Annotated in this window: 36 protein-coding genes and 4 pseudogenes; 26 read left to right on the top strand and 14 right to left on the bottom strand. The window is 60.7% G+C overall.

All coding sequences use genetic code 11. The features are described 5' to 3' along the window. Nucleotides 1-420 (bottom strand): hypothetical protein (locus tag QZ571_RS12750; protein ID WP_295535390.1); only part of this gene is annotated, 420 nt, incomplete at its 3' end. Between QZ571_RS12750 and QZ571_RS12745 the strand changes: the two are divergent. Beyond that, a pseudogene (locus tag QZ571_RS12745) lies at nucleotides 370-1221 on the top strand (IS3 family transposase); the annotation flags it as partial. The gene QZ571_RS12750 and the pseudogene QZ571_RS12745 sit on opposite strands and share 51 nt — an antisense overlap. Before the next feature lie 56 nt (nucleotides 1222-1277). Here QZ571_RS12745 and QZ571_RS12740 read toward each other — a convergent pair. Together QZ571_RS12740 and QZ571_RS12735 are read right to left on the bottom strand one after the other, a co-directional pair. Next, complete coding sequence (locus tag QZ571_RS12740) at nucleotides 1278-2012, bottom strand: HAMP domain-containing sensor histidine kinase (RefSeq protein WP_295535385.1); 735 nt, start codon at nucleotides 2010-2012, stop codon at nucleotides 1278-1280. Nucleotides 2013-2088: 76 nt separating this feature from the next. Next, on the bottom strand, nucleotides 2089-3564 hold the full coding sequence (locus tag QZ571_RS12735) for an extracellular solute-binding protein (protein WP_295535381.1): 1476 nt from the start codon (nucleotides 3562-3564) through the stop codon (nucleotides 2089-2091). A 122-nt stretch (nucleotides 3565-3686) separates the two neighbouring features. On the opposite strand from QZ571_RS12735, the gene QZ571_RS12730 reads away from it, so the two are divergent. Together QZ571_RS12730 and QZ571_RS12725 are read left to right on the top strand one after the other, a co-directional pair. Beyond that, on the top strand, nucleotides 3687-5639 hold the full coding sequence (locus QZ571_RS12730) for an ATP-binding protein (protein ID WP_295535379.1): 1953 nt from the start codon (nucleotides 3687-3689) through the stop codon (nucleotides 5637-5639). Nucleotides 5640-5663: 24 nt separating this feature from the next. Further along, a complete protein-coding gene (locus tag QZ571_RS12725; RefSeq protein ID WP_295535376.1) occupies nucleotides 5664-6125 on the top strand; it encodes a response regulator in 462 nt (153 codons plus the stop codon). Nucleotides 6126-6225: 100 nt separating this feature from the next. Here QZ571_RS12725 and QZ571_RS12720 read toward each other — a convergent pair. Together QZ571_RS12720 and QZ571_RS12715 are read right to left on the bottom strand one after the other, a co-directional pair. Continuing rightward, nucleotides 6226-6640 (bottom strand): annotated as a pseudogene (locus QZ571_RS12720) (integrase core domain-containing protein); the annotation flags it as partial. Nucleotides 6641-6803: 163 nt separating this feature from the next. Next, nucleotides 6804-7051 (bottom strand): annotated as a pseudogene (locus QZ571_RS12715) (IS3 family transposase); the annotation flags it as partial. Between the two features lie 237 nt (nucleotides 7052-7288). Between QZ571_RS12715 and QZ571_RS12710 the strand changes: the two are divergent. Next, nucleotides 7289-8071, top strand: a complete 783-nt coding sequence (locus QZ571_RS12710) for a response regulator (RefSeq protein WP_295535388.1) — start codon at nucleotides 7289-7291, stop codon at nucleotides 8069-8071. A 521-nt stretch (nucleotides 8072-8592) separates the two neighbouring features. On the opposite strand, the gene QZ571_RS12705 is transcribed toward QZ571_RS12710, so the two are convergent. Next, nucleotides 8593-8847 (bottom strand): hypothetical protein, encoded by a 255-nt coding sequence (locus QZ571_RS12705; RefSeq protein WP_295535374.1) that lies wholly within the window; start codon nucleotides 8845-8847, stop codon nucleotides 8593-8595. Between the two features lie 405 nt (nucleotides 8848-9252). On the opposite strand from QZ571_RS12705, the gene QZ571_RS12700 reads away from it, so the two are divergent. The 11 genes from QZ571_RS12700 to QZ571_RS12650 all read left to right on the top strand — a co-directional run bounded on the left by QZ571_RS12700 (nucleotide 9253) and on the right by QZ571_RS12650 (nucleotide 18614). Further along, nucleotides 9253-9942: a MotA/TolQ/ExbB proton channel family protein gene (locus QZ571_RS12700; RefSeq protein WP_295535371.1), complete on the top strand. Its 690-nt coding sequence runs from the start codon at nucleotides 9253-9255 to the stop codon at nucleotides 9940-9942. Beyond that, the gene (locus tag QZ571_RS12695) at nucleotides 9942-10322 is read left to right on the top strand and encodes a biopolymer transporter ExbD (RefSeq protein WP_295535368.1); all 381 of its coding nucleotides are present in this window, start codon (nucleotides 9942-9944) and stop codon (nucleotides 10320-10322) included. Before QZ571_RS12700 ends, QZ571_RS12695 begins: the two co-directional genes overlap by 1 nt. Next, nucleotides 10322-10732 carry a biopolymer transporter ExbD gene (locus tag QZ571_RS12690; RefSeq protein WP_295535365.1) on the top strand — a complete coding sequence of 137 codons (411 nt, stop codon included), beginning with the start codon at nucleotides 10322-10324 and terminating at the stop codon, nucleotides 10730-10732. The genes QZ571_RS12695 and QZ571_RS12690 overlap by 1 nt, the downstream gene beginning before the upstream one ends. Then, complete coding sequence (locus tag QZ571_RS12685; RefSeq protein WP_295535364.1) at nucleotides 10729-11544, top strand: energy transducer TonB; 816 nt, start codon at nucleotides 10729-10731, stop codon at nucleotides 11542-11544. Before QZ571_RS12690 ends, QZ571_RS12685 begins: the two co-directional genes overlap by 4 nt. A gap of 67 nt (nucleotides 11545-11611) precedes the next feature. Beyond that, entirely contained in the window at nucleotides 11612-12796 is a 1185-nt protein-coding gene (locus QZ571_RS12680; RefSeq protein ID WP_295535363.1) for a M20 aminoacylase family protein, read from the top strand. 50 nt (nucleotides 12797-12846) lie between these two features. Then, nucleotides 12847-13854, top strand: a complete 1008-nt coding sequence (moaA, locus tag QZ571_RS12675) for a GTP 3',8-cyclase MoaA (protein ID WP_295535361.1) — start codon at nucleotides 12847-12849, stop codon at nucleotides 13852-13854. After that, nucleotides 13851-14282 carry a hypothetical protein gene (locus tag QZ571_RS12670; protein ID WP_295535359.1) on the top strand — a complete coding sequence of 144 codons (432 nt, stop codon included), beginning with the start codon at nucleotides 13851-13853 and terminating at the stop codon, nucleotides 14280-14282. The genes moaA and QZ571_RS12670 overlap by 4 nt, the downstream gene beginning before the upstream one ends. 63 nt (nucleotides 14283-14345) lie before the next feature. Then, nucleotides 14346-14804 carry a D-galactarate dehydratase gene (locus tag QZ571_RS12665; protein ID WP_295535356.1) on the top strand — a complete coding sequence of 153 codons (459 nt, stop codon included), beginning with the start codon at nucleotides 14346-14348 and terminating at the stop codon, nucleotides 14802-14804. A gap of 18 nt (nucleotides 14805-14822) precedes the next feature. Further along, nucleotides 14823-15263 carry an isoprenylcysteine carboxylmethyltransferase family protein gene (locus tag QZ571_RS12660; protein WP_295535353.1) on the top strand — a complete coding sequence of 147 codons (441 nt, stop codon included), beginning with the start codon at nucleotides 14823-14825 and terminating at the stop codon, nucleotides 15261-15263. A 287-nt stretch (nucleotides 15264-15550) separates the two neighbouring features. Next, nucleotides 15551-17125, top strand: a complete 1575-nt coding sequence (locus tag QZ571_RS12655) for a Re/Si-specific NAD(P)(+) transhydrogenase subunit alpha (protein WP_295535350.1) — start codon at nucleotides 15551-15553, stop codon at nucleotides 17123-17125. Nucleotides 17126-17138: 13 nt separating this feature from the next. Then, nucleotides 17139-18614 (top strand): NAD(P)(+) transhydrogenase (Re/Si-specific) subunit beta, encoded by a 1476-nt coding sequence (locus QZ571_RS12650; protein WP_295535347.1) that lies wholly within the window; start codon nucleotides 17139-17141, stop codon nucleotides 18612-18614. A 180-nt stretch (nucleotides 18615-18794) separates the two neighbouring features. Here QZ571_RS12650 and QZ571_RS12645 read toward each other — a convergent pair whose 3' ends face one another. Together QZ571_RS12645 and QZ571_RS12640 are read right to left on the bottom strand one after the other, a co-directional pair. After that, a complete protein-coding gene (locus tag QZ571_RS12645) occupies nucleotides 18795-20885 on the bottom strand; it encodes an ATP-binding cassette domain-containing protein (protein ID WP_295535344.1) in 2091 nt (696 codons plus the stop codon). A 6-nt stretch (nucleotides 20886-20891) separates the two neighbouring features. Then, nucleotides 20892-22076 (bottom strand): substrate-binding domain-containing protein, encoded by a 1185-nt coding sequence (locus QZ571_RS12640; RefSeq protein WP_295535341.1) that lies wholly within the window; start codon nucleotides 22074-22076, stop codon nucleotides 20892-20894. 329 nt (nucleotides 22077-22405) lie between these two features. Here QZ571_RS12640 and gatB point away from each other — a divergent pair, with 329 nt between their 5' ends. Together gatB and QZ571_RS12630 are read left to right on the top strand one after the other, a co-directional pair. Continuing rightward, nucleotides 22406-23923, top strand: a complete 1518-nt coding sequence (gene gatB / locus QZ571_RS12635) for an Asp-tRNA(Asn)/Glu-tRNA(Gln) amidotransferase subunit GatB (RefSeq protein ID WP_295535338.1) — start codon at nucleotides 22406-22408, stop codon at nucleotides 23921-23923. A gap of 109 nt (nucleotides 23924-24032) precedes the next feature. Further along, nucleotides 24033-25004 carry a DUF808 domain-containing protein gene (locus QZ571_RS12630; RefSeq protein WP_295535335.1) on the top strand — a complete coding sequence of 324 codons (972 nt, stop codon included), beginning with the start codon at nucleotides 24033-24035 and terminating at the stop codon, nucleotides 25002-25004. A 110-nt stretch (nucleotides 25005-25114) separates the two neighbouring features. On the opposite strand, the gene QZ571_RS12625 is transcribed toward QZ571_RS12630, so the two are convergent. From QZ571_RS12625 to QZ571_RS12605, 5 genes are all read right to left on the bottom strand, one after another. Continuing rightward, entirely contained in the window at nucleotides 25115-26326 is a 1212-nt protein-coding gene (locus QZ571_RS12625; protein ID WP_295535332.1) for a M23 family metallopeptidase, read from the bottom strand. Nucleotides 26327-26389: 63 nt separating this feature from the next. Then, nucleotides 26390-27046, bottom strand: a complete 657-nt coding sequence (locus tag QZ571_RS12620; protein ID WP_295535330.1) for a protein-L-isoaspartate(D-aspartate) O-methyltransferase — start codon at nucleotides 27044-27046, stop codon at nucleotides 26390-26392. After that, nucleotides 27043-27828: a 5'/3'-nucleotidase SurE gene (gene surE / locus QZ571_RS12615; protein ID WP_295535327.1), complete on the bottom strand. Its 786-nt coding sequence runs from the start codon at nucleotides 27826-27828 to the stop codon at nucleotides 27043-27045. Before surE ends, QZ571_RS12620 begins: the two co-directional genes overlap by 4 nt. A gap of 65 nt (nucleotides 27829-27893) precedes the next feature. Beyond that, nucleotides 27894-28556 carry an SDR family NAD(P)-dependent oxidoreductase gene (locus QZ571_RS12610; protein ID WP_295535324.1) on the bottom strand — a complete coding sequence of 221 codons (663 nt, stop codon included), beginning with the start codon at nucleotides 28554-28556 and terminating at the stop codon, nucleotides 27894-27896. A 255-nt stretch (nucleotides 28557-28811) separates the two neighbouring features. Beyond that, entirely contained in the window at nucleotides 28812-32243 is a 3432-nt protein-coding gene (locus QZ571_RS12605) for a pyruvate carboxylase (RefSeq protein ID WP_295535320.1), read from the bottom strand. A gap of 162 nt (nucleotides 32244-32405) precedes the next feature. Between QZ571_RS12605 and QZ571_RS12600 the strand changes: the two genes are divergently transcribed. After that, the gene (locus tag QZ571_RS12600) at nucleotides 32406-33854 is read left to right on the top strand and encodes a TrkH family potassium uptake protein (RefSeq protein WP_295535317.1); all 1449 of its coding nucleotides are present in this window, start codon (nucleotides 32406-32408) and stop codon (nucleotides 33852-33854) included. Nucleotide 33855: 1 nt separating this feature from the next. Here QZ571_RS12600 and QZ571_RS12595 read toward each other — a convergent pair whose 3' ends face one another. Next, nucleotides 33856-35646: a trypsin-like peptidase domain-containing protein gene (locus tag QZ571_RS12595; RefSeq protein WP_295535315.1), complete on the bottom strand. Its 1791-nt coding sequence runs from the start codon at nucleotides 35644-35646 to the stop codon at nucleotides 33856-33858. A 186-nt stretch (nucleotides 35647-35832) separates the two neighbouring features. Here QZ571_RS12595 and QZ571_RS12590 point away from each other — a divergent pair, with 186 nt between their 5' ends. The 8 genes and pseudogenes from QZ571_RS12590 to QZ571_RS12555 form a co-directional block, all read left to right on the top strand. Next, nucleotides 35833-36795 carry a glycine--tRNA ligase subunit alpha gene (locus QZ571_RS12590; RefSeq protein WP_295535311.1) on the top strand — a complete coding sequence of 321 codons (963 nt, stop codon included), beginning with the start codon at nucleotides 35833-35835 and terminating at the stop codon, nucleotides 36793-36795. Then, complete coding sequence (locus QZ571_RS12585; protein WP_295535310.1) at nucleotides 36792-37265, top strand: DUF6446 family protein; 474 nt, start codon at nucleotides 36792-36794, stop codon at nucleotides 37263-37265. Before QZ571_RS12590 ends, QZ571_RS12585 begins: the two co-directional genes overlap by 4 nt. A gap of 1 nt (nucleotide 37266) precedes the next feature. Next, complete coding sequence (glyS, locus tag QZ571_RS12580; protein WP_295535307.1) at nucleotides 37267-39489, top strand: glycine--tRNA ligase subunit beta; 2223 nt, start codon at nucleotides 37267-37269, stop codon at nucleotides 39487-39489. Nucleotides 39490-39654: 165 nt separating this feature from the next. Further along, complete coding sequence (locus QZ571_RS12575) at nucleotides 39655-42198, top strand: putative PEP-binding protein (RefSeq protein WP_295535304.1); 2544 nt, start codon at nucleotides 39655-39657, stop codon at nucleotides 42196-42198. 251 nt (nucleotides 42199-42449) lie between these two features. Further along, the gene (locus QZ571_RS12570; protein ID WP_295535300.1) at nucleotides 42450-43139 is read left to right on the top strand and encodes a cell wall hydrolase; all 690 of its coding nucleotides are present in this window, start codon (nucleotides 42450-42452) and stop codon (nucleotides 43137-43139) included. Nucleotides 43140-43233: 94 nt separating this feature from the next. After that, on the top strand, nucleotides 43234-44154 hold the full coding sequence (locus QZ571_RS12565; protein WP_295535297.1) for a dihydroneopterin aldolase: 921 nt from the start codon (nucleotides 43234-43236) through the stop codon (nucleotides 44152-44154). A gap of 39 nt (nucleotides 44155-44193) precedes the next feature. After that, nucleotides 44194-45225, top strand: a complete 1032-nt coding sequence (gene folP, locus QZ571_RS12560; RefSeq protein WP_295535294.1) for a dihydropteroate synthase — start codon at nucleotides 44194-44196, stop codon at nucleotides 45223-45225. Beyond that, nucleotides 45222-46103: pseudogene (locus QZ571_RS12555) on the top strand (phosphoglucosamine mutase); the annotation flags it as partial. The gene folP and the pseudogene QZ571_RS12555, both read left to right, overlap by 4 nt. Between the last annotated feature and the right edge of the window lie 98 nt (nucleotides 46104-46201).

Genomic DNA, 46201 nt, shown 5'->3' with positions numbered 1-46201 from the left:
GGTGGAGAGGGACAGGGGGGCGGCGACACGAGGGGCGCGGAAGCGGAGGGCGCGTAAAGCGGGGGGAGACGGGGCGGGGAGGGCGGCGTTGGTGTCGGCCAGGGGGTAGCGCGCCGAGATGGACTGCGTGAGATCGAGTCGTCCGGTGACGATCAACCTGAAGAGGTCCACGATGTCGGCGCGGTCCATGCGTTCACCGTCGACCTGGGCGTGCAGGACGCGTGAGATCAAGTCCTCGCCCGGTCGTTCGGCGCGCTCGGCGATGATCGGGGCGAGGTAGTCCTGGAACTCGAGGTGCGCCTGCCGACCGAGCCGGCGCAGTTCGGCGTCGGTCCAGAACCCGGCCATCATCGCGTTGTACCACCCGAGGAACATCGGCAGGTCGCTGGGCGGGCGATGGGCCGATGCTTGGGCATCCAACCGGGCGGCTTCTACGCTTGGCTGAAGACCCCGCTGAGCAAGCGGGCCCAAGAGGATCTGCGGCAGACCAGGATGCTGAAGGAGGCGTGGGTCGAGAGCGGCAAGGTCTATGGTCACCGCAAGCTGCACGACGACCTGATCGAACAGGGCGAAAGCATCTGCGTGAACCGTGTTGCCCGTCTGACGAAGCGGGCTGGGATCAAGGCTCAGATCGGCTACAAGCGCCGCCCCGGTGGGTATGGCGGCAGGCCGTCGGTCGTCGTCGATAACACTCTCGACCGGCAGTTCGACGTGGGGGCACCGGACAAGGTCTGGGTCACCGACATCACCTACATCCGCACGCAGGAGGGCTTTGCCTACCTGGCGGTCGTCATCGATCTCTTCTCACGCCGCGTGGTTGGTTGGTCGATGCAGAGCCGGCAGACTACGGACGTTGTGTTGCAGGCTCTGCACATGGCCGTCTGGCGCCGCAAGCCGAAGGCAAAGGTTCTGATCCATTCGAACCAGGGCAGCCAATTCACCAGCATGGACTGGGCCGCGTTCCTGCGAGGCCACAATCTGGAGCATTCGATGAGCCGTCGCGGAAACTGTCACGACAATGCGGTTGCCGAGAGCTTCTTCAACCTTCTCAAGCGCGAAAGGATCAGGCGCCGGACCTACAAAACCCGCGAACGGGCCCGGCAGGACGTGTTCGATTACATCGAGATGTTCTACAACCCGAAGCGCAAGCATGCGAGAAACGGGATGCTGTCGCCCGTCGAGTTCGAACGGCAGCGGAAACTGAGACCCGAAGGCGTCTAGAAAACGCGGGGCTATTCAGGTTGCATGCAGGGCGCATGCTAACAAGCCGCATTCGTTCAAATCTTAAAACACATTTCCAAACAGGTATGGCGGTCACCGTCGGTCATTGCCCAGCCTAAGTGCCCCCCATAAAATTCAACAATTTTGCGAACGATCGCTAGGCCCATTCCACTGCCTTCAACTTCATCGCGCGAATTAAGGGTTGTCATGACGTCAAAGACCCTAGATCGATGTTGTTCGGGAATACCCGGCCCATCATCATGTACAGAAATTATGCATTCGTCGCCACTTTGCCGGGACGAGATATGTATGGCGCCATCGTCTCGATCGTGATGCTTGATCGCGTTGGAAACGAGCGCTGAAAGCAAGGTCAAAATATCCCGATCACCCATATGAATGGATTTGCATTTGAGATTGCTGGTGATTTGAAAACCTTTCGGTATAGATAGTTGTGCGCATACATGTTGAATTGCATCCACCAAGCTGACGGATTGCACTGTTTGCTTGCATCCAACTCGGGAATAAGTCAGCAAATCTAAAAGCATCTGATCCAATCGACGCGTGTGGATTTCCATGAGGTCGAAATTTTCCGCGACGGAACCATCGATCGGGTAACCTTCTGCGATTAAATCTTCCTTAATCCACTGAGGCAACTCAAACAATGCCCTTACAGAATTGCGAACATCATGGCTAAGCAATTGGACGAATTCTTCGAAGTCCTTCGAATCACGAGTAGGGCTCGTGGCCCTCAATTCGGATTCAGGCATACGTCCGTTATTTTGAATGCTCATCTGTTTACTCCGCGTTGGGAAGTTGTATTTTCATGAATTGAATGTCAAATGTCCGATTAATGGGTTCCCATCTCAGTTACATAATGTCCCTCAACTCATCCCTGATTTGTTTTGGGTATTTGGCGCGCAACTGCGCCCATCGTGTTTTTTGCGCAGGACGTCCCGAGCCATTTGTAATCAACTGCCATCGTTGGGCAACACGCTCAAGAGCCGTTCTCGGAGTAACTTCCCGCGCCAAAGCACGTGTTAACCATTCGCTCAACACGCGAAAATACTCGCCCTGATTTTCTAGGTAGAGATCGGGAATGGCCGATTCCAGACTGGCGCGCTGCACTGTCAGAAATTCGGGTGAGTAAGCAGATTTTATCCCTTCATCCTCATAGTGCTCAGGGCGGAAGGGATCAAAAAAACCATCGCTCTGCCGGACGGCCAGCGTCGACATTTGAGGCGTGGATGCAAACAGAGCGAATAAATAGGCAATTTCAGGCAGGTCGCTATTGCTGGACACAACATAATTCCAGCCCCAATTGAAATATGGTGTAATCAACAGTTTTTCGTTGACGATCCCCCCCGGTGTTGGGCCAAAAACCATGTTGCCGCGCATGTTTGAACTCTCGCCGTTTAGATATTTTTGAGACCCGCCCCACCCGATGTTGCAGAACACATCGCCACGGCTGTAGCGCTCCCAGTTTCCAAATAACCCTAGTTGAGACGTTTCTGGATGCAGGTAGTCCGTCGCTCGTATCATCTCTTCCAAAGCTTCTACACCAGCGTCGGATGCGATTTGTGGCTGCATCTCAAAAGAGAATGGCCAGATGCCTTTTGCATGAAACCTGACCCACCATTCCCATGCAAGGTAACTCGGTGTTCTGAACAACAGCCCGCCCCATTGCCCTTCATCTGGTCGATTGAAGAAGGCCATTTGTTGATCAAGTTCACGCCATGTTTCAGGTTTTGACAAGACCTGCCCGAAGGCGTCTTCATAACGCGCCCGTTCGTCTGGATTCTCTAGCATACCTTTGTGATAAAACATGGTATAAGCATCGCCGTCCGTTTGAAATCCGTAGATTTCATTATCGAAACTGTCGCCGACGCCAAACAGGATGTCCTCACGAAAACCTTGAGGCTCATAGCGCTTTGCAAACTCAGTGATAGGTATAATTGCACCGGATGCGACCAGGTCAGGCACGCCAAATGTCGCGGGTAGGGCAACGTCGTAATTCTTAGAATTGCTGAGGGCATCAAGGGACAGTTCTGTATTGATCTCATCAACGGGTGTTTCAAATGAGAGAACTTCGATTCCGGTCATCGATTGGAAAACAGATATGATGGGGTTCACATTTCCACCCGATCCGTTTGGTAATAGTAACCGTAGCTTCAGTTGCCGCCCACCTGCCAGCTCACGCACACGTTGCGCCACGACTTCATGTAGCGACCGATCTGATGCGGCCGCACCAGACGATGGGCAGAAGGAATAGGCCGCTGATGCAGCCATGCCCAAGATCGCGTTGCGGCGGGTGAAGTTACCGCCTTCTGTTTGCCCTTTGGTCATTTTTAATGCTGTTCCTGAGTTTCATGTGTGAGCCAGAGGATTGCGCAACATCTTTAATTGTTCATTAATTTGTCATCGCTAAGTTTGCCGAACAATCCACCCAGATGTACGCAGGGGCTTAGATGTCAGGGCAGAAATCTTTCCAAATTGCGCCCGGCATCGTCCTTCGGCTTCGCATCGTATTCCTAATGATTTCCATTGTTCTGTTTGGGGCATTGGGTGTTGGCTTTTTCCAGGTTCAGTCGCTGAATCGGTCTGTAGATCTACTGACCCTTTCTTCAATCCCGGTTTTTGTCAGGGCAGAGGAAACCGAACGAAGCCTGAAGAATTTGTTGCTCCTTTTACAAAAGATTGAAAGCGCCGATCAGCTTTCTGAGCTCAATCCTTTGAGTGAAAGGCTGACGGTGAGACTGTCGATCTTGCATGCAAACACTCAAGAGTTTTCCGACGGCGGCCCTTCGGAAGATGTTGTAGAAAAACTAACAGAGGCTCTTAACAAGATTTATCTTGGGTCAGCTGAAATTCTGGAGACAAAAACTTCTATAATACTGCATGAAGAACTACTAAAACAAAGAATTGAAAAGCTGGCAGTACTTCGCAAAACTATGCGGACGCTTCTGGAAGACTTGTCCTATGAGACAGCTTCTGCAACGAATCGCAATTATCAGGTAGATCAGCCTGACGGTGTGGTTGGCCCCAATATGAATGAACAGAACTTCAATCAAGAGCTGGTATTGGCTTATGCAATAGCGGCAATAACCTTGAAATTTGAATCGATTATAGATGCTGCCTTGGGGTTGTCTAACATCTCGGATGCAGGTGAGCTTGAAAGGGCTGAGCACACACTTCGCTTTAAAATGAGAGGAATTGTTGTCCTTATCGGACAACTACAGGAGAGCGCGACTAGGACAGGCATGGCCGGTGAAGTCGTGAAAATGCGTGACCATCTTTTTGGTGATACTGGTGTTGTCAAAGAAGTCGAAGAGCTGCTGGCGCGCCGCGCCGCTCTCGATGTTCAAAAAGTTGAGCAATTCGTTCCAGCTGAGACTATTTCAGTCTTGTCGAATCAACTAACTGCAGTTGCGCAAGGCCAAATCGATGCGGCCAGGCAAAACCTTACAGCGGTGACTGAAAGAATGATCGTCATTCTCGCTATCGCAAGTTTCGTTTCTTTTTTCGCAATCGGTTGGGCATTGGTTTTTATTGTGGAAAGACAAATCAACAAACGGATGGCAAGCCTGACCAAATCGGTCCTTGCGATTGCTGCAGGCGAGACCACGTATGATGTTGACGTAACCGGTCCGGATGAGCTGGGATATATTGCAAGCGCGCTTGAGGTGTTCAAGATGAACGCACAGGAGTTGCAGCGTTCCAACACAGAACTGGAAAAATTCGCTTATGTTGCGGCACATGACCTACGTTCTCCGTTACGGGCAATTCAAGATTTGGCCGATTGGACCTTAGAGGACAGCGATAATGTATTCTCATCTGAAGGTCGCGAAAACATGGCGTTGCTGCAGCGGCGTATCGGGCGGTTGAACCAGTTGCTATCTGATCTTTTGGCCTATTCCCGTGTTGGAAAAGAGGCCGATGATCTGACCGAGCTTTCGATCAAAGGTATCCTCAAGGAAACTGCTGAATTGCTCGATCCAGATGATCGTTTCCATATCAGATTTTCGGGGTCGTGCGACTCTGTCGTGACATATGCAACACCGCTACGTCAGATACTACTCAATCTGGTCAGCAATGGTATTAAACATCATGATCAGCCAGTGGGTTCCATCAAGGTGGATACACATATTAGGTCAGGTCGAATAGTCTGTTCTGTTCAGGATGACGGGCCAGGAATTTCGCCGAAATACCACGACAAGATATTTGGTCTTTTTCAAACCCTTCGCTCACGCGATGAGGTTGAAGGAAGCGGGCTTGGCCTCGCTATCATTCGCAAATTGCTAGAACACTACAGTGGGTCAATCTCGATTCAATCTGATCCTGAGCGTGGACGAGGTACCATATTTACATTCGATTTTCCGGAAAAATCTGAGGATGTAAATTCAATCAACCAGGCCGCGTAGGCCAATTTGATAAGGGCACTAAAAATGGTAGCAACACAACAAGAAAAATCCTTTGATGTTCAGACGGCCCCGGTCAAATTCCTGATCGTCGATGATGATGTGGTCAGTGTGATGGCTGTGAAGCGCGCGTTAAAGAAACTTAAAATCATCAATCCAGTGACAATAGCCAGAGATGGCCAACATGCGCTGAACATCTTGCGCGGCGATTGTGGCGAAGATTCTCTTTTGTCTCCCTATCTTGTGACGCTGGACCTCAATATGCCACGCATGAACGGCTTTGAGTTTCTGGAAGAAGTACGCAAAGATCCAAAGTTGCACCCTGCCGTAATATTTGTGCTGTCCACCTCCGATGCACCAACGGATGTCGCTGCAGCCTACGAAAGCAATATTGCGGGATACATCGTGAAAGACGATCTCGGCGACAGCTTTGTGAAAGCGCTCGAGATGATTGACGCCTATACCAAAGTTGTCGAAATGCCGCGCTAGGACATGACATTTTTACATTTTTAGGATCGCCTCTCACAAATGGATGCTGACAGCACTGTTGGCGTGCTCCCATTAACTCTTAAGTGGTCCAAGTTAATTGTTAGTGCATGGTTAGCCTTTGATCTATCGGGACGAAACTTTCTGATGCGGCCAGTCGGTATCGGAGGGCGCTGTGCGGCCTGACCGTATTGTAGGGGGGGGCGCCATCGTTCGATCAGGATCTGTGCCGCGCGCGGCGTCGAGCTGACCTCACCGGTCAGCAACGCGTCCCGGAACCGAGCATTGAAGCTCTCGCAGGAGCCGTTTTCCCAAGGTGACCCTGATGCGATGAAGGCTGTTTTGGAGCCCGCCGCTCCGATCCAGGTGCGCACCTTCTTGGCGATGAACTCCGCGCCATTGTTTGATCTTGTGACCTCAGGCGGGCCGCGTGAGGCATGAACAGATCGGCTCAAGGCGTCGAACACGTTGACGGAATTTAGCTTGCGTTTGAGACGGATGACCAGCGCCTCCTTGGTGAACGCGTCACTCGACCATTGCCCGGCAGGCGATTTGCATCGCAAATCTGCCGAGTGAGGCGCTTGTGATTAACATGCCAGCCGCTGGTGTTCAGCATCCCGGTAATCATGTGGGTATCCCCTCACGGCGACGCAAGTATCGCTTGGCGGACAGTGCATAGCACCCGAACTCTCGCGTCAGCTCGATGATCTCCTCGGTCAACCGTTCTTCGTCTGGCAGGTCATAGCGAACCTTTCGCTGCGTGGAGGGGGCCTGCCGCACGTGATCAATACACCTACGGCGGCGGGCAGGGCTCAGAAGTTTCCTCGGGCGGCCTCGGTCAGTCCCCTCTTGTCCAGCGTCAGATCTGATACCGCACGTCTGAGCCGGGTAGTCTCGGTCTCCAGCTCCTTCAGCCGCTTCAACTGATCCCGGCTTCTGCCCCCCTTCGCCATTGTCACTCAGGCCAATGTCGTGACATGGCTCAGTCCTTGCGCCATCGGTAGTAGTCTGCTGCGTCCTTATATCGAGTTCAGGCAGTTCGGGACGTCACATATTTGTAAGGGATGTCGCTTCAATTAGAGCGATCCCCGGTGTTTTTTATACTTTTTTCATGAAATTACCCTTTAATACCTTAGAGATATTAGTGGAGTGTATCCTTGACCAGTATGCAAAAAATCCAATTCAAGGTTCAGAAAAACACAATCAAAATACCAGATTTTGCGAGAATTCTGATCGTCGACGACCAAAGGTTCGATCGGGCCCGGCTGCGGCGCATGTGCGAGGGACTCGAATTCGAGGTGGATATCTACGAAGCGGATTCGCTTGAATCACTGGGCACCGCACTAGAACTCAATACGTTTGACTTGATTTTTCTGGACTATCACCTTCCGGAAGGCAGCGGATTGCTCGCCATTGACGCCATCGAGCTTGATCCGCGCAACCGCCACGCTGCCACAATCATGGTAACTGGCGACGGTAAGTCCGAAGTCGCAATCGAGGCGATGAAAAACGGGTGCAGTGACTTTCTGGTCAAGGACGATTTGTCTAACGAAACCCTGCGAAGAGCCACGATCAACGCCCTGCAAAAGGCAAGTCTTACCCGTTCTGTCGAAAGCCACGAGGTTGTGCGTCACAGGGTCGAAGCTGTCCTTGATAAGTTCACCAAGGAATGTGCTGTTGAAATGAAGCCCTTGATCACAAAAATGATGCGTCACGTTCGTGACCTTAACTCAGCAAGGGCGGACGAAAGCAAGTATAATGCTGCGATCAAACAAATCTCAAATTCCTGCGAGCGGTTGTTCGATTTCATGAGCGATTTGGAAGATCATGAACGCAAGGCTTTTGCGTTGGGTGAGGCGGGTGAAATTCTTTCGCAACAGGGGAAGGTGGAGGAATCTCAAGAGCCTGCTATCAAGAAAAGCAAGCTATTCGGGCGGCATCCCGCCTGAAAACCGGCCGCCCAACAAGACCCGTTCTACAGGTCGTATCTGTAGCGTATTGCCGATTTGTACAGCAGAGCCGTGTGCATGATCTGTCCCCCGCGGGTCCTAAGTTTGTCGCGAGATTCCGCGAGTTTGTGCCCTGCCTACGAATTTTGGATCATCGGACGCTGGAGTTTTCAGGGGGGCGGGCAGGCAGAGCAGTCATCAAGCCCCACGCGCATTGCACAGTCTCACCAGTCGCAAGGGGCGGTCCTTGGTACGCTTCGCAGATGAGGCGAATTTGGCGGCGCTTGGAGGAGACGTTTAGACCGAGGCGAAGGTTGGTGAGATCAACAGGCAGCGCTCCAACCAAGCGTATTCCCCAAGGAGCATTGGCGTGCCACGCGTCGATGACAGGCGTTTTCCGAGGGGCGTTATCGTTATCCATCGCAATAGGTTGCACTGGTGTGATATGCGCGCCACTGGCCAAATTAATTGGGGGCGCCCGCATGCTGCAGACGCCCCATGTCTATTCACGGCAGAGGAGATCAGCCGTCATGTCTGGGCGGGGCGATATTGTCGGGTGCCTGAAAGACGGTCACTGGCACAATATCAGTCGGCTCCAGGTGCGCGCGCTGCAATTCCTTGTTGGAATAAACCGTGCTCGCTTCGACTTTGGCAGTGTCCGTGGCGGTGACGCCGTTCGGGAAAGAGGCGTGACGTTCGTGCGTCTGATTGCTCGCAGCGGAAGCGGAGCCTGCGAGGAGCGCAAGAACGGCGGATGTAGCGATGATATGTTTCATGATAGTCTCACTCTGTAATCTAGGGTCGAGGGTCTTTCCCTCTCGCAACCCCATATGGCGTGTTATTTTGCAGAGTAAACGGAACTTTTGCTTCTATTGTGTGCATTTGCGCACCATTTGAGTGTCAGACATCAGGGGTTGAAAACGGCCCCCACCTCCCTAAGCGCCCGCGCAGCGCAGCTCTGTGGCGCAGCAAAGAAGCGCCATGCAGTCCTTGGGGTAAATGCGAAGGCGCGTAGGGGGTGGCGGCCCCATGTCTTCCCCCATTTCTATGCGGAAACCGGACGTTTCCAACGGCTGACGCGCCTGCGCAGAGTTGAAAGGCGTGCCAGACTGTGCGACAGCAAAACGGACGCGGCGCGTTGGATTTGGCGCGCGACACGCTTCGCAACCAAGGGAGACGCAATGGCCGACATCAGCCAGATACCGGGCCGTTTGATTGACGCGCTCAGCCTTGGCGGGCCTGCGATGTGGGCGATTGCGGCGCTGTCGGTGTTGTCGCTGGCGCTGATCTTATGGAAAATCTGGGATTTATCGATGGCGGGCGCGTGGTCGGGTGGCGCGCATACCCATGCCGCGATTGCGGCTTGGGAGGCGGGTGATATCGCGCGCGCCGAGGCGGCTTTGGCGGGGCGGCGGTCTTTACGCGCGCAATTGGCGCGCCGAGCGATGGCGGCGCTGCAAGACCCAAGCCTTGATCGCGCCAGTGCCGAGGCCGAAACCGCCCGCGCGGCACGGGCGTTGCTGATCCGGGCGCGCTCGGGGTTGCGGGGGTTGGAACTGGCGGTGGTGATTGGCCCGCTTTTGGGTCTGCTGGGCACGGTTGCCGGAATGATCGCAGCCTTTCGCGCCTTGCAAGAGGCCGGGGTTCAGGCCGATCCTGCAACCCTTGCGGGCGGCATCTGGGAGGCGCTTTTGACGACGGCGGCGGGTATGGGCGTCGCGATCCCGGCGCAGATCGCGCTGTCGGGATTTGACGCGGTGGTGGACCGGCTGCGCCATGATCTTGAAGACAGCGCGACGCGGATTTTCCTACGCGCACCGCGCGACGTTGCCCCCGCTGCCAAGGCGCCGGGTCGCGCCGCTGCCGAGTGATGTTTGCCTTCGATACCCCCCGTCCGCGCAGGCGCGCAGCCCTGACGCCGATGATCGACGTGGTGTTTTTGCTGTTGGTGTTTTTCATGCTGGCCTCGCGCTTTGGCGTTGAGCGCACGCTGGATCTCTCGATTGGCGGGGGGGCGTCTGCGCACTGGTCTGGCCCGCCGCGACTGGTAGATGTGGGGGCAGATGGCGCGCTGAGCCTCAACGGCGTCGCGATTGCGCCCGATGATCTGGCGGTGCGCTTGAATGCGCTGATGGCCAAGCCCACCGATCCGGTGGTGATCCGGCCCAAGGGCGGAAATTTACAAGATGTGATCGCCGTGATGGAGCAGTTGCGCGGGGCAGGGATCGCGCAGCTCGTGCTGGTGCGCTGATGCGGATCGCGCCGCCCCCCCGCCGTGCGCTAAGCGAGCCGCTTCTACCGATGATCAATGTCGTGTTTCTGCTGCTGGTGTTCTTTTTGCTGGCCGCTACGCTGGCGCGCCCCGCGCCTTTCGCTGTGACCCCGCCCGAGGCGCACAGCAACACCGCGCCCGACTCCGGCGCGTTGATGCTGTATCTTGATGCGCAAGGCGAGGCTGGTTTTGGCACGGCGCGCGGCGCGGGCGCATTGGTGGCATTGGGCCAAGCGGCGCAAGACGCGCGCGCGCAATGCGGGGACTGCGCCGATACCTTGCAATTGCGCGCCGATGCGGAGGTGCCCGGCGCGGCGCTGGCCGACCTTCTGCCGCAGCTGTCCGCGCTTGGCTTTCGCGATCTCGCGCTGGTGGTGCGCGCGAAATGAGCGCGCGGGTCTGGGCCTTTGGGGGCGCGCTGGGCGGGGCTGTGGCGCTGCATCTGACGGTGTTTGCGATCTGGCAGCCCCCCGTTGCAGGCGGGGCGCAATCGGCGGGCGCGCAAGGTGCGGATCTGGTGGCGATCACGCCAGCCTCGGCGGCGATGGCCGCAGTTGTGGCCGACTGGGAGCGCCCGCCGCAGGCTGCAGCGGCCCCCAAGCCGCTTGCGCCGCAAACGGATGAGGCGACGCCCTCAGCCCCTGCACCAAACGATCCGCCTCTCGCCAATGCCGCGCCAACTGCGCCCGCACCCCCGCAACTGCGTGAGACCCCGCCGCCGCCGCAAACGGTGCCGCCCCCGCCCGAGATGCCGCGCCCGGTCGCCAAGCCCAAACCCCAACCGAAACCGGCCGCTAAAACCGCATCGAAAGCCTCGCGCGCCTCACAGGCTGCGCCCGAACAGCAGGCTAAGGGTGCAGGCGGGGGCGTGGCGGCGGGTCAGCAGGGCAAAGCCCGCGCGGCGACGCTGTCTCCGGGCCAGACCCGCGCCGCAATGGCCAGCTGGGGAGCACAGATCCGCGCCCAGATCGAGCGCGCCAAGACTCCACCCGCAGGGGCCGGCGCGGGGCGGGTGATCGTGATTTTGCGCGTCGCGCGCACGGGACAATTGCTGTCGGTCTCGCTGGCGCAAAGTTCGGGCAACGGGGCGCTGGATCGCGCCGCTGTGCAGGCGGTGCGCCGGGCCGGGCGGTTCGCGCCAGCGCCCAAAGGGCTGGAGGCGCAAAGCTATGCGTTCGACCTGCCGATGGCGTTTCGCTAGCGCTTGCACGCGCATCGCGCGCAGGCCAAGGTGGGCGCGAATTGTCCTAATCGCAAAGCTGTATCCCATGCCGATCAAGAACCGTTTCGCCGAATTGCTGCCCGAGATCATCGGCTGGCGACGCGATTTTCACCGCCATCCTGAGCTGGGCTATGATCTGCCGCGCACCTCGGCGCGCGTCGCGCAATTGTTGCGTGCGTTTGGCTGTGACGAGGTGGTCGAGGGGATCGGGCGTTCTGGCGTGGTTGGCGTGATCGAAGGGCAAGAGGTTGCGACCAAAGGGGCGAAGGGCCCGCGCGTGATCGGTCTGCGCGCGGATATGGATGCGCTGCCGATTGTGGAACAAACCGGGCTGGAGCACGCCTCGCAGAGCAAGGGCAAGATGCATGCTTGCGGCCATGACGGGCACACTTCGATGCTGCTGGGCGCTGCGAAATATCTGTGCGAGACGCGGGCCTTCGCAGGCCGCGCCGTGGTGATTTTCCAACCCGCCGAAGAGGGGGGGGCAGGCGCGCGCGCGATGATCGAAGATGGCTTGATGGAGCGGTTCGCCATCGACGAGGTGTATGGGCTGCACAATATGCCGGGCATGGAGGCGGGCCATCTGGGGGTGCGCCCCGGCGCGATGATGGCTTCGGCGGACTTCTTTACAATCCGGGTGATCGGCAAGGGCGGTCATGCGGCCAAGCCGCAAGAGGTCACCGATCCGGTGGTGATCTCGGCGCAGTTGATCCTGGCGCTGCAATCCATCGCCAGCCGCGAGGTCGACCCGTTCGATCCCGTGGTGGTCTCGGTCACCACGCTCAATTCGCAAAGCGAAGCGGATAACGTGATCGGCAATGAGGTCATGTTGGGAGGCACGGTGCGCGCGATGTCGGCAGAGACCCGCGATCTGGCCGAGCGGCGCTTAGGTGAGATCAGCCATGGCGTCGCGACGACCTATGGCGGGCAGGCGCAGGTCGAGTATCTGCGCGGCTATCCGGTCACGGTGAACGATGTGGAGTGCGCCGAACATGCCGCGCGCGTGGCCGAGCGGGTCAACGGCGCGGTGGATCGCGATGTTGCCCCGATGATGGGGGCCGAGGATTTCTCTTATATGCTTGAGGCGCGCCCCGGAGCCTATCTTTTTCTTGGCAATGGCGACAGCGCGCCGCTGCATCACGCGCAATACGAGTTCCACGACGAGGCGATCCCTTATGGCGCAAGCTGGCTGGTGGGGATGGTCGAGGATCGCCTGGCTGCGCCATCTTGAACCATACGCGCCCCCTTGCCGCGCGTCGCCCCGAGGCATAGTTTCACCCCATGGATCACGCGCCCCTCATCGACCCGTTCGCCCGCCCGATTTCCTATCTTCGGGTCTCGGTCACCGACCGCTGCGACTTTCGTTGCACCTATTGCATGGCTGAACACATGCAATTCCTGCCCAAGAAAGAGCTGCTGACGCTGGAGGAACTGGACCGGCTGTGCTCGACTTTCGTCGGGCTCGGCGTAAAGAAGCTGCGCATCACCGGCGGTGAACCTTTGGTGCGCCGCGATATCATGACGTTCTTCCGCACCATCTCGCGCCATCTCGACAGCGGGGCGCTGGATGAGTTGACGCTGACCACCAACGGCTCGCAATTGGCGAAATTCGCGCCCGATCTTGCCGCGTTGGGAATCAAACGGATCAATGTGTCGCTGGATACGCTGGATTCGGACAAATTCGCCGCCATCACCCGTTGGGGGCGGCTTGATCAGGTCAAGGCGGGGCTGGAGGCGGCCAAGCGTGCCGGGCTGCGCGTCAAGATCAACACCGTCGCGCTCAAGGGTTTCAACGAAGATGAGCTGTTTGACCTTGTTGATTGGTGCGCCGCTGAGGGGTTCGATCTGACCTTCATCGAGGTGATGCCGATGGGCGAGATGGGCGAAGAGATGCGCCTTGATCAATATTGGCCGCTGTCTGATTTGCGCGCCCGACTGGGGGAACGCTTTACGCTGGAAGAGCTGAGCGAAAGCACCGGCGGCCCGGCGCGCTATGTGCGACTTGCACAAACTCAACAAAAAATCGGCTTCATCACGCCTCTGACGCATAATTTCTGTGAAAATTGCAACCGTGTGCGCGTGACGTGCACGGGCGAGCTGTTCATGTGTCTGGGCCAAGAAGATAACGCTGATCTGCGCGCCCCGCTGCGTGCAAGCACTGAGGATGACGCGCTGGTTGCGGCCATTCGCGCCGCGATTTCGCGCAAGCCAAAGGGCCATGATTTCGACTATTCCCGCCAAACCGTCGCGGGCCAGATGACTCGGCATATGAGCCATACCGGCGGATGAACGCGCGGTGCTCTCGGGCATTGCGCGCGGCTTTGACGGGGGTCGCGGGCGCGCTGATCGTGGCGCTTTCAATCTGGGGTCAGAGCGTATTTGTGCCAAGCGCTGCGCTGGCCGCCTATGCCCCTGCGCCATTCCCTGTTTTGCTGGATTGCTTGCGTTTCTGCGCAATGCTGATTTTGCCTTTGGCGGTTTTGGCCGCGCTTTCAGGGCCTTGGCCGTTCAAGCTGTTGGCATATCTAATGTTAGCGCTGGGTTGGTATTGGGCTGGAGACCGGGTGGGCGCAACATTTCCTGCGCCGGGCGGTGGCGGCTGGCTGCCCGGCGAGGCATTCACCGCGCTGATCTATGAGCCTATAATCACTCCGGTTCTGGTGCTGCTTGGCATCGTTGTGTTTCGCCAAATCCTGCGCGGGTTGAACCGGGGTTAAAGTGCCATTTGCGCGCGCGCCGCGATGCGTTAGGATTTGTTCTGGATTTGAGGAGTTTTTCGGATGCGTGGTTTGTTAAGTATGGGATTGGTTTTGGCAGTGGCAGGCTGCGCGCAGCTTGGGATCGGGCCCAAAACGGACGCCCCAGCCTCGATGCCCGCGCCTGGCCGGATCGCGCCGGCCCCCAAACCCACGGCGAATAGCGCTGCAGCGTTTGACACCACAACGGCGGCGCAACGCGCCGAAGCGGCGCAAAAACCCGCCACCGGTGAGGCGAAACTAGGCGTCACAATTGCCAGTCTTGGCGATCCGACCGATCCGGGGTTCTGGATGCGCACGGGATTGGTGAGCGTTGAGAGCAAGGGGCGTATCGAAAACCCGAAAACCGGGAAATCGGCCAAGGTGACGCTGATCCCCACGGGTAAACCGGCGGGGGCGGGTTCGGAGGTGTCGCTGCCTGCGCTGCGCCTGCTTGAGGTGCCGCTGACCGAGCTGCCTGAACTCACTGTTTATCGCCTGTAACGGCGCGAAAGGATCAAGTTGCTGCGCGAGATCGACATCCCGCCGCTATGGCTGGCGCTATTTGCCGCGATGGCGTGGAGCATCGGGCAGGCTGTGCCGATTGATTTTACGCTGGATCGCCTGATTGGCGGGGCGCTGATTGGCATGGGACTGGTGCTGATGGCGGTCGCGGCGGGGCAGATGGTGCTGCATCACACTACGTTCATTCCGCGCCGTGACCCCAGCGATCTGGTTACCTCGGGCGTCTTCGCCCTGACGCGCAACCCGATTTATCTGGGCGATGCGCTGGTGCTGACGGGGCTGTGCCTGTGGTGGAATGCGGCCCTCGCGCTGCCCTTGGTGCCCGCCTTCATGTGGCTGATAACAGTGCGCTTTATCATCGGCGAAGAGGACCGGATCGGCGCGCGTTTCGGTGCGACATATGCCGATTATCGCGCGCAGGTCCGCCGCTGGCTTTGATCGCTGCCTGCGCCCAATTGCTGCATCTACAAAAAATCTCCGCGCGTTTCCGGGTGGATAGCGTTGCGCAGGCCACGCTAAAATTTTGATTTTATAGCGGAAATTCGAATTGAGAACGGTGTGCGATTGTATACATTTATGTCGTCGGGCCCCTGTTTTGCAATAAGAACATTTTAAAGGCAGTCGGCGCTTGTGAAACATTATTGCGCAGTGTTATTCAGGGCTTCGCCAGATTACAGGCCCGCGCCAAGCCTTTGCCGTGGGTCGCTATCCAAGGGGGAGTTACATTGAAAGTCGGAGCTCCAAAGGAGATTTTCGAAGGTGAAGCCCGCGTCGCGATGACGCCGGACTCTGCGCTGCAACTGCAAAAGTTGGGTCATGACTGCTTCATCGAAACCGGTGCAGGCGTAAAAGCCGGCTTTACCGATGCCGCCTATGAGGCTGCCAATGTCACCGTCATCAAGACGGCGACGGCGCTGTTCAAAGAGGTGGATTTCGTCGTCAAGGTCCGCCCACCCACCGACGCCGAGGTCAAACGCCTCAAGCCCGGTCAGACGCTGATCTCGTTCTTCTACCCGGCGCAGAATGAAAAGCTGCTCAAGGCGGCGGAAAAGACCGGCGCGAATGTGATCGCGATGGATATGGTGCCTCGTATCTCGCGTGCGCAGAAAATGGATGCGCTGTCCTCAATGGCCAATATCGCGGGCTACCGCGCGGTGATGGAGGCGGGCAATAACTTTGGTCGCTTCTTTACCGGACAGGTGACGGCGGCGGGCAAGGTGCCTCCGGCCAAGGTGTTGGTGGTCGGCGCAGGCGTGGCGGGTCTTGCTGCGATCGGCGCTTCGACCTCGCTTGGCGCCATGACATTCGCGTTCGATGTGCGTCCCGAAGTGGCCGAGCAGATCGAATCGATGGGCGCAGAATTCGTATATCTCGATTTTGAGGAAGCCGCGCAGGATGGGGCCGCGACAGGCGGTTACGCCGCGCCCTCGAGCCCGGAATTCCGCGAAGCCCAGCTTAAGAAGTTCCGCGAACTTGCGCCCGATATCGACATCGTCATTACCACCGCGCTGATCCCGGGCCGCGATGCCCCGGTGCTGTGGACCAAGGATATGGTCGAGGCGATGAAGCCCGGCTCGGTGATCGTTGACCTTGCGGCCGAACGTGGCGGCAACTGTGAATTGACCAAGCCGGACGAGAAAATCGTGACCGACAATGACGTGACCATTGTGGGCTACACCGATTTCCCGAGCCGGATGGCGTCGCAAAGCTCGTCGCTTTATGCCACCAACATCCGCCATATGATGACCGATCTGACGCCGAAAAAAGACGGCGTGATCGTGCATAACATGGAAGATGACGTGATCCGTGGCGCAACGGTCGCCTATCAGGGCGAGATCACCTTCCCACCGCCACCGCCGAAAATTCAGGCGATTGCGGCCAAGAAGCCGGCCGAAAAGCCCAAAGAGCTGACGCCCGAAGAACGCCGCGCCGCCGAGGTGGCCGCGTTCAAGGCGCAGACCAAGAACCAGGTGACCTTGCTTGTCGTGGGCGCGGTGCTTCTGCTTGCCGTGGGGCTGATCGCGCCGGCCAGCTTCATGCAACACTTCATCGTCTTCGTGCTGAGCTGTTTCATCGGCTTCCAGGTGATCTGGAACGTCGCGCACAGCTTGCACACGCCGCTGATGGCTGTGACCAACGCGATTTCCTCGATCATCATCTTGGGCGCGCTGTTGCAGATCGGATCGGGAAGCTGGCTGGTGATCGTGCTTGCCGCGCTGTCGGTCTTTATGGCCGGGATCAACATTTTCGGTGGCTTCATGGTCACGCGGCGCATGCTTGCCATGTTCCAGAAATCGTAAGGGGGCCGAGACAATGGAAACCGGATTCTCGACCGCTGCCTATGTCGTTTCGGCAGTTCTCTTCATTCTCTCGCTGGGCGGGCTTTCGGGCCAAGAAAGCGCCAAACGCGCCGTCTGGTATGGCATCACCGGCATGGCGCTGGCGGTTGTCGCGACGCTGATCGGGCCGGGCTCTGGCCTGTGGTTGATCTCGGTCGTCATGATCGCGGCGGGTGGCATCATCGGCTGGTTCGTGGCCAACCGCGTGCAAATGACCGAAATGCCGCAACTGGTGGCCGCGATGCACTCGCTCGTCGGTCTGGCGGCGGTGTTCGTGGGCTATAACGCCTATCTCGAAATGGCCAATGTGATGGCGCTCAAGGCCTCGCTGTCGGGCACGCTGAACGAGGCGGGCATCGCGGCGGCGCTACACGAACGCGGTTTGCGCGGCTTTGCGGCCCTGCTGGCGCATAAAGCGCCGGTCGAGCTGTCGATCCTGCGCGTCGAGCTGTTCCTTGGCGTGTTCATCGGTGCGGTCACCTTTACCGGGTCGGTCGTGGCGTTCGGCAAGCTGGCGGGCAAGCTTAGCTCCAAGGCCGAGAAGCTGCCGGGCGGGCATATGCTCAATGCCGGGGCTGCGATTGGCTCGGTGCTGTTGCTGATTGCCTTCCTGAACGGGGCAGGGGTCTGGGCGCTGTTGCTGATGACGCTGCTGGCCTTCTTCATCGGCTATCACCTGATCATGGGCATCGGCGGCGCGGATATGCCGGTGGTCGTCTCAATGCTCAACAGCTACTCGGGCTGGGCGGCGGCGGCGATTGGTTTCAGCCTTGGCAATGATCTGCTGATCGTGACCGGTGCGCTGGTTGGCTCGTCTGGTGCAATCCTGAGCTACATCATGTGTAAGGCGATGAACCGGTCCTTCGTGTCGGTCATTTTGGGCGGGTTTGGTAACACCACCGGCCCCGCGATGGCGGTCGAGGGCGAGCAGATCGCGATTGACGCCGATGGCGTTGCCGCAGCTCTGAACGAGGCCGATAGCGTGGTCATCGTGCCCGGTTACGGCATGGCGGTGGCGCAGGCCCAGCAGGCGGTGAGCGAGCTGACCCGCAAGCTGCGCGCCCAAGGCAAGACCGTGCGTTTCGCCATTCACCCGGTTGCCGGGCGTCTGCCGGGGCATATGAACGTGCTCTTGGCCGAGGCGAAAGTGCCTTACGATATCGTGCTGGAGATGGACGAGATCAATGATGACTTCCCGGAAACGGATGTGGTGATCGTCATCGGCTCGAATGACATCGTGAACCCGGCCGCCCAAGAAGATCCGAACTCGCCCATCGCGGGGATGCCGGTTCTTGAAGTGTGGAAGGCGAAACAGGTCTTTGTGTCTAAACGCGGTCAGGGCACCGGCTATTCCGGCATCGAGAACCCGCTGTTCTACAAAGAAAACACGCGGATGTTCTATGGTGATGCCAAGGCGTCGGTGAACACGCTGCTGCCGATGATCGACTGATCGCGGCGCAGATGGATTGGATGGGGCGGCCTTCGGGTCGCCCTTTTTCATGGGGCGTGAGACCCTTCAAGGGGAGGTATCGTCCGTGCTGGTCGCACGCGCCAAAGGTCACAGCCCGCATCGCAACGAAAAAAGGCCCCGCACTCGGCGGGGCCTTTCCAATATTTTGCGCAGGGCGCCTTAGCGTGTGGTCTCGCCGCGTCTGCGCACCACCACATCGACCGTGATCGAAGCCAGCAGCACCAGCGCGGTTGCCATCAGCTGCACCGCAGCGGGCAGCCCCAGCAGCGCCATGCCATTGACGATGGCCGCAATCACGACCCCGCCCAGCACCGCATGCAGCGGATGGCCGCGCCCGCCAAACAGCGACGTGCCCCCGATCACCGCCGTGGCCACGACATACAGCACGATCGTGCCGCCATCGAAGCTGGTCGAGATCGAGCGCAGCCGCGAGGCGTAGATGATGCCTCCCATGCCCGCCGTGGTGGCTGCCAGCGTAAAGGCTGCCGTGCGGATCAGACCCAGCTTGATGCCCGCACGCCGGGCGGCCTCGGCATTGCCACCTATGGCCAGAACGTAGCGCCCGAATTTCAGCTTGCCGAGCAGGAAGGACCACACGATCAGCACACCAAACACAATCGGGATCACCCAAGGCATCCCCGACAGCGGAAAGCGCGCAATCCCGCGGTTCATGTTCGAGATCGTGACCAGCACAACCCCGGCCACAACCGCCAGCGCGATTTTGAGCAGCGTCAACCCCAGTGGCGGAGCAACCAGACCGCTGGCGCGGCGCTTGGCGTCCTTGCGATAGGTGAGGGCTGCAAAAACCGCCACGGCCACCCCGGTAAACACCCAGCCCATCAGCGGGCTCAGCGTACCATTGGCAAAGTTGTTGATCGTATCTGAGGCAATTGGCACCGTGCCGCCCGCGCCCAGCAGTTGGATCATCAGCCCGTTAAAGCCCAGCAAACCCGCCAGCGTCACCACGAAAGAGGGCAGGCGCAGCTTGGTGATCAGCAGGCCCTGGAAAATCCCCAACACCGCCGCGACACCCAGTGCCACGATCACCGCCGCCCACCACGGCCAGCCCATGCCCGGCGCGACCAGCAGCGTCGCCACCGTCGCCCCGATACCTGCGACAAAGCCCAGCGACAGGTCGATCTCGCCCAGAAGCAGCACGAAAACCTGTCCCATCCCGATCATCATAAAGACCGAGCCCTGAACAAGCAGGTTCACAAGGTTGCCCGAGGACAGGAATTTATCGTTCTGGAACTGGAAGATCGCCGAGATCAGCACGAAGCCCAGCACAACCGGCAAGACCCCGCTTTCGCCTGCCTTCACCCGTGACCAGACCCGCGCCATGTAGCTGGCAAAGCTTTCGGCCTCGCCGGTGCTGACCACGGCGGCAGGGCCGCTATCGCCAGACACCGCGCGCGCTTCGGCCACGTCCTTGGCGTTTTCTGCCGCAATCGAGGGCGCCGCGCGCCCCTTGCCGGGCTCGACCACATGGTCCGATTTGCCCGTTGTCATCAACTCGACCACACGCTGGGTGTCGTAATTGTCCATCGGCCCCTGACTGACCATCTCGCCCAGCCGCAGGATCGCGATATTGTCAGCCACCGCGAACACATCGTTGAGGTTGTGCGAGATCATCACCACCGCCAGCCCCTGATCGGCCAGACGGCGCACCAGTTGCAGGACCTGTCCGGTCTGGGCCACACCCAGCGCGGCGGTGGGCTCGTCCAGGATCACCAGTTTCGAGTTCCACATCACCGCCTTGGCGACCGCAATCGACTGGCGCTGCCCGCCTGAAAGCGAGGCCACCGGCTGGCGGATCGAGCGCAATGTCGTCACCCGCAGCCCGGCCAGCGTCTCGGCGGCGGCGCGTTCCATCGCGTCCTCGTCCAGCATCCCGTTGGTCAGGATTTCACGGCCCAGAAACATGTTTTGGACCACATCGAGATTGTCGCATAGCGCAAGGTCTTGATAGACCACCTCAATGCCCAACTCGGCACTGTCGCGCGGATTGCGCACCCGCACGACATTTCCATCCCATTCGATCGTTCCGCCATCGGCCTCATGAATGCCGGCGATCGTTTTGGTCAGCACGGATTTGCCCGCGCCATTGTCACCCACCAGCGCCGTCACCTGACCCGGGCGCACGTCAAAATCGACGCCGCTCAGGGCCTGCACCGCGCCGAAACGCTTTTCCAGGCCCCGGATGCGCAGAATCGCATCCTGGGGCCCGGTCCCATTACCCATCTCGTTCATTGGCTATCAGTTCCCGATACCAGCGGCTTTGCACGCAGCGGTCGCATCGCCGGTGCAGAGCTTGGCCACATCCACGAACTTGTCCTTCACGACAGTGTTGGCGATGGTCTTCGCGGTGACCCAGATCGGCACCATCAGGATCGAGGGCACGTCTTTTTTCTGCGCGCTGTCCATCGTTTTGCCGTTGATCAGGCCTGCGGGCGGGGTTTCGCCTGCGCGCACATAAAGCGCGAGTGCGGCGGCGGCTTGGGCCTCAAGATAGATCGGTTTGTAAACGGTGCCGCACTGATAGCCGGTGAGGATGTTTTGCAGCCCCGTCAGCGTCGCGTCCTGACCCGTGGTCGGGAAGGTTTTTGGCGGAACCTTCAGCGTCTTGAGATACGAGATCACAGCGTTGGCGTTGTCGTCATTGGGCGTCACGACCGCGTTGATATTCTCATGCGCGGTGAACTGCTGCTCAAAGGTGGTGCGTGCAACCGAGGGGTCCCAGCTACCGGCAGGCTCGCCCGCGTTCTTATAGGTGCCCGCGTCGAATTTCGGTTTGAGAACGTCCAGATAGCCTTGCTTGAACAGCGTGGCATTGTTGTCATCAGGAGACCCCGCCATGACAAGGATATCGGGGTTCTTGACCTGCCAATCGCTCAGGCATTGTTCCATGCCCTGACCGATCAGCTTGCCCACCGAGACGTTGTCAAAGCTGATATAATAATCGCGCGATCCGCCCACCGTCAGGCGGTCATAGTCGATCACGGCCACGCCGTGTTCCTTGGCGTATTGCTCAACCGCAGCGCCGCCGCCCGACGAGATCGGGTCCAGCAGCAAAACCGTCGCGCCTTGGCTGATATCGGTCTGCGCCTGCGTCAGCTGATCTGCCTCTGAGCCCTGCGCGTTCGAGACGATCAGGTCACTGCTTGAAAGGCCCGCCATATCGAAAGCTTTCTTCAGATAGGGCTCGTCAAACGAGGTGTAGCGCGCCGAGCTGGCTGTATCGGGCAGCAAGACGCCGATCTTGCCCTTACCCTTGGCGGTGACGTCCTTGAGCTTGGCCATCGCCGCGAAATCGGCGCCGAAATCGGATGCGCTCACGCCTTGAGCCTGCGCGGCCATTCCACATAGGCCAAGCGCGATCGCGCTGGTTCCTGCAAGCCGGATCATTGCCGAAACCGGCGAAAGATGGGTGCGTTTGGTCATAAGAATCCTCCAGAAGCCGGGTCATTTCCTCCTCTGCCCAACCCCGCTTCGGATCAGGTTTTGTTCTGCGCAACGCAGCAGGGTGCGTGGCCCGGCGGGGCACACCCTGTTAGCGATATCATGGTGCAAATCCCGCGCGCGCAAAGGGCGCGGCCACTCGCGAAGGGTCAAGAGTCTGTGTTGCTGCGCTGCAGCATCAGGGGCCCGTATGCGCATTGGTATCGGGCCCGCAGATCGCGCGCTTGGCGCGCCCGGATGTGGCCGCCCTCTTGCCCCCGCGCCGCCCCTGTCCTAGAAGGCGCGAGACGCCTTTCAGACAGGATGCGGACATGCTCGACCATCTCGAATTTACCTCGCCCCAACCCAAGGTCATTGCCGGGGCCCAATCGGATTGGGAATTGGTGATCGGGCTTGAGGTTCACGCGCAGGTCGCCTCGAATGCGAAACTGTTCTCGGGTGCCTCGACCACCTTCGGGGCCGAGCCCAATTCCAACGTCGCTTTCGTGGATGCCGCGATGCCCGGCATGTTGCCCGTGATCAACGAATTCTGCGTGGCGCAAGCTGTGCGCACCGGGCTGGGCCTCAAGGCCGAGATCAACCTGACTTCGGCCTTTGATCGCAAGAACTATTTCTACCCCGATCTGCCGCAAGGCTATCAGATCAGCCAGCTCTACCATCCCATCGTGAGCGAGGGCGAAATCATCGTCGATATGGGACCGGGCGTTGCGCGCAAGGTTCGTGTGGAGCGTATCCACCTTGAACAGGATGCGGGCAAATCGATCCACGACATGGATCCGAACATGTCCTTCGTCGATCTCAACCGCACCGGTGTGGCGCTGATGGAAATCGTCAGCCGCCCCGACATCCGTGGCCCCGAAGAGGCCGCCGCCTATGTCGCCAAGCTGCGCCAGATCCTGCGTTACTTAGGCACCTGCGATGGCAACATGCAAAACGGCAACCTGCGCGCCGATGTGAACGTGTCGATCTGCAAACCCGGCGCTTATGAGAAGTATCAGGAAACGCAGGATTTCAGCCATCTCGGCACGCGTTGCGAGATCAAGAACATGAACTCGATGCGCTTTATCCAAGCTGCGATCGAATACGAGGCGCGTCGCCAGATCGCCATCGTCGAAGACGGCGGCACGGTCGTGCAGGAAACCCGCCTCTATGACCCCGACAAGGGCGAAACGCGCTCGATGCGCTCCAAGGAAGAGGCGCATGATTATCGCTACTTCCCGTGCCCTGATCTGCTGCCACTGGAAATCGAACAGGCTTGGGTCGATGATATCGCCGCCTCGATGCCCGAACTGCCCGACGGCAAAAAAGCCCGCTTCGTCAAGGATTTCGCGCTGTCGGAATATGACGCCTCGGTGCTGACGGCAGACGTTGAGAACGCCAACTATTTCGAGGCCGTGGTCGCGCAAGCAGGCGATGGCAAGCTGGCGGCCAACTGGGTCATCAATGAACTGTTCGGCCGTCTGAAAAAGGACGACGCTGAGATCACCGCCAGCCCGGTTTCGCCCGCGCAACTGGGCGCGATTATCAAGCTGATCAAATCCGACAAGATTTCGGGCAAGATCGCCAAAGAGCTGTTCGAGATCGTCTATACCGAAGGCGGCGATCCCGAGAAGATCGTCGAAGAACGCGGCATGATTCAGGTCACCGATACCGGGGCCATCGAGGCGGCGGTCGATGCCGTAATCGCCGCCAACCCCGATCAGGTCGAAAAGGCCCGCGCCAACCCGAAACTCGCGGGCTGGTTTGTGGGGCAGGTGATCAAAGCCTCGGGCGGCAAAGCTAATCCCAAAGCGGTCAACGAGATCGTGGCAGGCAAGCTAGGCCTGTAAGCGCCCTCGCAGGGTGGGCATCAGGGCGCCTTCGGGCGCCCTTTTCGTTTGCCACCTTTGGCACCTCACCCTAGGTTGGCCTACGGGTGAGACGAGTAGGATAATACGTATGAGTGGTTTGCTGGCGCTGTTGGACGATGTGGCGGGGATTGCCAAGATTGCGGCGACCTCGATTGACGATGCGGCGGGCCAAGCGGTGCAGGCGGGGGGCAAGGCGGCAGGGGCGCTGATCGACGACTCCGCCGTCACCCCAAAATATGTCCATGGTTTTGCCCCTGCGCGCGAACTGCCCATCGTGGGAAAAATCGCGCTCGGCTCGATCAAGAACAAACTGGTGTTCCTGTTGCCCGCGGCGCTGCTGCTGTCCTCCTTCGCACCATGGCTGATCACACCGCTCTTGATGCTGGGCGGGTCTTACCTGTGCTTTGAGGGCGCCGAGAAGGTCTATCACATCTTCAAACCGCATGTGCCCGACGCCGAGGGCCATATAGCGGCGCAAACTGCCGATCACTTGGAAGAAGCCCGCGTCAAAGCCGCCGTGAAAACCGATTTCATCCTGTCCGCCGAGATCATGACAATCGGTCTGGCCGCGTTGCCGCCCGCGCAAAATATCTGGATGGAGGCGCTGGCGCTTGCGATCATCGGCATTGGTGTGACTGTTGTGGTCTATGGCAGCGTCGCGCTGATCGTGAAGGCTGACGATGCGGGGCTGTGGCTGTGCAAAAACGGCAAGCTCGCGCCCACCCGCGCGCTGGGTCATGGTGTCGTCAAGCTGATGCCATGGCTGATGACAGTATTGATGACGGTGGGCACGGCCGCGATGATCTGGGTGGGCGGCAATATCGTGCTGCACGGGCTCGCCGAGCTTGGGTTTCACGCGCCCTATGACTGGATCCACCATCAGGCCGAGGCCGCAGCCCATGCCCTTGCCACCGCGCAGGGCTTCGTTACTTGGGCCGTCACGGCATTTTTCGATGGCATCTTCGGGCTTGCGTACGGGCTGGTGTTGATCCCGGTGGTAATGCGGATCATCCAGCCGCTTTACCGTCTGCTGACGGGCAAGAAAAAAACCGCGCACTGATCGCACGCGGCTCTCTCATCTAGCTCTAAAGACGCCGGGGGAGGCTGACAAAGCCGCGGCTTTGGCAGTTGGGGGCAGCGCCCCCCTTCCATCAGTTCAGATAGGGCCCGTCAGTTCAGATAGGGCATCGGATCGATCGACTCGATCCCCTTGCGGACCTCGAAATGCAGATAGCCCGGATCGCCCGGCGCCACCTTGGCAATGGTCTGCCCGCGCTTCACGCTTGCACCTTTTTTCACGCTCAGCCCGGCTACGTTGTAATAGACCGTTACCAGGTTATCGGCATGTTTCAGCGCCAAGAACGACACATTATCAGTGTCTTGCGAGATCAGCAGCACCGTGCCCGCCTCGGCCGCTTTCACCGCCGTGCCGGGGCTTGCGGAAATGTCGATTCCATCATTCTTGCCCTTCTTGAAGGGGCGAATGATCGCGCCAGAGACTGGCATCGTCATCTTGCTACTGCTTGAGGCGGCGGTGCGCTCATTGCTCATATCGGGCACGCTCGATTTATCCACCGGGGCCGAGGCCTTGGGCGGTACGATCTTGGGCAGCGGCTCGGCGGCCGAAGGCGGAACCGGGGTCGGCGAGCCGATACCGGGAACAGTGGTAGAGCTTGCGGTCTCAACCTTGGCCGGTTGACGGTTCGAGGCGACCGGGATCAGCAGATATTGCCCCTCGCGCACGCTGAGATCATTGGGCAGCCCGTTCCATTGCGCCAGTGCCTTGACTGGCACGTTGTAATAGCGCGCGATCGAATAGGCCGTCTCTCCGCGCGCAACCTTGTGGCGGATCGGCTCGGGGCTGGTGGGGGATGTGACCACCGGCTTGGAGGCGACTGGGCGCGCGGTTTGCCCGGCTTGGGATTTGTCGATCGCGTTGGAGGCCAGCGAAGTGATATCAATCGTATCCGCCGTCAGCGCGCTGGGATTGGCGCCAGCACCCATCGGTGTATTGCTTGTCACACCGCCGCCGACGCTGTTGGGCAGGGCCAGAACCTCTCCTGCATTCAGCACCGCGTTGGGGGCAACCGCGTTATAACGCGCCAGTGCCCCGGGATCGGCGCCGATGCGCTGGGCGACCGAGGTCACGGTGTCACCGCGATTGGCGACCACGACCTGATAATTGGGATAGGTGATGATGCCGCGGCTATCGGGGCGCGGGCGATCTTGTACCGCTTGGCGCGCCGCCTCGGTCGTTTCCAGCCCACCCGTGCCAAAGCGGCGCAGGTCCATGTCAAAGCCTTGCTGGTCGCAAGCCGCCAATGTGCCTGCGGCCACGCCTGCCACAAGGATCAGTCGCAACCGGGAGTTTCTCAATACCATCCGCTCGTCCTCACTGTTTGCCGGGCCTCTGGGGGACCCTTGTCACGCTATTGCCCAGGCCCGTCAATCGCTCGCCATCCCCTCAACAAGAGGAACAAAGCGCACCGGGCGCAATTCTTCATAGTCAAACCCGCTCTCAAGGCGTTGCACCCGGATCAGGCTTTGCACCGTATCAGACTGACCCACCGGCAAGACCATGATACCGCCGATCTTGAGCTGGGCCAAGAGTGGGCCGGGCGGGTCTTCGGCGGCAGCGGTCACGATAATTCTATCAAAGGGGGCCTGATCGGGTAAGCCCCGCGATCCATCGCCCGCAATCGTCACGATATTAGGGATCGACAGGGCGGCAAACAGCGCCTCGGAATCGCGCGCCAGACGGCGGTGGCGATCCACTGTATAGACCCGGCGCGCAAGCTGGCTCAGCACGGCGGCCTGATAGCCAGACCCGGTGCCGATTTCCAGCACGGTATCACGTGGCCCGACCTTTAGCGCCTGCGTCATCAGGCCAACAACCGAGGGCTGGCTGATCGTCTGCCCACAAGCGATGGGCAGCGGCATATCCTCATAGGCGCGCTCGGCAAACAGCCCGCGCACAAAACGGCCGCGGTCGATTGTCTCCATCGCACTCAGCGTGCGTGCATCCGTCACGCCCTTAGAACGCAGCGCAAAGAGAAAGCGCATCTTGCGCTCGGCCAGGTTCTCTTGCGCCTCTTTGCTCATCCCAGACGCGCCTCCAGATCGACCAGCACGTCATGGGCGGTCAGATCGGCGCGCATCGGCGTGACCGAGATATAGCCATCCAGATTGGCCGCCGCATCGGTGCCCGGCGCGGTGGGCGTGTGTTGCGGGCCGCCTTTGACCCACAAGAACCGCCGCCCCGAGGGCGCGTGATGGGGCTCAACGCCGAAATAGCAATCCTTGCGAAAGCCTTGCGCGGCGACCTTGTGGCCCCTCACATCAGCGGCCAGCACGGGCGGGAAGTTCACGTTGTAAAACACCCGATAATCGCCATCGTCCCAGACGCCGTTTTCCCACAGCTTGCGCACAAGGCCCGCCCCATGCACCCGCGCCGCCTCGAACATATCGGGGGCGTCGAACACCAGCGGGCCAAGGAATTGCGACAGCGCAATCGCGGGAACGCCTTGCAAAGCGGCCTCCATCGCACCGCCCAACGTGCCGGAATATAAGGCATTATCGGCTGAATTATTGCCCCGGTTCACACCCGACAGCACCAGATCGGGGCGCTGCCCCTCAAGCACATCATAGAGCCCGGCCAACACGCAATCGGCAGGGCTGCCCTCGGTGGCAAAGCGCCGCTCGGCCAGTTTGGAAATCATCATCGGATGGGTATAAGAGATGCAATGGCCGACGCCGGATTGCTCAAAGGCGGGCGCGACTGTCCAGACCTCGCCATCGGGGCCAGCCACCTCGGCGGCGATTTCGGTTAGAACCTGAAGGCCGGGCGCGTCGATCCCGTCGTCATTGGTGATGAGAATGCGCATATGGCCCCCGGTCTGCTGGCATTTGCCCCTGCTTAACGCGGGTGGGCCGCAGGGTAAAGCGGGGCTTACAGGCTTGCCAGAATCCGGCGCGCTTCGGCGTGGCGATCTGCCAGTGCATCGCGGTCTTCGCCGGGGAAGAACCGCGCGCGCAATGCCGTGGCCATCGGGGCGGGGGTTGCGATCATCACCCGCGGCCCGACCTTGACAGTTTCAGCCTGCCAGCTACGCACCATGGCCATTTGCGCCGCCTTCGTTGCGCCGTAAATGCCAAAGAATTTCTGCCCCGCGCGATCATCGTCGAAAAACAGGGCCGTGCCCTTGCGCGCCAGCAAGAGCGGCTCGATCAGCCCGATCAACTGCGCCGTGGCGGTCATATTCACGGCCGTGGAGCGCGACAACTCTTTGGCGTCGATATGGCCAGCAGGGCACAAGGGGGCTGCGTGGATCGCGCAATGCGCCCACAGATCGACCCCGCCCCAGCGCGCCCCAATCGAGCCCGCCAGATGCGCCATCTGATCGGGGTCTGTGACATCCAGCGGCCCCAGCGACGCGGTGCCGCCAAGCGCCTGCACCCGGTCATCCAGCTCTTCGAGCGCGCCCGAAGTGCGTGCCACGGCCATGACGTGATAGCCATCCGCGGCCAGCGCTTCGGCCAAAGCCGCCCCGAGTCCGCGCGACGCGCCGGTGATCAGGGCAAGTTTTTTATCTTGGGTTGTATCGGTGCTCATAGGGCAAGTCTTTGCCACCCTGCGCGCGCCCATGCAAGAGTGCGCAGCCCCCTGCGACGCAATCGCGTGGTGCTTTGCGATTGCAGACAGATCATATCGCCGCCCTGCGCGGCTGTCTTGCCATCGCATTTGCCCGCATATTCCGGGGGAACCTGCGCAGCAGGTGGGGCATGTACGCCATCAACAGAACCTGCCGACACCCGTTGTCCCAGTGGCGGTCTCTGCCCAACCGCAACGGCGGCTGGGCAGACCTCTTTATTCCAGCTCTATCAGCAGGTCCTTGGCGTCGATTTGTGCGCCTTGCGTCACATGCAGCGCCTTGACCGTGGCCTCTCGGTCGGCGTGAATGCCGGTTTCCATCTTCATCGCCTCGATCGTCAGCAGCATATCGCCCGGCTTGACGACCTGGCCCACACTCACCACGACGCTCGCAACCGAGCCGGGCATCGGCGCGCCGATATGGTTGGGGTTGCCGGGATCCGCCTTGGGTTTGGCCGCTGTTGTGGCCTTGACCGCACGGTTGGGCACGCGCACGGCGCGGGGCTGGCCGTTGAGTTCGAAATAGACCTTCACCTCGCCCAATTCATCGGTGTCGCCTTCGGTCAGGTAGCGGATTTCCAGCGTCTTGCCCGGATCAATTTCGGCCGAGATTTCGGTCTGCGGCTCAAGCCCGTAGAAAAACACCGGGGTGGGCAGGGTGCGCACCGGGCCATAGGTGTCATGGCGCGTGGCGTAATCGGTGAAGACCTTGGGATACATCAGATATCCTGCGAGATCTTCGTCATCTATCGTAATGCCAAGCTGCGCGGCCAGATCGGTGCGAGTCTTTTCCAGATCGACGGCGGGCAGGTGTTTGCCGGGGCGCTCGGTCGAGGCGACCTCGCCCTTGAGCACCTTTTTCGAGATCCCTTCGGGCCAGCCGCCGGGGGGTTGGCCCAGATTGCCGCGCATCATGTCGATCACGGAATCGGGGAAGGAGACATCCTTGCCCGGGTTAAGCACGTCTTCCTTGCTCAGCCCTTGCGCCACCATCATCAGCGCCATGTCCCCGACCACTTTGGAACTGGGCGTGACCTTGACGATATCGCCGAAAATCTGGTTGGCGTCGGCATAGGCCTGCGCCACTTCGTGCCAACGTTCTTCCAGCCCCAGCGAGCGCGCCTGACTTTTGAGATTGGTGAACTGGCCGCCGGGCATTTCGTGCAGATAGACCTCTGAGGCCGGGGCTTCGAGGCCAGATTCGAACGCCGCATATTGATGGCGCACGGCTTCCCAATAATTCGACATCCGCCGGATCGCGGCGATATCAAGCCCGGTGTCGCGCTCGGTATGGTCCAAGGCCTCGACGATGGAGCCAAGACAAGGCTGCGAGGTGCCGCCCGAAAACGCATCCATCGCCGCATCGACCGCATCCACGCCCGCATCGGCAGCGGCGAGAACCGTCGCGCCCGCGATGCCAGAGGTGTCATGGGTGTGGAAATGGATCGGCAGGCCGACCTCGTTCTTGAGCGCGGTGATCAACTGGCGCGCGGCAGCGGGTTTCAGCAGGCCTGCCATATCCTTGAGACCAAGCACATGCGCGCCCGCCGCCTCAAGTTCCTTGGCCATGCCGACGTAATATTTCAGGTCGTATTTCGCGCGATCGGGGTCAAGAATATCGCCGGTGTAGCAGATCGTGCCTTCGCAGACCTTGCCGCTTTCAATCACCGCATCCATCGCGACGCGCATGTTTTCGACCCAGTTCAGGCTGTCGAACACGCGGAACACATCCACCCCGGTCGCGGCGGCGCGCTTGACGAAGAACTCCACCACGTTGTCAGGATAATTCGTGTAGCCCACGCCGTTGGAGGCGCGCAGCAGCATCTGCGTCATCACGTTGGGCAGATGGGTGCGAATGTCGCGCAACCGCTGCCAGGGACATTCCTGCAAGAAGCGATAGGCCACATCAAACGTCGCGCCGCCCCAGCATTCCACCGAGAACAGATCGCCCAAGTTGGCGGCATAGGCGGGCGCGGCCTTGATCATATCGATTGAGCGCATCCGCGTCGCCAGCAGCGATTGATGCCCGTCGCGCATCGTGGTGTCCGTCAGCAACAGCTTGCTCTGCGCCTTCATCCAATCCGCGACCGCCTGCGGGCCTTCGGTTTCCAGCAGATTGCGCGTGCCCGGCTGCGGCGCACCCGTGATCGGGGGCAGGCGAGGGGGCTTGGCTTCGGCATGGGGTTTGGCCCGCCCGACGGTCTCGGGATGCCCGTTCACGATGACATCCGCGATATAGGTCAGAATTTTCGTGCCCCGGTCGCGGCGCAGCTTGAAATCAAACAGCGCGGGCGTGGTGTCGATGAACTTCGTCGAATAGCTCATATCCAAGAAGGTCGGATGTTTCAGCAGATTGATGACGAAATCGATATTGGTGGACACGCCGCGAATACGAAACTCGCGCAGGGCGCGGTCCATCCGGCGGATCGTTTGGTCCGGCGTCTGCGCCCAAGCGGTGACCTTGACCAGCAGACTGTCGTAATAGCGTGTGATCACCCCGCCCGCATAGGCGGTGCCGCCATCAAGGCGAATCCCCATGCCGGTCGCGCTGCGATACGCGGTCAGGCGGCCGTAATCGGGAATGAAGTTGTTTTGCGGGTCTTCCGTGGTCACGCGGCATTGCAGCGCATGGCCCGAAAGCTGGATGTCAGATTGCGCGGCGGCTCCGGTGGCCTCGGTCAGGGTCGCACCCTCGGCGATCTTGATCTGGGCCTGCACGATGTCGATCCCGGTCACTTCCTCGGTGACGGTATGTTCGACCTGAACGCGCGGGTTGACCTCGATGAAATAGAACTGGTCGGTGTCCATATCCATCAGGAATTCGACGGTGCCCGCGTTCTGATAGCCCACGGCATTGCCGATTTTCAGCGCCAATGCGCAAACTTCGGCGCGTTGCGCGTCGCTCAGGTACGGGGCAGGGGCGCGCTCCACCACTTTTTGGTTGCGCCGCTGCACGGTGCAATCGCGTTCGAACAGGTGATAAAGGCCACCATGCGTGTCACCCAAAAGCTGCACCTCGACATGGCGCGCACGGATGATCATCTTCTCCAGATAACCCTCGCCGTTGCCAAAGGCGGCCTCGGCCTCGCGACGACCCTCGCGGACCTTTTCGACCAACTCGTCCTCGGACGTGATCGGGCGCATCCCACGCCCGCCGCCACCCCAAGACGCCTTGAGCATCAGCGGATAGCCCACCTCAGCGGCCTCTTTCTTGATCGCGTCGAAATCCTCGCCCAGAACATCGGTCGCGGGGATCACCGGCACGCCCGCCTTGATCGCGACCTGACGCGCAGACGCCTTGTCGCCAAGGGCGCGCATCGTCTCGGCCTTGGGGCCGATGAATGTGATGCCCGCATCGGCGCAAGCTTCTACGAAATCGGGATTTTCCGACAAAAGCCCGTAGCCCGGATGAATCGCATCCGCGCCCGATTCCTTGGCCACGCGAATGATTTCCTCGATGCTGAGATAGGCGCCAACTGGCGACAGCCCCTCGCCGATGCGATAGGCCTCATCCGCCTTGAAACGATGCAGCCCCAACTTGTCCTCTTCGGCATATACGGCAACTGTTTTCTTGCCCAGCTCATTGGCTGCGCGCATTACCCGGATCGCGATTTCGCCGCGATTTGCCACGAGGATCTTGTTGAACATTGCTGTCTCCCGCTCTTTCAAAACCGGCTGAACGGTAGCGTCGCCGCAGCGCAGCGCAAGGCCTATCTGCAAAGCGCGGCAAATTTACAGATCAAACTCAAGGACTTTGCAAACCCCGATTGCGGCTATTGACTAGCCCCGTTAGCTGGGCAAGGTGGGCACATGATCGATCTGCGCCCGGTAGGCTACATCATCGGCATGCTGACATCCGTGCTGGGGCTGACGATGCTGATCCCGGCGGAGGTGGATTGGGGTTATGGATCACCCCATTGGCAGGTATTCGTCGAAAGCGCGATCCTGACGGTCAGTACCGGCTTCGTGCTGTCGCTGGCCTCGCGCGATGCGCTGCGCAGCACTTTGACCATTCAGCAAAGCTTCGTCTTGACCACGGCCGTCTGGCTGACTTTGCCGCTGTTTGGAGCGCTGCCGATGATCTTGGGGGCGCCGCATCTGAACCTGACGGATGCCTATTTCGAGGCGATGTCGGGCCTCACCACCACCGGCACCACCGTGATCCCCCATCTTGATGGCTTGCCCCCGGGTGTGAACCTGTGGCGGGGCTTGCTGCAATGGCTGGGGGGCTTGGGGATTATCATCGTCGCGATGATCTTTCTGCCGGTGATGAAGGTCGGCGGGATGCAGTTTTTCCGCTCGGAAGGCTTTGATACGCTTGGCAAAATTCTGCCGCGCGCGATGGATATCTCAACCGCGTTGATCCGTATTTACGTCGGCCTCACGATTGCCTGCGCGATGACCTATATGGCGCTGGGCATGACCGGGTTTGATGCGGTGATGCATGCGCTCACCACGATGAGCACGGGCGGGTTTTCCAATTACGACGCCTCTTTTGCGACCTATAAGGGCGCACCGGAATATGCCTCCTCAGTGTATATGGCGCTCGCCGCGATGCCGTTTATCCGCTTTGTGCAGATGACGCAGGGCAATGTCGTGCCACTCTGGCGCGACCCGCAGGTGCGCGCGTTCCTGCGATGGATGGGCTATGCGATTGCGGTGATCGTGATCTACCGGATGATCCGCCACGAGACTTCGTTCTGGCCGACCCTGCGCGAGGTGACATTCAACGTCGTCTCGACCTTTACCGGTACTGGCTACGCGTCCGAAGACATCACCCAATGGGGCCATCTCGCCTTTACCGTTCTTATCATTTCGGGGCTGATCGGGGGCTGCACGTCCTCAACCGCCTGCTCGGTCAAAGTGTTTCGCTACCTGATCTTGTTCGAGGCGATCAAGGTGCAAATCCAGCGGCTTTATTCACCCCATCGCCTGCTGCGCGTGCAATATGACCGGCAGGCCGTTGAGGACGGAGTCGTCAACTCGGTCGTGGCGTTCTTTTCGCTGTTCATCTTGACCTTCGGGGTGCTGATCATCGCGCTGACCTTCACCGGGCTTGAGACCGAAACCGCGATGACCGCCGCCTGGACCTCGATCGCCAATATCGGCCCGGCTTGGGGCCCCGAGATAACGGCCAATGGCTCGGTCGCGGATTTCCCGGCCAGTGCGAAATGGCTGATGAGCGGGGCGATGTGCATCGGGCGGCTCGAATTGATGAGCGTGCTCGTGCTGTTCCTTCCCCGCTTCTGGCGCGCCTAGATCACTTCCAGCACGACACCCGCACCACCATCCGATCGGCGATCTGCTGCAGGTCTTCGGCTGCGCGCGGGCCGGAAAAACTGGCCGCCTCGGGGGGGAAGCCGTTTTGCGACAGCGCCGGGGCCATCGCCTGCGCCTGCAGCGCGGCATGCAAGCCATCGGGCAACATCCGGCCGGCATCCTGCGCGGGGGGCAGCAACATCCCCATCACCGCGCCCGTGCCATCCAGTATCGGCCCGCCGACATCGCCTGCGCGCGTTTTGGCCTCGATGCGGGCCTGATCGGTCTCGCCCGCCAGCCCCTTGAGCGCGGACAGCGTGCCAAAGTTCAACACCGGCGCGGGCAGAGCTTCGGGGTAAGAGAATCCCGCCACGGTGATTTGCGCGCCTGCAAGCGGGGATTGGGTGCTGAATTGCGCAAACCCTTTGGGGGCAAGCGGCGCGCTGGGTTGCAACACGGCAAACCCCATCTGCGCGTCGTTGAACGCCAGATCGGCGGGATGCGCATCGACGGTGATGCGCCCGCATTGCGCCAGCCCCTGCGCCGCCGTCAGAACCGAGCCCTTGGCATCAATGTAAAACCCCGAGCGCGAAAACACCGGCGTGCGTTTCTCAATCCCCGCCATCAGGGCTGCGCGCGTGACCGACATCGGCTGGCCCAGCGTGGCATCCAGCGCGGCGGTGCCAATCGGCTTGAAGCTGGATTTCATCGCCTCCAGCACCCGGCCCATGCGCTTGGCATCACCTGCAGGCCAGACCAGCACAAAGCCCTTGATCAGCCCCTTGGACAGCGTGGCCTGCGTATAAGACTGGATTTCGCTGTTGCCGCCCTCAATGGTGAAACCATTGTTGCGCAGGGTGCGATCCCCGGAAACCGGCACGATTTCAAGCGTTTGCATCGCATCATACAGACCGCGCAACCGCGCCGCATCGCCCGGCTGCGAGATCAGCAAGACCTGCACGCCGCTATCGTTTTTGGGCGCGTAATTCACGAAAGGCGTGTTGTAGCGCGCGAATTGCACCAGCCCCAACGGCAGCTCTATTGAGATCCCGGCCTCGGTCTCATCGACCGTTTGCAGCCCCAACGCGGCGCGTGATGCCGCCACCCGGTCGAGCAATTCCATCTGCTGCGCCGAAGAGAGAACCCCCGTCGGCTCAAAGCCGTTTTTCATCTGCCAATCGGCGATTGAGCTGCGCGTGCCCGGCCCGAACAACCCGTCAATCGCGCCTTGATAGCTGCCTTCCCAATCCAGCGCGGCCTGAATGTCGCGGCGCTGATCGCGGCTCAGCGCGCTTTCAAGACGGCGAGAATCTGCCAATGTTTCAGGTGCGGGCTGCGCGGGCGTTGCGGGCTCAGCCGCAGGGGGGGCGGGGACTTCAGTCGCGCCAAGGGCAGGGGCGGTGTCGGGCAGGGGCTGGGTCTCGACTGGCCTGATCGGCGCGCCGCTCAGGCTTGCCCCAATCGGCCAAAACTGCTGTGTGAACTGCCCGCCATCGGCCACGAAACTGTCGCGCGGGATCAACCCGTCCTGACGCAGCGCGCGGCGGCGATCATCGGCCGTTTGCTCATCCGCGAACGGCCCCAGCGCAATCGCATACCAGCCCGATTTCAAACGAAAGCCCGAGGCATCCGGAAACATCCCCGCCCAGTCGCGCGCGCGTTCCTCTGCTTGTGCGAGCGAAGATTTCGCCTCGATCTGCACCCAAGCCTGCGCCCATGCGCTGCCGGTCCAGACCATCGCCGTCAAACTCGCCCCGACAATGACCGAAATCGCTTTGTGAACCTTGCGCATACCCACCCCTTTTTATCGTCTTGTCGCGCAACGTATCGAAACCGCGCGCAAGGTCACCCCCTCGAGTGGCAGGAAATCGGCGGATGTGGGGCTTGGGCCGCAGATCGCCATGCAGATCGGGCTTGCGAGGCGTTGACGCCCACGCCCCCCTTGCCTAGGAAGAAGGCGCTTTATTCGAGGTGAGACATGGCCAATCCCGACGCCCCCCAAAACGCCCCCCAGAGCGCGCCGAGATCGTTTCAGGAGATTATCCTGCGATTGATGAGCTATTGGGCCTCCAAGGGCTGCGCGGTGTTGCAGCCCTATGACATGGAAGTCGGCGCGGGCACGTTCCACCCGGCCACGACGCTGCGCGCACTGGGCGATAAGCCGTGGGCTGCGGCCTATGTCCAACCCTCGCGCCGCCCTACCGACGGGCGCTACGGCGAGAACCCCAACCGTCTGCAGCACTACTACCAGTATCAAGTGCTGATCAAACCCAGCCCGCCCGATCTGCAAGATCTCTATCTCGGTTCGCTGGCCGCCATCGGGATTGATCTGGACTTGCACGACATCCGCTTTGTCGAGGATGACTGGGAAAGCCCCACTTTGGGCGCTTGGGGGCTTGGCTGGGAAGTCTGGTGCGACGGCATGGAAGTGTCGCAATTCACTTATTTCCAACAGGTCGGCGGGCATGATTGCAAACCCGTCGCGGGCGAGCTGACCTACGGGCTTGAGCGTCTGGCAATGTATGTGCTGGGCATCGATCACGTGATGGACATGCCCTATAACGACCCCTCCGCGCCCATCGCGCTGAAATATGGCGATGTGTTCCGCCAGACCGAGCAGGAATATTCGCGCTGGAATTTCGACGTGGCCGATACCGACACGCTGTTGCGCCATTTCGAGGATGCCGAGGCCGAATGTGGCCGCATCCTTGCCAGTGACGATACCGACGATGCGGGCCGCAAGATCATCATGGCGCACCCGGCCTATGATCAATGCATCAAGGCGAGCCACCTGTTCAACCTGCTCGATGCGCGCGGCGTGATCTCGGTCACCGAACGCCAGGCCTATATCGGGCGTGTGCGCGCGCTCGCCAAAGTCTGCGCCGATGCCTTTGTGCGTACCGAAGCGGGCGGGGCGCAACCGAACGGGGCCGCAGCGTGAATGGCAAATATATCGGGGGCGGCATCGTGCTGATCGCGCTGGCCTTTGGCGCGGGCGTCTATTACGCGCAGGAATATGGCTATTATCAGACCGTCTCGGCTACGGCTCCGGGTGCTGCGATTACGCTGGCCGAGCTTGGCGGCACGCTCGACCCGCTGGATGTTGCGGGTTATCAGGGCATTGACGCCGACAGCTCGCCACTGCGCTACCGCGCCTGTTTCCGCACCGATCTGTCGCTGCCCACGGCCACCGAAACCTTTCAGGTCTACGACAAACCCACGCCGCTGATCGGGCCAAGATGGTTCGACTGCTTTGATGCCAAACGCATCGGCGCCGATCTTGAAGCCGGGCGCGCCGTGGCCTTCCTGTCTCAGCACGACATTCACCCCGGCGTTGATCGCGTCGTGGCAATCTATCCCGACGGTCAGGCCTATGTCTGGCACCAATTGAATTCCGAAGCGGAGAAGTGACATGCCCGATCTCTTGATTGAACTGTTCTCCGAGGAAATCCCGGCCCGGATGCAGCCGCGCGCGCGCGCCGATCTGCAAAAGCTGATCACCGATGGCGTGGTCGAGGCCGGGCTGACCTACGCCCATGCGGGCGCGTTTTCCACGCCGCGCCGTCTGGTGCTGGCGATTGAGGGGCTGACCGCCAACTCGCCCACCCTGCGCGAAGAACGCAAAGGCCCGCGCACCGATGCCCCCGAAAAGGCGCTCGACGGATTTTTGCGCGCCACCGGTCTTTCGAAGGACCAACTGGAAATCCGCGACGACAAAAAAGGGCAAGTCTACTTCGCGACCATCGAACGCCCCGGCCGCCCCGCGACCGAGATCGTGGCCGAGGTGCTCGAACACACGATCCGCAACTTCCCCTGGCCGAAATCCATGCGCTGGGGCGCGGGCAGCTTGCGCTGGGTGCGCCCGCTGCATTCGATCCTCGCGATCCTGTCCGATGAGGCCGGGGCCACCATCGTCCCGCTTGATGTCGATGGCATCATCGCGGGCGACAGCACGCGCGGGCACCGCTTCATGGCCCCCGATGCGTTTTCGGTCGGCGGGTTTGAAAGCTACGCGCGCCAGCTCAAGGCGGCCAAGGTCGTGCTCGATTCCGAGAGCCGCGCCGCCACGATCTGGCACGATGCTCAGCAAATGGCTTTTGCCAAGGGCTGGGACGTCGTTGAAGACAAAGGCCTTCTGGCCGAGGTCGCCGGGCTGGTCGAATGGCCCTTGACGCTGATGGGGCAGATCGACGATGAATTCCTCGACCTGCCGCCCGAGGTGCTGCAAACCTCGATGAAAGAGCATCAGAAATTCTTCTCGGTGAAAAACCCGAAAACCGGCCGGATCGAGGGTTTCGTGACCGTGGCCAACCGCGAAACCGCCGACCACGGCGCGACCATCCTTGCGGGCAACCAAAAGGTGCTCTCGGCGCGTCTGTCGGATGCCAAGTTCTTCTGGGAAAACGATCAGCGCACGATCAAAACCCACGGGCTTGAGGGCATGGCCGCGGGTCTGGATGCCGTGACATTCCACAACAAGCTGGGCTCTCAGGGCGAGCGCATCCGCCGCATCGAGTCACTGGCGCGCGAAATCGCCCCGCTGGTGGGCGCCAGCCCCGACCTCGCCTCCGAGGCAGCCCGCGTTGCCAAAGCCGATCTAAGGTCGGAAATGGTCTATGAATTCCCCGAATTGCAGGGGGTGATGGGCCGATATTATGCAAAAAGTGCTAGTCTCGATGATCGCGTGGCCGACGCCGTGCGCGACCATTACGCGCCGCTTGGCCCGTCCGACGCCGTGCCCAGCGAGCCCGTCTCGGTCGCCGTCGCCCTTGCCGACAAGATCGACACGCTGACCGGTTTCTGGGCGATTGACGAGAAACCCACAGGGTCGAAAGACCCCTTTGCGCTGCGCCGCGCTGCGCTTGGGGTGATCCGGTTGGTGCTGGAGAATGGACTGAGAGTGGGGCTGTTCAGCGTGCTTCTACGGAGCATGGAAAATGTGGATAAGAGTCTTCGAGACAAATCTAACGCAGCGCTTCAGGAATGGTTGTCCAGTGTAAGCAAAGGTGCAGATCCTAGTGAGTTCTCTTCGTCGCCGGAACTCGAAAACCTATTGGCAACGGACGATAGTTCTGTGCTTGCCAACCTCCTCTCCTTCTTCCACGACCGCCTTAAAGTCTTCCTCAAAGACCAAGGCATCCGCCACGACGTGATCGACGCTGTGCTCGAACCTGTTGAGTCTGCGGCGGCAAGCGCCGCGGGGCCCGGCAGCGACGACCTGACCCTCGTCGTGAAACGCGCACAGGCTCTGTCGCAAACCCTCAAGACCGAGGATGGCGCGAACCTGATCCAAGGGTTTAAGCGGGCCAATAACATCCTCACCCAAGCCGAGGAAAAAGACGGGGTCGAATATTCCTTCGGCGCGGATGTGAAATTCGCCGAAACGCCCGAGGAAAAAGCCCTCTTCGCCGCGCTCGACGCCGCCGAGGCACAGATCGCCCCGGCGATGGAGTCCGAAGATTTCGCCACCGCAATGGCCGCAATGGCCGATCTGCGCAGCCCCATTGATGCGTTTTTCGAGGCGGTGCAAATCAATACCGACAGCGAAGTGATCCGGCGCAACCGTCTCAACCTGCTCTCGCGCATCCGCCAAATCTGCCTCAGCGTGGCCGACCTCACCCGAATCGAGGGCTAAGCCCTTTCATCTGGCCAAAAATACTCCCGCCGGAGGCTCCCGACCGCGGCCCCTGTCCCAGCGTCGCGACAGGGCGCACGGGTAACGCTGCGTCGTTTCTCGTGACGGCGCACTTGCGAGTGCGCAAAATCGCCCTATTCTGCCTGAGTGGAGATTTATGCTGCAATGCAGAAACTGTTTGAAATCGCTGACTTTGTCACCCTGACGCCCTCGGCTTCGGTCGGGACGGCGACTCATGGCTGGCGTGCGAAATGCCTGCAACGGCTGATCCGGCTGGATTTGCCGGTGCCCACAACCGTGTCGCTGCCCGCCCAAACCGTGCGCGCTATCGCCGCAGGGCAAAGCATCGACACCGTCGCGCTGGTCAAGGAATTCGGCCCGCATATGCTGGTTTCGGTGCGCTCAAGCCCGGAAAACCCCGAATGGGGCGGGCCGGGCACGGTGCTCAATGTCGGTATGAACGACGATATGCACGCGCATCTCTCCAACACCCACGGCTCCGAGGCGGCGGATGCGCTCTATCTGCGCTTCGTGCAGCTATATGCGATCCATGTCGCGCGTCTCGATCCGGATATGTTTCAGCAGGATTCGGGGCCGGGCGCGCTAGACCTCGCGCTTGACGCCTTTGAGGAAGAGACGGACGAGCGTTTCCCGCAATCGCCTGCGCGTCAATTGGGTGAGGTGCTGCGTTCGATGGCGCGTGCTTGGGAAGGCACGACCGCGCGGCTGCTGCGTCAGGCCAAGGGAGCGCCACCTGATGCCGCCCTCGGGCTGTTGGTGCAGGAAATGGCGCTGGGGATCGGGCCGGGGCTGTCGGGCTCGGGCACCATCCAATTCGTCGATCCGGTGACAGGCGCGACGCAGGTCACGGGTCGGTTTCGCGGCCAAAGCCAAGGTCGCAAAGCTGCGATCGAGGCGCTGTATCTGACACGCGATCCGCGCGGAGCCTCGCTGCAAGAGGCCGACCAGCGCGTCTTTGACCAGCTCTGTGAATATGGCGCGGCGTGTCGGGTAAAACTGCGCGAAGAGATGCAGCTCGAATTCACCGTTGAATCGGGTCAGGTCCATGTGATTGATGCGGTGCGCGTACCGCGCTCGTCGCGCGCCACGGTGCGCATCGCGGTCGCGCTGGCCGAGGATAAGGTGATTTCGCGCGAGGATGCGCTGCTGCGCGTCGAACCCCGCGCGATCACGGAATTGCTGCATTATCAGGTCGATCCGCGCGCGCCCCGTGATGTGCTGGCGCGCGGCATTGCGGCCTCACCGGGGGCGGCAACGGGCAAGATCGTGTTCACGGCCGCCGCCGCGCAGGCCGCCGCCGCGCGCGACGAACCCTGCATTCTGGTGCGCCGCGAAACCTCGCCCGAGGATATTCGCGGCATGCATGCCGCCGTGGCGGTGCTGACCGAACGCGGTGGCATGACCAGCCACGCGGCGGTGATCGCGCGCGGTCTGGGTTTGCCCTGTATCGTGGGCTGTTCCGAGATCGAACTGAACGCCCGCGAGCGCCAGTTTCGCGGCCCCAAGGGGCGGATTTTCCGCGAGGGCGATATCGTCACGCTGGATGGCACCAATGGCGAGGTTCTGGTGGGCAGCGCCGAGATGCTGGCGCCTGCGCTGGATGACGGGTTTCGCACGTTGCTGCACTGGGCCGATCTGGTGCGCGATATCGGGATTCGCGCCAATGCCGACACGCCCGATGATGCGCGCACCGCGCTGATGTTTGAGGCCGACGGGATCGGTCTGTGCCGCACCGAGCATATGTTTTTCGACGAAGATCGCCTGACCGTCATGCGCGAAATGATCTTTGCCGACAGCCCCGAGGATCGTCGCGCTTCGCTGGAACGGCTGCTACCGATGCAGCGCGCCGATTTCCTGACCCTGTTTGAGTTGATGAAGGGCCAGCCGGTCTGCATCCGTCTGTTCGACCCGCCCTTGCACGAATTCCTGCCCCATGATCGCGAGGGGATGCGCGAATTGGCCGAGGCGTTGGATCGTCCGCTATCGGACGTGATGCGCCGCTGTGAGGCGCTGAGCGAGTTCAACCCGATGCTGGGGATGCGCGGCGTGCGTCTGGGCATCACCGTGCCCGAAATTTACGACATGCAGGCGCGCGCGATCTTTGAAGCGACGGTCGAGGCCAAACGGCGCGGTGCGGAAATCGTGCCCGATATCATGATCCCGCTGGTCTCGGCCTCGCGCGAGGTCGAGCTCGTGAAGACCCGCATCGATGCCGTCGCCGCCACCGTGCGCAATGAGACGAAATCGTCCTTCACCTTCCGCCTTGGCGTGATGGTGGAAACCCCCCGTGCGGCTTTGCGTGCCGGGGAGATCGCTGAACACGCGGCCTTCTTGTCCTTTGGCACCAATGACTTGACACAAATGACTTATGGGCTGTCGCGCGACGATGCGGGGCGGTTCATGTCCACCTACGTCAATCAGCAGGTCTATGAAGAAGACCCGTTCCACATTCTTGATGTCGAGGGCGTGGGCGAGCTGTTGTTGATGGGAGCGGCGCGGGGGCGTGGGGCGCGCCCGGACATCACGATCTCGGTCTGTGGCGAGCATGGCGGCAACCCCGAATCAATCGCGTTTTGTCGCGCCGCCGGGTTCGATTATGTGTCCTGTTCACCGTTTCGTGTGCCCGTTGCGCGTTTAGCCGCAGCGCATTTCGCACTTTTGGCTCCGCGCGGGCGCAGCACGCCTTGACGGGCGCGTAAATGGGCAAGATTTCGCGCAGTTTAGCGTTTATCCATTGGCAAATCCCCGCAGTTCGGTTTATCCGATTCTTTAAGGGACAGCGCGGAACTTAGCGCATCAACATGGCAAGAATCCGCCGCGAATCCTGTGGGGTTTAGGGCACGGTTCCATGTTTTCTGGACTTTTTTGACAGCTGACGTTAAGTGAGCGCGGTCACGCCCTTGGGGGGATGTGGCGATTGTCCTTATCGGAAGATAAACATGTCAGTGCTGAAAAGCTGGACGGGGGGCGCTGTTGTCCTCCTGGCCCTCGCCGGAGGCTTGCGTGCCGAAGTAACGGTGAGCCAGTCCAACGACCCGACCGAAGTGGCCGAACAAGGCCTTATGTCTGTTCTGTGGCAGGAACGCTCGGCGATGAGCGTGATCGACAAGCGTCGGGTGACCGCGCTCTCGATGGCGCCCGCCCATTCCAAAAAGATCGCAACCAAAGGCGTCATGCCCAAGATGCTGTCCGCGACCTGGCTTGCGCAGCAACCCAAGGCGACCGGCGGTGAGCAGTTCGAATGCCTTTCCAAGGCACTGTATTTCGAAGCGCGCGGTGAAGGTGTGAAGGGTCAGCAGGCGGTGGCCGAAGTGATCTTGAACCGGGTCGATGACCCGCGCTTCCCCGGCTCGATCTGCGGTGTTGTGCATCAGTCCAATTCGCGCGGCTGCCAGTTCAGCTGGTATTGCGATGGCCGCGCCGATGCCGTGCACAATAAAGGCGCGTTTGCACGGGTGGCCAAGGTCGCGCGCGCGATGATCGACGGTGCGCCGCGCAGCCTGACCGATGGGGCGACCTATTTCCACACCCGCAACAGCTATCCGCGCTGGTCGCGTGTCTTCGATAAGACGGCGGCAATCGGGCATCACCTGTTTTACGCCGATCCGATCCGTACCGCCTCGAATTGAGGTCGCGGATCGCGCGTGAAATGACGGATGAGGGTGGGCTTTGTCCCGCCCTTTTTCTATGCTTGTTCAAATGACGCAATTCCCGGAGGGGGCCATGAGTTCCGATATCACTTTGGCTTTTGCCCATCCCGAGGCGCGCGCGGCCGCGTCTGCTCCCACCGATCCGCGCGACCGAATTTCGTTGCGCGATCATGTGGTTGAGGCCGATATCGGCGCGTTCCAGCAAGAGCGCGGACAAACGCAACGTCTGCAATTTAATGTGGTGGTCGAGGTGCGCCCGGCCCCCGAGCCCCTTGAAGACGATGTCGATCGCATCCTGTCCTATGATCGCATCACCGAGGCCATCGCCGCCGAATTGGCCGAGGAACGGGTGAATCTGCTGGAAACCCTCGCGGCGCGCGTCGCCGAGCGTGTGCTGGCCGCGCCGCAAGCGATGCGGGTCTTCGTGCGTATCGAAAAGCTTGATCGCGGGCCGGGGGCTTTGGGCGTGGAAATCGTGCGCTCGCGCGCCGTGGCTCCAACCAAGGGTCTGCGCGCCGATGGCGGAGAAGAGCCGCTGCACCCGGTCGTCGCTTATCTCTCCAACGCCGCGATTGACGCCCCCGATCTGGGCGCGCGTCTGGATGCGCTGCAAAAGGCGGGCGCGCCGGTGATTTTGGCCGTCGGCCTGCCGGACGGGCCCGTCGTGCAAAGCGGGCAGGGCCCGACCCAGCGCCGCATCGACCTGCTCGCGATTGAACAAAACGCCTGGCGCTTGGCGGCGCGCGATCCGCGTTGCGTTGTGGTCGCCACACGCACCGAGATCGACTGGGCGATGCGCCACGGGCAGATGGTGGTCTGGGCACCCTCGAAAATCGTGCTTGATGCCGTCGATGGCCCAAGCGCGCCTGCCCATAATGCGGTGGCGCTGACGCTGTGGCTGGCCGAGCATCTGGCCGCCGCGCGCCTTGAGCTTCACGGAGATATTTCAGCCCCGGCGGGAAGCCGCGTGCCAATCACGCGAGCATCGCTTTGAATGGCTTGAAAAAGGCGCGCCGATAAGGTGAATGGGCGCATGGAAAAGACTTATTACCGCCCGCTTCTGCGTCTTGATACCGCGCGTCCCGACAGCGCCCTGACATTGGCCGCAGGTTGGTGCTGGTTCGACGAGGTCGAACTGATCCGGCGCGACGCCGAGCCCGAGATCATCCCCGCCAGCCATCTGCCCGAAGATATCATGCTGCGCCTGTGCACCGCGCGCGCGCCGGTCGCCGGGCTGCGCATGGATGCGCCCCGGATCATGGGGATCTTGAACGTCACGCCCGACAGTTTCTCGGATGGCGGGCAATATGATCTTGAAGATGCCGCCATCGCGCGCGCGCTTGAGCTGCGCGAGGCGGGCGCGGATATTCTGGATATTGGCGGCGAATCGACCCGCCCCGGTGCCAACGAAGTATCCGAGGATGAAGAGATTGCACGCACCGCCCCGGTGATTGCCGCGCTGCGCGAGGTGGACTTTGATACGCCAATCTCGATTGATACGCGCAAGGCGCTTGTGGCCGATCAGGCGCTGGAATCGGGCGCGGATATGCTTAACGATGTCTCCGCGCTGGAATTTGATCCCGCGATGGTCGAAGTGGCGCAGGTGTCCGGTGTGCCGATCTGCCTGATGCATGCGCAGGGCCTGCCCGAGGATATGCAAGACGATCCGCGCTATTCTGACGTGCTGCTCGATGTTTATGACTACCTTGAGGATCGCATCGCGCTGGCCGAGGCGCATGGCGTGGATCGCGCCGCTATCATCGCCGATCCCGGCATCGGATTTGGCAAAACGTTGCAGCACAATCTGGCGCTGATCCGGGGGCTGAGCCTGTTTCACGGGCTTGGGTGTTCGCTGCTGCTTGGGGCGTCGCGCAAACGCTTTATCGGCACCATCGGGCGGGCCGAAGATGCCCAGGCCCGAATGCCGGGCTCGCTGGCGGTGACACTGGCGGGGCTGGGGCAGGGCGTGCAGATTCACCGCGTCCACGATGTCGCGGAAATCGCTCAAGGGGTCCGGCTTTGGGACGCGATAACAAGAGGATACCACGAGGAGGGCGGGCAATGAGCAGAAAGCTTTTTGGCACGGACGGTGTGCGCGGTCAGGCCAATTCGGGTCACATGACGGCCGAAGTCGCGCTCAAGCTTGGCGCGGCGGCGGGGCGGTATTTTCGCCGCGACAACTCGCGCGGGCATCGCGTCGTGATCGGCAAGGACACCCGCCTGTCGGGCTATATGTTTGAGAATGCGTTGACGGCGGGGCTGACCTCAACGGGGATGAACGTGCTGCTGCTGGGCCCGGTGCCAACACCCGCCGTGGGCTATTTGACCCGTTCGATGCGGGCCGATTTGGGGATCATGATTTCCGCCAGTCACAACCCAGCAAAAGACAATGGAATCAAGTTCTTCGGTCCGGATGGCTTTAAGCTGTCCGATGCCGCCGAGGCCGAGATCGAGGCGATGCTGGATCAAGAGATCCGCCTTGCCCAGCCCGAAAACATCGGTCGCGCCAAGCGCATCGATGACGGTCTGGGCCGCTATGTCGAATATGCCAAAACGACCTTTCCCAAGGGCGGGCGTCAGGGGCTAAAAGTGGTGGTCGATTGCGCCAATGGCGCCGCCTATCGCGCCGCTCCCGCCGTGTTGTGGGAGCTGGGCTGCGAGGTGATCCCGGTCGGCGTCTCTCCGGATGGGCGCAATATCAACGAGAATTGCGGCTCGACCCACACCCAGACCTGCGCCGAGGCGGTGGTTGCGCATGGGGCCGATCTTGGGATTTCGCTGGATGGCGACGCGGATCGGGTGATGATCATCGACGAGACCGGCCATGTCGCGGATGGCGATCAGATCATGGCGCTATTCGCCGCACGCTGGGCCGAAAGCGGCCAGTTGCGCGGGGGCGCGTTGGTGGCGACCGTGATGCGCAATACTGGGCTGGGGCGGTTCTAGTCGGGGGCTGGGTTGTCGGCGGAACGGCCCAAGGTGCGCGAGCGCCACGCGGCTGGGCAGGTGCGTCCGGGGCGGGTGCAGTTGGGGCGCGGGCG

This window comes from uncultured Thioclava sp. (assembly GCF_913064665.1).
Lineage (GTDB): Bacteria > Pseudomonadota > Alphaproteobacteria > Rhodobacterales > Rhodobacteraceae > Thioclava > Thioclava arctica.
Note: the sequence above shows the minus strand (reverse complement) of the source record. Positions and strands in the feature narration are given on the sequence as shown.

Bases quoted from the DNA above. Each gene is read 5' to 3' on its own strand.
- QZ571_RS12740 (WP_295535385.1), bottom strand. From the start codon at position 2,012: ATGAGCATTCAAAATAACGGACGTATGCCTGAATCCGAATTGAGGGCC.
- QZ571_RS12735 (WP_295535381.1), bottom strand. From the start codon at position 3,564: ATGACCAAAGGGCAAACAGAAGGCGGTAACTTCACCCGCCGCAACGCG.
- QZ571_RS12730 (WP_295535379.1), top strand. From the start codon at position 3,687: ATGTCAGGGCAGAAATCTTTCCAAATTGCGCCCGGCATCGTCCTTCGG.
- QZ571_RS12725 (WP_295535376.1), top strand. From the start codon at position 5,664: ATGGTAGCAACACAACAAGAAAAATCCTTTGATGTTCAGACGGCCCCG.
- QZ571_RS12710 (WP_295535388.1), top strand. From the start codon at position 7,289: ATGCAAAAAATCCAATTCAAGGTTCAGAAAAACACAATCAAAATACCA.
- QZ571_RS12705 (WP_295535374.1), bottom strand. From the start codon at position 8,847: ATGAAACATATCATCGCTACATCCGCCGTTCTTGCGCTCCTCGCAGGC.
- QZ571_RS12700 (WP_295535371.1), top strand. From the start codon at position 9,253: ATGGCCGACATCAGCCAGATACCGGGCCGTTTGATTGACGCGCTCAGC.
- QZ571_RS12695 (WP_295535368.1), top strand. From the start codon at position 9,942: ATGTTTGCCTTCGATACCCCCCGTCCGCGCAGGCGCGCAGCCCTGACG.
- QZ571_RS12690 (WP_295535365.1), top strand. From the start codon at position 10,322: ATGCGGATCGCGCCGCCCCCCCGCCGTGCGCTAAGCGAGCCGCTTCTA.
- QZ571_RS12685 (WP_295535364.1), top strand. From the start codon at position 10,729: ATGAGCGCGCGGGTCTGGGCCTTTGGGGGCGCGCTGGGCGGGGCTGTG.
- QZ571_RS12680 (WP_295535363.1), top strand. From the start codon at position 11,612: ATGCCGATCAAGAACCGTTTCGCCGAATTGCTGCCCGAGATCATCGGC.
- moaA (WP_295535361.1), top strand. From the start codon at position 12,847: ATGGATCACGCGCCCCTCATCGACCCGTTCGCCCGCCCGATTTCCTAT.
- QZ571_RS12670 (WP_295535359.1), top strand. From the start codon at position 13,851: ATGAACGCGCGGTGCTCTCGGGCATTGCGCGCGGCTTTGACGGGGGTC.
- QZ571_RS12665 (WP_295535356.1), top strand. From the start codon at position 14,346: ATGCGTGGTTTGTTAAGTATGGGATTGGTTTTGGCAGTGGCAGGCTGC.
- QZ571_RS12650 (WP_295535347.1), top strand. From the start codon at position 17,139: ATGGAAACCGGATTCTCGACCGCTGCCTATGTCGTTTCGGCAGTTCTC.
- QZ571_RS12645 (WP_295535344.1), bottom strand. From the start codon at position 20,885: ATGAACGAGATGGGTAATGGGACCGGGCCCCAGGATGCGATTCTGCGC.
- QZ571_RS12640 (WP_295535341.1), bottom strand. From the start codon at position 22,076: ATGACCAAACGCACCCATCTTTCGCCGGTTTCGGCAATGATCCGGCTT.
- gatB (WP_295535338.1), top strand. From the start codon at position 22,406: ATGCTCGACCATCTCGAATTTACCTCGCCCCAACCCAAGGTCATTGCC.
- QZ571_RS12630 (WP_295535335.1), top strand. From the start codon at position 24,033: ATGAGTGGTTTGCTGGCGCTGTTGGACGATGTGGCGGGGATTGCCAAG.
- QZ571_RS12625 (WP_295535332.1), bottom strand. From the start codon at position 26,326: ATGGTATTGAGAAACTCCCGGTTGCGACTGATCCTTGTGGCAGGCGTG.
- QZ571_RS12620 (WP_295535330.1), bottom strand. From the start codon at position 27,046: ATGAGCAAAGAGGCGCAAGAGAACCTGGCCGAGCGCAAGATGCGCTTT.
- surE (WP_295535327.1), bottom strand. From the start codon at position 27,828: ATGCGCATTCTCATCACCAATGACGACGGGATCGACGCGCCCGGCCTT.
- QZ571_RS12610 (WP_295535324.1), bottom strand. From the start codon at position 28,556: ATGAGCACCGATACAACCCAAGATAAAAAACTTGCCCTGATCACCGGC.
- QZ571_RS12605 (WP_295535320.1), bottom strand. From the start codon at position 32,243: ATGTTCAACAAGATCCTCGTGGCAAATCGCGGCGAAATCGCGATCCGG.
- QZ571_RS12600 (WP_295535317.1), top strand. From the start codon at position 32,406: ATGATCGATCTGCGCCCGGTAGGCTACATCATCGGCATGCTGACATCC.
- QZ571_RS12595 (WP_295535315.1), bottom strand. From the start codon at position 35,646: ATGCGCAAGGTTCACAAAGCGATTTCGGTCATTGTCGGGGCGAGTTTG.
- QZ571_RS12590 (WP_295535311.1), top strand. From the start codon at position 35,833: ATGGCCAATCCCGACGCCCCCCAAAACGCCCCCCAGAGCGCGCCGAGA.
- glyS (WP_295535307.1), top strand. From the start codon at position 37,267: ATGCCCGATCTCTTGATTGAACTGTTCTCCGAGGAAATCCCGGCCCGG.
- QZ571_RS12575 (WP_295535304.1), top strand. From the start codon at position 39,655: ATGCAGAAACTGTTTGAAATCGCTGACTTTGTCACCCTGACGCCCTCG.
- QZ571_RS12570 (WP_295535300.1), top strand. From the start codon at position 42,450: ATGTCAGTGCTGAAAAGCTGGACGGGGGGCGCTGTTGTCCTCCTGGCC.
- QZ571_RS12565 (WP_295535297.1), top strand. From the start codon at position 43,234: ATGAGTTCCGATATCACTTTGGCTTTTGCCCATCCCGAGGCGCGCGCG.
- folP (WP_295535294.1), top strand. From the start codon at position 44,194: ATGGAAAAGACTTATTACCGCCCGCTTCTGCGTCTTGATACCGCGCGT.